Source organism: Limosilactobacillus balticus (assembly GCF_014145615.1).
Lineage (GTDB): Bacteria > Bacillota > Bacilli > Lactobacillales > Lactobacillaceae > Limosilactobacillus > Limosilactobacillus balticus.
The window spans coordinates 1-57671 of record NZ_JACIVH010000063.1 but is presented as its reverse complement, the minus strand read 5'-3'; the positions used below and the strand labels follow the sequence as shown (position 1 = coordinate 57671).

General features: G+C 39.6%; 51 protein-coding genes. 49 read left to right on the top strand and 2 right to left on the bottom strand.

From position 1 onward, the window contains the following. The first annotated feature begins 1520 nt into the window (after positions 1–1520). From serS to pyrE, 30 genes are all read left to right on the top strand, one after another. Positions 1521–2828: a serine--tRNA ligase gene (gene serS / locus H5S10_RS04560; RefSeq protein WP_182588887.1), complete on the top strand. Its 1308-nt coding sequence runs from the start codon at positions 1521–1523 to the stop codon at positions 2826–2828. A 266-nt stretch (positions 2829–3094) separates the two neighbouring features. Then, complete coding sequence (locus H5S10_RS04555) at positions 3095–4558, top strand: ABC transporter substrate-binding protein/permease (protein ID WP_182588886.1); 1464 nt, start codon at positions 3095–3097, stop codon at positions 4556–4558. A gap of 1 nt (position 4559) precedes the next feature. Continuing rightward, positions 4560–5303 (top strand): amino acid ABC transporter ATP-binding protein, encoded by a 744-nt coding sequence (locus H5S10_RS04550; RefSeq protein ID WP_182588885.1) that lies wholly within the window; start codon positions 4560–4562, stop codon positions 5301–5303. Positions 5304–5606: 303 nt separating this feature from the next. Beyond that, entirely contained in the window at positions 5607–6956 is a 1350-nt protein-coding gene (locus tag H5S10_RS04545; RefSeq protein ID WP_182587293.1) for an amino acid permease, read from the top strand. 957 nt (positions 6957–7913) lie between these two features. Then, positions 7914–9119, top strand: coding sequence for a NupC/NupG family nucleoside CNT transporter (locus H5S10_RS04540; protein ID WP_035153464.1), 1206 nt, complete (start codon positions 7914–7916; stop codon positions 9117–9119). A gap of 81 nt (positions 9120–9200) precedes the next feature. Further along, positions 9201–10109, top strand: a complete 909-nt coding sequence (gene rihC / locus H5S10_RS04535) for a ribonucleoside hydrolase RihC (RefSeq protein ID WP_182587294.1) — start codon at positions 9201–9203, stop codon at positions 10107–10109. Positions 10110–10211: 102 nt separating this feature from the next. Further along, the gene (locus H5S10_RS04530; protein WP_182588884.1) at positions 10212–11096 is read left to right on the top strand and encodes a 3-hydroxyacyl-CoA dehydrogenase; all 885 of its coding nucleotides are present in this window, start codon (positions 10212–10214) and stop codon (positions 11094–11096) included. A 176-nt stretch (positions 11097–11272) separates the two neighbouring features. Next, complete coding sequence (gene rsmG / locus H5S10_RS04525) at positions 11273–11998, top strand: 16S rRNA (guanine(527)-N(7))-methyltransferase RsmG (RefSeq protein WP_182588883.1); 726 nt, start codon at positions 11273–11275, stop codon at positions 11996–11998. 17 nt (positions 11999–12015) lie between these two features. Continuing rightward, positions 12016–12984: a ParB/RepB/Spo0J family partition protein gene (locus H5S10_RS04520; protein WP_182587297.1), complete on the top strand. Its 969-nt coding sequence runs from the start codon at positions 12016–12018 to the stop codon at positions 12982–12984. Between the two features lie 12 nt (positions 12985–12996). Continuing rightward, on the top strand, positions 12997–13767 hold the full coding sequence (locus tag H5S10_RS04515; RefSeq protein ID WP_144226499.1) for a ParA family protein: 771 nt from the start codon (positions 12997–12999) through the stop codon (positions 13765–13767). Then, the gene (locus H5S10_RS04510) at positions 13754–14638 is read left to right on the top strand and encodes a ParB/RepB/Spo0J family partition protein (RefSeq protein WP_019253202.1); all 885 of its coding nucleotides are present in this window, start codon (positions 13754–13756) and stop codon (positions 14636–14638) included. Before H5S10_RS04515 ends, H5S10_RS04510 begins: the two co-directional genes overlap by 14 nt. Before the next feature lie 13 nt (positions 14639–14651). Further along, positions 14652–14849: a DUF951 domain-containing protein gene (locus H5S10_RS04505; protein ID WP_019253201.1), complete on the top strand. Its 198-nt coding sequence runs from the start codon at positions 14652–14654 to the stop codon at positions 14847–14849. Positions 14850–14932: 83 nt separating this feature from the next. Continuing rightward, the gene (ychF, locus tag H5S10_RS04500) at positions 14933–16030 is read left to right on the top strand and encodes a redox-regulated ATPase YchF (RefSeq protein WP_003669674.1); all 1098 of its coding nucleotides are present in this window, start codon (positions 14933–14935) and stop codon (positions 16028–16030) included. Between the two features lie 32 nt (positions 16031–16062). Continuing rightward, positions 16063–16833 carry a DUF1129 domain-containing protein gene (locus H5S10_RS04495; RefSeq protein ID WP_182587299.1) on the top strand — a complete coding sequence of 257 codons (771 nt, stop codon included), beginning with the start codon at positions 16063–16065 and terminating at the stop codon, positions 16831–16833. A 211-nt stretch (positions 16834–17044) separates the two neighbouring features. Continuing rightward, on the top strand, positions 17045–17719 hold the full coding sequence (deoC, locus tag H5S10_RS04490) for a deoxyribose-phosphate aldolase (protein WP_182588882.1): 675 nt from the start codon (positions 17045–17047) through the stop codon (positions 17717–17719). Between the two features lie 47 nt (positions 17720–17766). Beyond that, positions 17767–18960: a phosphopentomutase gene (locus tag H5S10_RS04485; protein WP_182588881.1), complete on the top strand. Its 1194-nt coding sequence runs from the start codon at positions 17767–17769 to the stop codon at positions 18958–18960. A gap of 28 nt (positions 18961–18988) precedes the next feature. Then, on the top strand, positions 18989–20287 hold the full coding sequence (locus tag H5S10_RS04480; protein ID WP_182587301.1) for a pyrimidine-nucleoside phosphorylase: 1299 nt from the start codon (positions 18989–18991) through the stop codon (positions 20285–20287). Between the two features lie 21 nt (positions 20288–20308). Further along, the gene (deoD, locus tag H5S10_RS04475) at positions 20309–21019 is read left to right on the top strand and encodes a purine-nucleoside phosphorylase (protein ID WP_003665392.1); all 711 of its coding nucleotides are present in this window, start codon (positions 20309–20311) and stop codon (positions 21017–21019) included. A gap of 109 nt (positions 21020–21128) precedes the next feature. Next, complete coding sequence (locus tag H5S10_RS04470) at positions 21129–22061, top strand: sugar-binding transcriptional regulator (protein WP_182587303.1); 933 nt, start codon at positions 21129–21131, stop codon at positions 22059–22061. An 83-nt stretch (positions 22062–22144) separates the two neighbouring features. Beyond that, positions 22145–23287 carry an IMP dehydrogenase gene (guaB, locus tag H5S10_RS04465; protein ID WP_003669685.1) on the top strand — a complete coding sequence of 381 codons (1143 nt, stop codon included), beginning with the start codon at positions 22145–22147 and terminating at the stop codon, positions 23285–23287. A gap of 179 nt (positions 23288–23466) precedes the next feature. Continuing rightward, the gene (locus tag H5S10_RS04460) at positions 23467–24156 is read left to right on the top strand and encodes a response regulator transcription factor (RefSeq protein ID WP_003665397.1); all 690 of its coding nucleotides are present in this window, start codon (positions 23467–23469) and stop codon (positions 24154–24156) included. A 31-nt stretch (positions 24157–24187) separates the two neighbouring features. Next, on the top strand, positions 24188–25333 hold the full coding sequence (locus tag H5S10_RS04455) for a sensor histidine kinase (RefSeq protein ID WP_182588880.1): 1146 nt from the start codon (positions 24188–24190) through the stop codon (positions 25331–25333). A gap of 135 nt (positions 25334–25468) precedes the next feature. Continuing rightward, a complete protein-coding gene (locus H5S10_RS04450; protein WP_182588879.1) occupies positions 25469–26377 on the top strand; it encodes an AzlC family ABC transporter permease in 909 nt (302 codons plus the stop codon). 2 nt (positions 26378–26379) lie between these two features. Continuing rightward, positions 26380–26724 (top strand): AzlD domain-containing protein, encoded by a 345-nt coding sequence (locus tag H5S10_RS04445; RefSeq protein ID WP_003665402.1) that lies wholly within the window; start codon positions 26380–26382, stop codon positions 26722–26724. Between the two features lie 86 nt (positions 26725–26810). Further along, on the top strand, positions 26811–27692 hold the full coding sequence (locus H5S10_RS04440) for a LysR family transcriptional regulator (RefSeq protein ID WP_182588878.1): 882 nt from the start codon (positions 26811–26813) through the stop codon (positions 27690–27692). A gap of 344 nt (positions 27693–28036) precedes the next feature. Beyond that, positions 28037–28966, top strand: coding sequence for an aspartate carbamoyltransferase catalytic subunit (locus tag H5S10_RS04435; RefSeq protein ID WP_182587311.1), 930 nt, complete (start codon positions 28037–28039; stop codon positions 28964–28966). Between the two features lie 13 nt (positions 28967–28979). Next, positions 28980–30272, top strand: coding sequence for a dihydroorotase (locus tag H5S10_RS04430; RefSeq protein ID WP_182587312.1), 1293 nt, complete (start codon positions 28980–28982; stop codon positions 30270–30272). Beyond that, entirely contained in the window at positions 30272–31198 is a 927-nt protein-coding gene (locus H5S10_RS04425) for a dihydroorotate dehydrogenase (protein ID WP_182588877.1), read from the top strand. Before H5S10_RS04430 ends, H5S10_RS04425 begins: the two co-directional genes overlap by 1 nt. Further along, the gene (gene pyrF / locus H5S10_RS04420) at positions 31180–31926 is read left to right on the top strand and encodes an orotidine-5'-phosphate decarboxylase (protein ID WP_122480845.1); all 747 of its coding nucleotides are present in this window, start codon (positions 31180–31182) and stop codon (positions 31924–31926) included. Before H5S10_RS04425 ends, pyrF begins: the two co-directional genes overlap by 19 nt. After that, positions 31923–32564, top strand: a complete 642-nt coding sequence (gene pyrE / locus H5S10_RS04415; protein WP_182588876.1) for an orotate phosphoribosyltransferase — start codon at positions 31923–31925, stop codon at positions 32562–32564. Before pyrF ends, pyrE begins: the two co-directional genes overlap by 4 nt. A 71-nt stretch (positions 32565–32635) precedes the next feature. Here the strand turns inward: pyrE and H5S10_RS04410 are convergent, their stop codons facing one another. Both H5S10_RS04410 and H5S10_RS04405 read right to left on the bottom strand, forming a co-directional pair. After that, positions 32636–33295, bottom strand: a complete 660-nt coding sequence (locus tag H5S10_RS04410) for an HAD hydrolase-like protein (protein ID WP_182587320.1) — start codon at positions 33293–33295, stop codon at positions 32636–32638. A 162-nt stretch (positions 33296–33457) separates the two neighbouring features. Beyond that, on the bottom strand, positions 33458–34633 hold the full coding sequence (locus H5S10_RS04405; protein ID WP_182588875.1) for an SAM-dependent methyltransferase: 1176 nt from the start codon (positions 34631–34633) through the stop codon (positions 33458–33460). Positions 34634–34804: 171 nt separating this feature from the next. Here H5S10_RS04405 and H5S10_RS04400 point away from each other — a divergent pair, with 171 nt between their 5' ends. The 19 genes from H5S10_RS04400 (at position 34805) to tyrS (ending at position 57015) form a co-directional block, all read left to right on the top strand. Then, the gene (locus H5S10_RS04400) at positions 34805–35848 is read left to right on the top strand and encodes an AI-2E family transporter (protein ID WP_182588874.1); all 1044 of its coding nucleotides are present in this window, start codon (positions 34805–34807) and stop codon (positions 35846–35848) included. Between the two features lie 168 nt (positions 35849–36016). Continuing rightward, positions 36017–37678, top strand: coding sequence for a formate--tetrahydrofolate ligase (locus H5S10_RS04395; RefSeq protein WP_182587325.1), 1662 nt, complete (start codon positions 36017–36019; stop codon positions 37676–37678). A gap of 193 nt (positions 37679–37871) precedes the next feature. After that, positions 37872–39551, top strand: coding sequence for an acetolactate synthase AlsS (gene alsS, locus H5S10_RS04390; RefSeq protein ID WP_182587327.1), 1680 nt, complete (start codon positions 37872–37874; stop codon positions 39549–39551). A gap of 16 nt (positions 39552–39567) precedes the next feature. Beyond that, on the top strand, positions 39568–40284 hold the full coding sequence (budA, locus tag H5S10_RS04385) for an acetolactate decarboxylase (protein WP_182588873.1): 717 nt from the start codon (positions 39568–39570) through the stop codon (positions 40282–40284). Positions 40285–40465: 181 nt separating this feature from the next. Next, the gene (gene purE / locus H5S10_RS04380; protein ID WP_182588872.1) at positions 40466–40951 is read left to right on the top strand and encodes a 5-(carboxyamino)imidazole ribonucleotide mutase; all 486 of its coding nucleotides are present in this window, start codon (positions 40466–40468) and stop codon (positions 40949–40951) included. Continuing rightward, the gene (gene purK, locus H5S10_RS04375; RefSeq protein WP_182588871.1) at positions 40944–42068 is read left to right on the top strand and encodes a 5-(carboxyamino)imidazole ribonucleotide synthase; all 1125 of its coding nucleotides are present in this window, start codon (positions 40944–40946) and stop codon (positions 42066–42068) included. Before purE ends, purK begins: the two co-directional genes overlap by 8 nt. 71 nt (positions 42069–42139) lie before the next feature. Next, positions 42140–43435 carry an adenylosuccinate lyase gene (gene purB, locus H5S10_RS04370; protein WP_065533559.1) on the top strand — a complete coding sequence of 432 codons (1296 nt, stop codon included), beginning with the start codon at positions 42140–42142 and terminating at the stop codon, positions 43433–43435. Between the two features lie 225 nt (positions 43436–43660). Continuing rightward, entirely contained in the window at positions 43661–44380 is a 720-nt protein-coding gene (gene purC / locus H5S10_RS04365) for a phosphoribosylaminoimidazolesuccinocarboxamide synthase (protein ID WP_182588870.1), read from the top strand. Continuing rightward, positions 44381–44629 (top strand): phosphoribosylformylglycinamidine synthase subunit PurS, encoded by a 249-nt coding sequence (gene purS / locus H5S10_RS04360; RefSeq protein WP_134906637.1) that lies wholly within the window; start codon positions 44381–44383, stop codon positions 44627–44629. Next, on the top strand, positions 44630–45310 hold the full coding sequence (gene purQ / locus H5S10_RS04355; RefSeq protein ID WP_182588869.1) for a phosphoribosylformylglycinamidine synthase subunit PurQ: 681 nt from the start codon (positions 44630–44632) through the stop codon (positions 45308–45310). It begins immediately after the preceding gene. A 3-nt stretch (positions 45311–45313) separates the two neighbouring features. Next, positions 45314–47542 carry a phosphoribosylformylglycinamidine synthase subunit PurL gene (gene purL, locus H5S10_RS04350; protein ID WP_182588868.1) on the top strand — a complete coding sequence of 743 codons (2229 nt, stop codon included), beginning with the start codon at positions 45314–45316 and terminating at the stop codon, positions 47540–47542. After that, entirely contained in the window at positions 47518–48972 is a 1455-nt protein-coding gene (gene purF, locus H5S10_RS04345; RefSeq protein WP_182588867.1) for an amidophosphoribosyltransferase, read from the top strand. The genes purL and purF overlap by 25 nt, the downstream gene beginning before the upstream one ends. A gap of 4 nt (positions 48973–48976) precedes the next feature. Further along, positions 48977–50014, top strand: coding sequence for a phosphoribosylformylglycinamidine cyclo-ligase (gene purM / locus H5S10_RS04340; RefSeq protein ID WP_182588866.1), 1038 nt, complete (start codon positions 48977–48979; stop codon positions 50012–50014). 9 nt (positions 50015–50023) lie between these two features. Next, positions 50024–50596, top strand: coding sequence for a phosphoribosylglycinamide formyltransferase (purN, locus tag H5S10_RS10280; RefSeq protein WP_231796023.1), 573 nt, complete (start codon positions 50024–50026; stop codon positions 50594–50596). Positions 50597–50599: 3 nt separating this feature from the next. Continuing rightward, entirely contained in the window at positions 50600–52138 is a 1539-nt protein-coding gene (gene purH, locus H5S10_RS04335; protein WP_231796024.1) for a bifunctional phosphoribosylaminoimidazolecarboxamide formyltransferase/IMP cyclohydrolase, read from the top strand. Between the two features lie 15 nt (positions 52139–52153). Then, a complete protein-coding gene (gene purD, locus H5S10_RS04330) occupies positions 52154–53413 on the top strand; it encodes a phosphoribosylamine--glycine ligase (RefSeq protein ID WP_182588865.1) in 1260 nt (419 codons plus the stop codon). Between the two features lie 95 nt (positions 53414–53508). Then, positions 53509–54195 carry a 2,3-diphosphoglycerate-dependent phosphoglycerate mutase gene (locus H5S10_RS04325; protein ID WP_003665449.1) on the top strand — a complete coding sequence of 229 codons (687 nt, stop codon included), beginning with the start codon at positions 53509–53511 and terminating at the stop codon, positions 54193–54195. Between the two features lie 165 nt (positions 54196–54360). Then, positions 54361–55410, top strand: coding sequence for a hypothetical protein (locus tag H5S10_RS04320; protein WP_182588864.1), 1050 nt, complete (start codon positions 54361–54363; stop codon positions 55408–55410). 354 nt (positions 55411–55764) lie between these two features. Beyond that, positions 55765–57015, top strand: coding sequence for a tyrosine--tRNA ligase (tyrS, locus tag H5S10_RS04315; RefSeq protein WP_182587346.1), 1251 nt, complete (start codon positions 55765–55767; stop codon positions 57013–57015). The last annotated feature ends 656 nt before the right edge of the window (positions 57016–57671 follow it).

The window sequence follows — 57671 nt, the reverse complement described above, 5'->3', positions numbered from 1 at the left end:
ATGAATTATTGATAACTGAATGATAATCAAATGATAAAAGCAAATTGATTGTTGCTAGCACATATGATTAAATCGTCATTTATTATAGTAGATTATTGAAAAAAACAAATTATAAAATTGCCATCAAACGTTGGCGAGACAACAAAAGTTAATGGCTGGTCTATAATGAATGGTATTTTCCACTGATAAATGAGTTGAAAAAAACTTCTAAGAGAGTAGAATGAAAATTGAAAGCTATTAGTAAATATTCGCTTAGAAGATCATACAACTAATAATTAGCTTCGTTATCAATCGCTTAATAATTGAGTTGATTAGAAAGTTGCTTGATCTTTGATGAGACAGCCAGTTTTACCACCTGTTTAATGCAGGATTGGTTGCAACTTGCCAACAGGTGACGACGTTCATCTGGACGACGACCACAGATGAAACGCAACCTGGTAGTGATCAGGACAGATCGCTACTTATCTCGATGAGTTTTCACCTTTTACTTATATTTCAAGTAATTTATTGCATAACTTAATATGGCTCTATGAGATAGTGACAAGTATGTGCCAGTTGGTTTAGGACAAGTTCCTTATAAACTGGCGGATATAGGCTATTATAGTTGATTCATTACAGGCGACCCCCCGATACCTTGATGTATTTAACCGTAATAGTGGTTGTCGCTTAACTGGACAGTGGTAACAGTTAAGTTATTGATATTAGCAACGATTTTTGTGCATTGTTTGTTGCAACCACTACTCCCTAATAGGTATAAGGCCTATAGTCTTATATAGTAGGTATCATAGAAAGTCTGAATACTTGTTTAGATCGATATGGCAAACGGTAGACTGATAATGCTTATAAGAAGAAACCCCCGAATACTTTACTTTAGGCATGAGTAGCAATATCTCCCCCAGATAACTTAAAAGCCTTATTGTCTTCGCCAACAGCAATAAGCAGATAATAGTTTAGTTTTATCGCATTAAGTATATATGCTACTGAGAAGTTTTTTTACTGTTCATGACAATTGTGCTAAACAATGATTCAACAGTACACATAATACTAGTGATACCTCAAAAAGTCGGCACAGAATTACAACAGTATGGTAAATGTGCTAGCCTACTGTAATGTAAGTCGCTTGGTGGTAGGTTTTAAATGTTGAATGGTGGACTTATCACCAAAGTTAGTTGTGCGTAAACTAACCAAAAAAGGATTTTCAGAAGTGAAAATCCTTTTTTGTTTTAAATAAAAATTCAATTGATAAATTAGAAAAAGTGTAATAAGATAATTGCAGAATAGAAAACACGAATGCATTTCAAGTAGGCTGTTCAGAGAAGCAGCGGGTGGTGAAAGCTGTCAGCCGAAACTCCGGTGCAAAAATATGTGGGCAGGTAATTCTGCACGGATAGTAGCCGTTATCTACTTCGAAGGGTGACTAAAGATAGTCAAACTTGGGTGGTACCGCGGAACTAGAGCCATTTCGTCCCAAAATATAAGGGATGGAATGGCTCTTTTTTATATAATTAGGAGGAAATACGATGTTAGATATTAAAAAGATTCGTCAAGAACCTGATTTTTATAAGGAAAAGTTAGCTACGCGTGGTGTAAAACCAGAAGAAATCGATGAAGTTATTGCGCTAGATAAAAAGCGGCGGGAATTGCTCCAACAAACTGAAACAATGAAGGCGCAACGTAATGAAGCATCTAAGAAGATCGGGAAAGCTAAACGGAATGGTGAATCTGCCGATGCAGCCATTAAGGAAACTCGTGAACTTGGTGATAAGATCAAGGAATTAGATGCTGAAGTTGAAGCAAATGATGCTGAACTCCATGATAAGATGGCTCATCTTCCGAATGTTCCGCATGATGGTGTTCCAGTTAGTTTAACGGAAGACGGTGCCGTTGAATTACGGAAAGTCGGTAAGGTTCGGGACTTTGATTTTGAACCTAAGCATCACTGGGATATCGGTGAAAACCTTGGTATTTTAGACTTTGATCGCGCTGGTAAGGTTTCTGGTGCACGTTTTGTCTACTACTTAGGTCTTGGTGCTCAGCTTGAACGGGCAGTTTACAACTTCATGCTTGATGAACACATGAAGGAAGGATATACCGAAGTCTTACCACCATATATTGTTAATGCTGATTCAATGTACGGTACTGGTCAATTCCCTAAGTTCAAAGAAGGAGTTTACCAGGTTAACGGTGAGGATATGACTTTGATCCCAACAGCTGAAGTTCCATTGACTAATTACTACCGTGGCGAAGTTATCCCAACTGAAGAATTACCAGTTTACGTGACTGCTTTAACACCATCATTTCGTTCTGAAGCGGGAGCAGCGGGTCGTGATACCCGTGGATTGATCCGGATGCACCAATTCAACAAGGTAGAAATGGTTAAGTACACTAAGCCAGAAAACTCATGGGATGAACTTGAAAAGATGACTGCTAATGCTGAAAACATCTTGAAGAAGTTAAACTTGCCATACCATGTTATTACCTTAACTACTGGTGATATGAGCTTTACCGCATCTGAAACACATGATCTTGAATTGTGGATGCCAGCACAAAATAAGTATCGTGAAGTTTCGAGTTGTTCAAACTGCTTGGACTTCCAAGCTCGCCGGATGCATACCCAATACCGGGATGAAAATGGTAAGTTACAGTATGTTCACACACTTAACGGTTCTGGCTTAGCCGTTGGTCGGACAGTTGCAGCTATCCTAGAAAATTACCAAAATGCTGATGGATCTGTAACGATTCCAGAAGTATTGGTACCATACATGCATGGTGTTACTAAGATTACTAAGGAAAATGCAGTTCCTTTCCGTAATAAGGTTAACAAATAAGAATAGAGGATTATTTCTTAATGAAGAAGTTCAAATTGTTGAATCTGAGCTTCTTTTTTTGATTAAAAAAATCTAAGAAAAATTGGGGATAACTAAAAGGAACTTAATAAAATTAACTTTTTACTGGCTGTTATCTTTATAAATTCTTGTTTAAAACGCTGACATCTTAGATAAACACAAACTTTAATGAAGAATATTTATTTTATTTTCTAGCGATGATAAAGTAGTATCAACGTTAAAATTTGATTAAAAAGGAGTCGGTGCAGATGCATAGCAGCAAGATAAAAAATATGATCATCACCATTGTTGCAGTTCTTGGAATTGTAGTGGGGTGGCAAATGGTCGAACCTCAGCGGGTATCTGCCGCCGAACCTACATACACGTTTGCAACTAACAACACCTTTGAACCATTTGAAATTCAAGATAGTAAAGGGGGTTACTCAGGAAAGAATCCTGGGATCGAAATTGAAATGCTTAAGAAAATTGCTAAGCATGAGCATTTTAAGTATGAATTGAAGCCGATGAGCTTTAATGGTGACCTTCAAGCTCTTGAATCTGGACAGGTCGATGCTGTAATTGCAGGAATGAGTGTTACAGATGAGCGAAAGGAAAAATATGACTTCTCAACGGCCTACTATACTAGTGGGGTTGTGATGGCTGTTGCAAAAGATAGCGATATTAAGTCGATGAGCCAATTAAAAGGCAAAACAGTTTCTGCTAAGTCAGGAACAAGCGCGGCATTATTTTTGAAGAATAACCAAAAGAAGTACGGTTACAAAATTCGCTACTTTGATTCTTCAAATACGATGTGGAACGATGTGAAGACTGGGAACACAGCAGCTACTTTTGATGATGGCCCTGTTCTTGAATACGGAATTAAGGAAGGTGTCCCGCTTAAGGTTGTGACAAAGAAGCCAATTGATGCGCAACCAGTTGCCGTTGGATACCAAAAGGGCAAGAACTTAGAATTACAGAAAAAGATGAATGATGGGATTAAGTGGCTAAAAGATACTGGCCAAATGGATCAAATCATTGATAAATATACTAAGAGTGACAAAACGACGAAGGACAGTGCGACTGATAGGACAATTTTAGGACTAATTCGTGCCAATTATCCAGCTTTGCTTCGTGGGTTATGGATGACAATTGAATTAACCGTTGTTGGCATTATTTTTGCAATGATCTTTGGAGTAATTCTAGGGGTATTGGGTATTGTGCAAAATAAATTTGCGAATGCTGTTTCTAGTACCTTAATTTATATATTCCGTGGTATCCCAATGATTGTTTTAGCATTCTTCATTTACATGGGAATTCCCAATGTTATTGGCCATAAAGTACCACTTTTCTTAGCCGGAATTTTAACTTTGACCTTTGATGAGGGGGCTTATATTGGTGCCATTGTTAAAGGTGGATTTGAATCTGTTAATATTGGGCAGTGGGAAGCAGCGCGAAGTTTAGGGTTGCCATACAGTAAAGCTCTGATTAAGGTTATTGCTCCCCAAGGGTTTAAGTTAATGATTCCTTCGTTAGTTAACCAGTTTATTATTACCTTGAAAGACACCTCAATCCTTTCCGCAATTGGTGTAATGGAACTTACACAAACTGGGACTGTTATTATTTCTCAGAATATGGAAGGTTTTAAGATGTGGTTAATCATTGGGACGATGTATATCATCATCATTACCCTGTTGACTTGGTTATCAAACTACGTACAAAAGAGGATGGGTTAATATGGATAAAAACTATAAAGTACAAGTAAAGAATCTGCACAAAAGTTATGGAAGTAATGAGGTGCTGAAAGGTATTAGCTTGGACGTAAAACCCAATGAGGTGGTTTGCATGATTGGGCCATCTGGATCAGGTAAAAGTACCTTTCTTCGTTGCATTAATAAACTTGAAGAGCCAAATAGTGGCCATATTTATATTGATGGCTACGATATTGCTGATCCGCAAGTAAATATTAACAAGGTTCGGGAAAATATCGGGATGGTTTTTCAGCACTTTAATCTCTTTCCAAATATGAATGTTTTGGAGAATATCACTTTGGCGCCTGTGCAACTTGGAAAGACGACCAAAGAAGAGGCGAAAAAGGACGCTATGCACTATCTTGATTTAGTTGGGCTAGCTGATAAAGCAGGAGCGGATCCGACAAAGCTATCTGGCGGTCAAAAACAGCGGGTAGCGATCGCCCGTGCCCTTGCAATGAAGCCGGATGTAATGCTCTTTGATGAACCAACGAGCGCTTTGGATCCTGAAATGGTAGGGGATGTTTTGGAAGTAATGAAACGGTTAGCGCAAGAGGGGATGACCATGATCGTGGTAACTCATGAAATGGGGTTCGCTAAGCAAGTTGCTGATCGAGTAGTTTTCTTCCATAATGGTGATATTCGTGAACAAGGTACCCCAGAAGAGATTTTTGATAATCCACAACATCCAGATACGAGGAATTTCTTGGATAAAGTATTAAATATTTAATTATCAACTGACTTTTAGTAATTTAAATTTGACAAAGTTAGGATAATCATTATAATAATGAGTAACTTCTAATAATTGGTTGACAGAGAATCCAGTATTTGCTGAAAGCTGGATCCAATTAAATGGCATGAGCGTTTAAAATGGAGTGGTTTCCTTATCAACCGAGAGGTAGTTTACGAAAGTGAGCTATAAAGATGGGTGGAACCGCGTTAAAAAACGTCCCTGGTATTGATTACCAGAGACGTTTTTATTTGTTTAAGAAAACGTTTTTGTTATTAACTAAATTTTTTAAGGAGGCATATTATGGACGAAAAACAACAACAGAAGTTAGAACGATCGCTTAAAAGTCGTCACGTGACGATGATTGCTATTGGTGGGGCTATTGGGACCGGTCTTTTTCTTGGATCAGGAACAGCTATTCACCAAGCAGGTCCATCAATCATTCTTTCATACCTGATCGTCGGTATCTTTTGCTTCTTTATGATGCGGGCGTTAGGGGAACTTATTTTAGCTGATACTTCAAAACATTCATTTATTGATTCGGTTAAGGAATACCTTGGTGACCGAATGGAATTTGTCGCCGGCTGGATGTACTGGGCATGTTGGCTAACATTAGCAATGGCTGATCTTACTGCAACTGGTATTTACTTGAAATATTGGTTTCCTAATTTACCACAATGGGTTGGGCCGTTAATTATTGTTATTTTATTAATGTTAGTAAACATGGTAAACGTTGGGCTATTTGGTGAACTAGAAAGTTGGTTCTCAATGATTAAGGTAATCGCAATTTTAGCCTTGATAGCAGTAGGAATTGTCTTGCTTGTAATGCATGGCCATGTTGAAAGCCGACCAGTAACACTTTCAAACTTAGTTAATCAAGGGGGCTTTTTCCCTACCGGTCCAATGGGCTTCTTGATGTCTTTCCAAATGGTAGTCTTTGCCTTTGTTGGAATTGAAATGGTAGGATTAACAGCCGGAGAAACTAAGAATCCAGATAAAGATATTCCTAAGGCAATTAATACCTTACCAGTTCGGATTGGTTTGTTCTATATCGGATCAATGATTGCCATGATGTCAATTTACCCATGGTTCCAGATTAAGACTACTTCTAGTCCATTTGTTCAAGTGTTCGCGGCAATTGGAGTTCCGGGAGCAGCTGCGATTCTAAACTTTGTGGTTTTAACCGCTGCAATGTCTGCAACAAACAGTGCGATCTTTAGTACTAGTCGTTCCCTCTACTCATTAGCTCGAAGTGGAAACGCACCAAAACGTTTTGGTGAATTAAGTGCGAAGGCAGTGCCTAATCATGCGTTAACTTTTTCTTCATTGATTCTGTTTATTACGGTTATCTTGAATTACATTATGCCGGCAGGAATATTCGATGTGATTGCGGGGATTTCAACAATTACCTTTATCTTTACGTGGATCATTATTTTGGTTGCCCACATTAAGTTCCGGCAGCAGAATCCAAAGGGAGTTGCGAACTTTAAGATGCCAGGATATCCAATTACTAGTTGGTTAACAATTATTTTCTTCTTGGCAGTTCTAGTAATTCTACTCTTCATTGATTCAACACGAATTCCATTAATCCTTTCAATCGTCATTTTTGCGTTGCTGGCTTATGGTTATGGATTTTTGAAGAAGAAAAATTAAAAACTTGGCAGAGGCTCAAAAAATTTGAGTCTCTTTTCTTTTGCATTTGACAATTATTAGTTTAAGAGAATGGTAAAAAGTAATAGAAAAGATAGTTTTGTTTAATAATTAAAGGAGACATAAATCCCGACGTGACGCGGTTTTGTTGTCTTTTGATAGGGGAGGGATTATACTGAAAGTGTGGAAAGATAGAAGGCCGAATTTAACAAACATCTTCTCATAATAAAACTACTTTGAAGTACGTTAATTAGACTTTTTGCATGAAAATACCAACACCCCACTCCACATGAAACGCTTTAGTTTCCGTAAAAAAGTATGTTAGCTAAAAGTAAATAGTGGCCATATCTACAACGAACCTATAATGATAAGCTTAAGTTCCTCGTATTAAGCAGATAGATAAGTTACCAAAAATTAAAATAATAATACTCGGCCTTTCTTCCCACTTCTTCATGGTTGAGAAGCCCGGAATGTTATTTCGATAAACGTCCCGGGCTTCTGCCAGTTTAAACTCTAAAGATTTTATATTATTTCCTGGGAAATAGCTAACTTAGTGAAACTGTAAATTAATTCTCCTAATAGCTGAACATTTGCTCAACTGATATTAATTGAGTATAATAGAAAAACCTTGGCAGGGGCGACGGAAAGATGCATAGCAAAGACTATCTGCTACGTGTATCTTTCCGTTTCTTTTTACTAACATATGATAACGTTTTCATAAGTTCTGGAAAAACTTTGTGAAATTTCAAAAAGTTGAAAAGTTAATAAAATGAGTGAATTGTAAAATTATAATTTAAAAAATAATAAAAATTCACAAATTGTCTACAAAACAGCGCTTTACAGGAAGCAAATTTAAAGATATTCTTAAGTAGTTAACTCGCCACAATTGCAATTATATTATCTTAATTTGGAACGGTTGTTAACGAATATTCTATTTAAGGAGGGTACACAGCCATGTCTATGTATCTTATTATCAACATTATTGGGTTGATTGTCTTTCTTGGAATTGGATGGCTTTTCTCCAAGAACCGAAAGGAAATCAACTGGAAGACTGTAGGAATCATGGTAGTCTTGAACTTACTTTTAGCATGGTTCCTAGTAAGTTCAGCAGCTGGTCGTGCTGGGGTTAAAGCGGCCGCTGATGGTTTTGCTTGGATTGTTAATGTATCTGCAAAAGGAACTGTGTTTGCATTAGGTGATTGGTACACACCAAAGAACCTTAACTTCATTTGTTCTGCATTGATGCCAATTCTTATGATTGTTCCATTGTTCGATATCTTAAACTACATTGGTGTATTACCATGGATTATTAAGTGGATCGGACGTGGACTTTCATTCATTACTGGTGAACCTAAGTTTGAATCATTCTTTGCTGTAGAAATGATGTTCTTAGGTAACACTGAAGTCTTAGCTGTTTCTGGTATGCAATTACGTGCCATGAACAAGGAACGTAACTTGACTATTGCCATGATGTCAATGTCTTGTGTTACTGCTTCAATTCTTGGTGCATATATTGAAATGATGCCAGGACAATATATTCTGACTGCTGTTCCAATTAATATTATTAACTCATTGATTGCTGTAAGTATGTTAAACCCTGTTAAGGTTCCAGCTGAAGACGACACCATCGAAAAGGTTGGTGCTGAAGTTGACTCTGATAAGCGTGAACCATTCTTCAGTTTCTTGGGCGACTCAATTTTAGGTGCTGGTAAGTTAATCCTTATCATCATTGCTAACGTTGTTGCCTTCGTTGCTTTGGCAGCCTTGATCGATGCTATCTTAGCATTGTTCTGGAAGGACCTTTCACTTGAAAGTATCTTAGGTGTTATTATGTTCCCATTCTCATGGTTACTTGGTTTACCTGTTCACCAAGCATGGATGCTTTCTCAAGATATGGGTATGAAGTTGATTACTAACGAATTCGTTGTTATGGGTAAGGTTACTGGTGAAATCAACAGTTACGCACCTCACTTGCGAGCTGTCTTGACTGTCTTCGTAACTTCATTTGCTAACTTCGGTACTTTAGGTATGATTATTGGTGCCTTCAAGGGATTAGTTGACAAAGAAAACAACGATTACATTGCTTCAAACATTGGTTATTTAATGCTTTCTGGTATTTTAGTTTCATTATTATCAGCCGCATTTGTTGGCCTCTTTGTTTGGTAGAAATGGAAAAGCAGCTGAGAAGGCTGCTTTTTTCAACATTAAATCAGAAAACGCTTGCACAATAAAAAGGAGACAAAAATTATGACTACAAAGATTATTATGGATACTGACCCAGGTATTGATGACGCAGCAGCTTTAACGATGGCTATTAATGATCCATCATTAGACCTAAAATTAGTTACAACAGTTGCCGGTAATGTTACTGCTGATAAAACAACTGCTAACGCCTTGAAGATTATTCACTTCTTCGGTAAGGATATTCCGGTTGCAGCAGGTGCCAAGCAACCATTGATTAAGCCTTTTGAAGATGCTGCCCGAATTCATGGTGAATCAGGAATGCCGGGTTATGATTTCGGTGATGACTATGGCAAGCCTCTTGATAAGACTGCAGTTGAAGCACTTCATGATGCCATCATGGCCGAAGATGAAGTTATCCTGGTTCCAACTGGTTCATACACTAATATTGCATTACTCTTTAGCGAATACCCAGAAGTAAAGAGTCACATTAAGCAAATTGTTGCGATGGGTGGTTCGTTCTCCGGTGGTAACATGACCAGTGCTGCCGAATTTAATGTCTTTACCGACCCAGATGCTGCTAAAATTATGTACAACGCAGGTGTTCCAATTGTAACTGTTGGATTGGATGTTACTCTAAAGGCTCTCTTAACCGCTGATACAATTGAAAAACTTGGTAGCCTTAATAAGACTGGTGAAATGTTACATGGATTAATCACGCACTACAATGACGGTAGTGATCAAGGGCGTCCAATGCACGATGTTAATACTATCTTCTACCTTCTTCACCCAGAAGCATTTACTACAAAGGATATGTGGGTTGATATTCAAACAGATGGTCCAGCAATTGGTGCTACTGTTGGTGATATTCGCGCTGCTTACCATGATGGCAAGACCAACGCAAAAGTTTGCTTAGACATTGATGCTGAATACTTCAATAAGTGGTTCTTAGAAGAAGTAAGCAAAATGAAATAAGATACTAGGAGCTGGAAGCTTGCTTGCGGCTCTTTTTATTACTTTCTAGTGTAAGCGCTTTACGATATAATGGCAGTAGTTAAAGTAAGGAGGAAATACGAAATGAAAAATATTATGATTGCTGGCGCTGGTGTATTAGGTAGTCAGATTGCATACCAAACGGCTTTATCGGGCTTTAATGTCAGTGTATATAATCACCATATTGATACCGCTGAACGACGGATTAAGGCGCTAAAAAGTGATTATGAACGTGACTTACATTTGACAGATAAGGAATTTCAACAAGGCCTTGATAACATTAAAGTAATTACTGATGATATTGCAACAGCGGTTAAAGATGCTGATTTAATGATTGAAGCATTACCAGAATCGTTAGAGTTAAAAGAGCGGTTTTACGAGAAGATTTCAGAATTAACTCCGGAAAAAACAATCTTTGCTAGCAATTCCTCTACATTCATCCCTAGCCAACTAGCTCCTTATACTGATCGACCAGAAAAATTTCTTAATATGCACTTTGCCAACCAAATTTGGAAATTTAATGTAGTTGAAATTATGGGCACCTCCCAAACGAGTCAAGAGGTGATTGAAGAAGCTACAAAGTTTGCTCGGGAAATAAAGATGGTTCCTATTATCCTTAATAAGGAACAACATGGTTATATTCTGAATTCGCTTTTGATTCCGTTACTTGCATCTGGCCTTAGCTTATGGGCTAAAGGAGTTGCTGATCCAGCGATGATTGATAAGGATTGGATGATTTCGACAGGTGCACCAATGGGACCATTTGGTATTTTAGATATGGTTGGTTTACGGACAGCAGCGCAAATTGAACGGAATGCTTATGCTCAGACTAAGGATGAAAGTCATAAGGAAATTGCCGATAAAATGGAACAGATGATTCAAGAAGGGCACGAAGGAAAAGAATCAGGACAAGGATTTTATAATTATCCTTATCCAGTCTTCATGGATCCAGACTTTCTGAAGCATTAGATCAAATATTGAAAACATTAGGAAAGGGATCAAGATAGAAGTCGCTCGTGACTGCTATCTTGATCCCTTATTTTACGCTCCAATTTTCACGTAATCCGGTTGCAACAATGGCAAAATTACGGTACAGTAGTAGAGGACGTGAAACAAAAAATGTTTCACGAAAGGAGACTTAATAAATGAATCCTGAACAATTTCAACAAGCATTAGCTGATCATGGTATTACCTTATCAGCAGAACAAATGCAACAATTTGCTGACTATTATCGATTATTAGTTGAAACTAATGAACATGTAAATTTGACACGGATTACTGAAAAGGATGAAGTGTATTTAAAACATTTTTATGATTCAATTACGGGAGCGTTTGCTGAACTACGCTTAGAGAGTGAAAAACTGACATTATGTGACATCGGTGCTGGTGCCGGTTTCCCTTCGTTACCGTTGAAGATCGCTTTTCCGCAATTAAAGGTAACGATTGTCGATTCGTTAAATAAGCGTATCGCTTTTCTTGAAGACTTAGTTGCCAAGCTCGGTTTAACCGATGTTACACTAATTCATGATCGGGCAGAGACTTTTAGTGCTAAGAACAGTCCATATCGGGAGAAATTCGATATTGTTACCGCCCGCGCAGTTGCCCGCCTATCAGTTTTGAGCGAATTATGTTTGCCAGCTGCTAAAGTTGGTGGGGAATTTATTGCTTATAAGGCAAGTGCTGCTCCCGAAGAACTTCAACAAGGTGGAACAGCAATCAAACAGCTTGGTGGAAAAGTTCAAAAAACGGTGACATTGACTTTACCGGGAACTGATGAAGAACGCAATATTATTGTGATTGATAAGATAAAGGCGACTCCTAATAAATATCCACGTCGTCCAGGCTTACCAAGTAAAAAACCAATTCAATAAGATAAGGAGTTGAAAGTATGGCTTTTTCATTATTTGGTATTGGAAAAAATAATTCTGATAATACAAAAAATAAGGTCGTAGAAGTAAAAATTGATCAAATCATTCCTAACCGCTATCAACCACGAAAGGTTTTTGATCAAGACGGTATCCGTGAATTAGCACAGACAATTGATGAACACGGGTTGTTACAACCAATTATTTTGCGTGAATACGAGCCAGCAAAATATGAAATTATTGCTGGGGAACGTCGATACCGGGCGATGAAGCTTTTGAAGTGGGAAAAGGCACCAGCAATAATTGAAAAGATGAGTGATCAAGAAACTGCATCGCTTGCCCTCATCGAAAATTTGCAACGGTCGCAATTGAGTTCAGTCGAAGAAGCGCAGGCCTACCGGCAATTAATGGACTTAAACCATCTTACGCAATCGCAATTAGCAAAGGGAATGGGAAAGAGTCAGTCCTTTGTTGCCAATAAATTACGGTTGCTTCGCCTGATTACTCCTGTCCAAACGGCTATTTTAGATCACCGGATTACGGAACGTCATGGTCGAGCATTGTTAGATTTAGATGAAAAGCAACAACGTGATATGTTAATGCGGATTGTTAATGAACGGTTAACAGTTCGGCAGACGGAAGATGAAGTTGCTCGTTTGCTAGGACGTCCATTACCTTCAGAAATTGCAGAATTAAAAGCAGCTGCTAAGCGCAAAGAACTGGCATCTATTGAAGATCATACTGAAGAAACAGCAGACGTTGAAGAAGTACCAGTAGAAAAACCGGCAGAAAAGAAGCGGGCTCCTAAACGAAAGACAGCTAAGAAGTCCCAAAGTAAAAAAACTCAGCAGGTTAATGATGCGCGTTTAGCTTTAAATACGATTAAAAAATCAATTAAGCTGGCGACAAATGAAGGCTTTGAAATTAAAATGCATGAGGAAGAAAAAGGCGATACTTATCAATTAACAATTGAGATTCCGAAGAAACAGTAGGGAGGCCAAAAAATGGGTTCTGTAATTGCCCTTGCAAACCAAAAGGGCGGTGTTGGTAAGACAACAACAAGCGTTAATTTGGGTGCATGCTTAGCTGAGAATGGTCAGCACGTCTTATTAATTGACCTTGATCCTCAAGGAAATGCAACTAGTGGGTTGGGCGTTGAAAAACAGAATATTAAGCAAAGTATTTATGATGTTTTAATTAACGAAGTGCCAATAGAGGATGTCATTCAAAAGACAAGCCACGAAGGAGTTGATATTGCTCCAACGACAATTGCCTTATCTGGTGCCGAAGTAGAATTAACTAATTTAATGGCTCGAGAAACACGGCTTAAAGATTCTTTTGGAGAAATTCGCCAAAAATATGATTTTATTTTAATCGATTGTCCACCATCACTGGGGCTACTGACAATTAATGCATTTACTGCTTGTGACTCAATTTTGATTCCTGTTCAAAGTGAATACTATGCATTGGAAGGATTAAGTCAACTTTTAAATACCATCAAGCTTGTTCGTAAACACTTCAATCCGCAGCTTAAGATTGAAGGGGTCCTTTTGACAATGTTTGATCGGCGCACAAACCTTGGACAACAGGTAAATTCGGAGGTCAAAAAGTTTTTTGGTGACCAAGTTTATGATACGATTATTCCTCGCAATGTCCGTTTATCGGAAGCACCAAGTCACGGCTTAGCAATTATTGATTATGATAAAAATTCAACGGGGGCGCACGTCTACCAACAATTAGCAAAGGAAGTGTTGGCTAACCATGGCAAAGAATAAAAAAGGTGGGCTTGGTCGAGGTATTGAAGCCCTCTTTGCGGAAAATGAAGTAACTGAACTTGCGGATGAAACGGTTCAAGATATCAAGTTATCGTTAATTCATCCTAATCCCTATCAACCACGGCGAACGTTTGATAAAGAGGCGTTAGCAGAGTTAGCTTCATCGATTGAAAAATCAGGGGTATTTCAGCCAATTATTCTGCGGCAAACGGATCCCAAAATTAACCGTTATGAATTGATTGCAGGAGAACGACGGTTTAGAGCTTCTAAGATTGCTAAACAGAAAACTATTCCAGCAATAGTTCGTAAGATGAGTGATGACCAGATGATGGAAATCGCGGTTCTCGAAAATCTGCAACGTGAAGACCTCACACCACTTGAAGAAGCGCAGGCCTACCAAATGTTAATGGACAAGTTATCATTAACTCAAGCACAGGTGGCAAATAGATTAGGGAAGAGCCGGCCTTATATCGCTAATTACTTGCGATTACTAGGCTTGCCAAAAGTGATCAAGGAATTTCTTAATACCGGTAAACTGTCGATGGGACAAGCACGAACAATTCTCGGCTTAAAAGATAAGACAAAACTTGTTCCACTTGCCCAACGAGCTGTTGAACAAAACCTTACAGTGCGACAATTAGAAGAGATTGTAACGCAAACTAACGGAACAGCAAAAAAGAAAGAAGAACGACGGACACAACGTAAACCAGTTTATATTCGAGAAGCTGAGTCACAGTTGCAGAGTAAATTTGGTACAAAAGTCGCTGTTGCCCAAAGTCGGAAAAAGGGCGCAGGAAAGATTGAAATACCTTATACGTCAAATGAAGATTTTACCCGAATTCTTGAATTATTAAATATAACCCTAGATTAAGGAGGAATAACTCATGGCAGCATATGATAAAGGTGACATTGTAATGATGAAAAAGGCACACCCATGTGGAACTAACCGTTGGAAGATTACGCGAGTGGGTGCAGATATTAAAATTGAATGCCAAGGCTGTGGTCATATTGTCATGATGACCCGTCAGAAATTTGATAAGGGATTAAAAAAGGTTATCGAAAAAGCTGATCAAGCTGATTAATATTTTTAATGATTGATGATCACAAATAACTAATTGTAGATTAAAATAAAAAATGATTAATTGAAAAGGAAAGTGAACAATTTATGTCATTAACTGCAGGAATCGTTGGCTTGCCAAACGTTGGTAAGTCAACACTTTTTAACGCAATTACTAAAGCTGGTGCCGAAATGGCTAACTACCCATTTGCAACAATCGACCCCAATGTGGGGATGGTTGAAGTTCCAGATAGTCGACTTGATCGGATCCAGGAATTAATTCCGGCGAAGAAGATCGTCCCAACTACCTTTGAATTTACCGACATTGCCGGAATTGTTAAGGGTGCTAGTAAGGGTGAAGGGCTTGGAAACAAGTTCTTGGAAAATATTCGGCAAACTGATGCAATTGTCCATGTAGTGCGGGCATTTGATGATAATGATATTACTAGTGTGTCTGGAAAAGTGGACCCAATTGAAGATATCGATACTATCAATTTGGAATTAGTAATGGCTGACTTAGATGCTGTTAATAAGCGTTTGGCAAAAGTTCAGCGGGCTGCTAAGGGTCGTGATAAGGATGCTTTAGCAGAATTAGAAGTGCTCAATAAGATTAAGCCAGTTCTTGAAGATGGGAAGAGTGTTCGCTCAATTGACTTTAGTGATGATGAACAAAAGATTGTCAAAGGGCTGTTCTTATTAACAAGTAAACCAGTCTTATACGTTGCTAACATTGCTGAAGAAGATATGGCAGATCCAGATAGCAACAAATACATGGATGCAATTAAAGAGCATGTAAAAGATGACGGAGAAGTTATTGGTGTTGCAGCAGCTGCTGAAGAGCAAATTGCCGAAATGGATGAAGCAGATAAGGCTGATTTCCTTGAAATGGAAGGTGTTACTGAACCGGGATTGAACCGGTTGATTCGGGCAGCATACAAGCTCTTGGGCCTTGAAACCTTCTTTACTGCTGGTGGTCCGGAAACACGAGCTTGGACTTACAAGAAGGGTACAAAGGCTCCACAAGCAGCGGGAATTATTCACTCTGATTTTGAACGTGGTTTTATTCGGGCAGAAGTAATGAGCTTTGAAGATCTTGATGAACTAGGCTCTGAATCAGCGGTAAAGGAAGCTGGAAAGCTCCGTCTTGAAGGAAAAGATTACGTAATGCAAGATGGGGATATTGTTGAATTCCGGTTCAACGTTTAAACCTCTGCAGATAAGAGAGGAGTAGTTTTATAGTGAATGAAGAACAACCACGGAATGCACAAGCCGGCCAACGTCAAAAACAATTAGAAAAAGAGCGTCGGCAAGCAAATGGAAATGCTTTTAGCAACTATGATCTAACACGAAAAAATGAAGATTTTATGTATCAATTAAATAAGCAGTTGGATCGTCTCGGTGTTCCTTCAGATAAGAAAGACCCAATGCTAAAGGAAACCATCGATAAATTGCTAGCAGGGCAAAAGAAGGGCCAAACTGCGCGGGCATTATTTGGTACTCCAACCGAATATGCTAAAGAATTGAAGAATCCTAAGCCAACTCCTGCTGAAGCAAGTAAGCAATCAATTAAGTTGTTAGCAATTGATAATATGCTGATTTTCTTAAGTATCTTTACTTTTATGTTTGGTTTAATGTTCTGGTTATCACCAGCTGCAATGCAAACAAAGAATGCGGGAAGTAGTGGTATTACCGCAATTTTAATCGTGGCGATCACTGGAGGCTTGATTTTTGGTTATGTGGCTACCCAAGTTCAACCGCAAATTGATAAGAACGGTAAGCGGGTAAGTAAGAAGCCGTTATGGCAACGGATTCTTTTAATTGTTGCCGGCTTGGCAGCATGGTTGATTATTTACATGCTTGTAAGTATGTTGCCAAATGTAATCAACCCACGGCTTAATCCATGGGTTTACATCGGAATTGGGGTTATTACCTTTATTGGTGATATGTACTTCCGGTCTAAATTCCATGTTACAGGTTCACTTTATGGTAACCGTGCGCCGCGGCGTTAAAACGGCAAATAGTCTTAGCAATGGAACTATTTTCCAGGCTATTTTTAAAATAAATAAGGGTGAGAAAGGTGAAAGTTTTTCTCGCTCTTTTATTTTGCTCTTTTTTTGAAATAAATTTCTTAAAATCTATGGACAAATGTTCAATGGATTGTTAAGATATAAACGTAATCTTATGAAAACGCATTCAAGGTTGAGAGGAGATCATATTATTATGAAGTTAACGCAAGCACAATTAGCAAAATACATGGATCACACAATGCTTAAACCAGAAGCTACTCCAGAGATGATTGATAAGACGGTTGAAGAAGCTCGGAAATACAACACAGCTTCAGTTTGTATCAATCCTTACTGGGTTAAGCGAGTTCATGAAGGATTAGAAGGTACTGACATTAACACTTGTACAGTTATCGGCTTCCCTCTTGGGGCAACTTCAACAGAAAGCAAAGTTTTTGAAACTAAGCAGGCAATTGAAGATGGTGCCGATGAAATTGACATGGTTATCAATATCGGTGAATTAAAAGCTGGAAATGATGATGCGGTTGTTGCTGATATCAAAGCGGTTGCCGATGCTACTCACGAAAAGGGTAAACTTCTTAAAGTTATTATTGAAAACGCTCTTCTTACTGATGAAGAAAAAGCACGTGCAAGTGAGCTTACTGTAAAAGGCGATGCTGACTTTGTTAAGACTTCAACTGGTTTTTCAACTTCAGGAGCGAAGGTAGAAGACGTTAAGATTATGCGTGAAGCAGTTGGACCTGACTTTAAGATTAAGGCTGCTGGTGGAATTCACAGCCTTCAAGAAGCTTACGATATGATTGAAGCTGGTGCTAACCGTCTAGGTGTTTCCGCTTCTGTTCAAATCTTGGAAGAAGCCGCAAAACAATAAAAATTTAATTACTAATCTTAATTTACAGAAATAGGAGGAGTCAGAAAATGTCATATAAACGTGTTTTTGTTATTGTAATGGACTCAGTTGGTACAGGTGCCGCTCATGACGCCGCAAAGTTTGATGATGTTGGATCAGATACGCTTGGCCACGTTGGTGAGTATTACAAAGGTGCCTTAAAGTTACCAAACCTTGGTAAATTAGGAATTAGTAATTTACGTGATACTCCAATTGAAGGGGTGCCAGTTGCTGATCCAGCTATTGGTGATTACGGTAAGATGGAAGAAATTTCTGCCGGAAAGGATAGCATGGATGGTCACTGGGAAATGATGGGCTTACCAGTAATGAAGCCATTGTCAACGTTCCCTAATGGTTTTCCACAAGAAATTGTTGATAAGCTTGAAAAATTCTCAGGACGAAAGGTTATTGTTAACAAGCCATACTCAGGAACAGAAGTAATTCATGATTATGGTGAACGGCAAATGAAGACCGGAGAATTAATTCTCTACACGTCTGGTGATTCTGTAATGCAGATTGCTGCTCATGAAGATGTGATTCCTGTTGAGGAACTCTACAAGATTTGTGAATATGCCCGGACACTTGTTAATGGTCCAGAATATACGGTTGGTCGGATTATTGCCCGTCCATATGTTGGTCCCGATAAAGATCACTTTACCCGGACTGCTAATCGACATGACTTTAGTTTGAAGCCAATTGGTGAGACTGATATGGATCGCCTCCGTACAGCTGGGTACGATGTAATTGGTGTTGGTAAGATTAATGATATCTTCTCTGGCGAAGGGATCGATAAAGGATACCATAACGAAAGTAATATGGATGGAATGGATCACGTTGATGAAGTGATGAAGCAAGACTTTACCGGTTTCTGCTTTACAAATTTGGTCGATTTTGATGCAATGTATGGTCACCGGCGTAATCCAAAGGGTTTTGGTCAAGCATTAATGGACTTTGACAAGCGCCTAGGTAAAGTTCTTGATGAAATGAAGCCTGATGATCTTTTGATGGTAACCGCTGATCACGGTAATGACCCTGGTTTTAAGGGAACTGATCATACTCGTGAAAATGTTCCATTGTTGGTTTACTCTCCTTCAATGAATAAGCCAAATCAATCACTTGGGTTGCGGAAGACATTCTCAGACCTCGGTGCAACTATCTTAGAGAACTTTAACGTTGAACCAGTAAAAGGTACCAGCTTCTACAAAGAAATTAGTAACGATTAAGATCAATTAAGGAAAGGGGCGAAACACGATGCGAATGGTTGATATCATTGACACCAAGAGAAATGGCGGAGTTCTAAGCGATGAGCAATTACAATTCTTTGTTGATGGCGTCGTTAATGGAACGATTCCTGACTATCAAATTAGTGCTCTCCTCATGGCAATCTATTTCCAGGATATGACCAAAGAAGAACAGACGAGTCTAACAATGAAGATGATGGAGTCTGGCGAACGATTAGACTTGAGCCGAATTCCTGGAATTAAGGTTGATAAACATTCAACGGGTGGTGTTGGTGATAAAGTGAGTTTACCACTTGCAGCAATGGTCGCCGCTACAGGAATTCCGGTTCCGATGATTTCAGGTCGTGGCCTTGGTCATACAGGAGGCACGCTTGACAAGTTGGAAGCGATTCCGGGATTTCGGGTAGAACTTTCTGAAGATGAATTCATTAATCAAGTTGCTAAAGAAAACTTAGCAATTGTGGGTGCGACTGGTGAGGTTGCGCCAGCAGATAAGAAGATTTATGGCTTACGTGATGTTACTGACACTGTTGACTCAATTCCTTTAATTGCTAGTTCAATTATGAGTAAGAAGATTGCTTCTGGAACAGATGCGCTTGTAATTGATGTTAAAACTGGTACCGGGGCCTTTATGAAGACACTTGATCAATCAAGGCTACTGGCTAAAGCGTTAGTTGAGATTGGTAAACAAGCAGGTCTGAAGTGCATGGCAGTAATCTCAGATATGAACCAGCCACTTGGAAATAAAATTGGTAATTCCCTTGAAATTGAAGAATCAATTGATGTCTTAAAAGGAAAGGGACCAAAAGATCTTACTGAATTAGTTTTGACGCTTGGTAGTTATATGGTTGTAATGGGTGAAAAAGCACAAAATACTACTGAAGCACGAAAGATGTTAGAGCAAACTATTCAGGATGGATCAGCCCTTGAACGGTTTGCAGCAATGATAAAAGCACAAGGTGGAGATCCAGTTGTTGTTGATAACTATCACTTAATGCCGCAAGCTAAATATAAGATTCCATTCAAAGCTGATCGGGATGGAGTATTGACAAAGCTTTCAGCGGATGAAGTTGGAACTGCCAGCATGTTATTAGGTGGAGGCCGTCAAAAGGCAGATGATGCCCTTGACTATGGTGTAGGAATCGAATTACACCATAAGCTGGGTGATTACGTTAAAGATGGCGAACCAATTTTAACAATCTATAGTAACCGCCACGAAATTCCAGATATAGAACAGTTGTTAAGAGAAAGTATTAAAATCAGCGATGATGGTAAAGTACCGACGCTAATTCATGAAATTATTGAATAAAGAGACAGGAGGAATTTTTCAATGAGTACACATATTAATGCAAAAATGGGTGACTACGCAGACACTGTATTACTTCCAGGGGATCCGCTACGTGCAAAATATATTGCTGAAAACTTTCTTGAAAATGTTAAACAAGTAAATTCAGTCCGGAATGCCTTTGGTTATACTGGTGAATATAAGGGTCACCGTATTTCAGTACAAGGATCTGGGATGGGAATTCCTTCGATGTCAATTTATATTAATGAGTTAGTACGTGAATTTGGTGTTAAAACCATTATCCGGGTTGGTTCTTGTGGAGGAATTGCGCCAGATGTGCATGTTCGCGATGTTCTCCTTGCCCAAGGGTCTTCAACCGATTCAGCGGTAACGGTAAATACATTTGGACCAGGATTCCATTACGCACCATTAGCTGACTTCAAGTTGTTAGATACTGCCTATCATGTAGCTGGTAAATTAGGTATTGAAACAAAAGTTGGGGATATCTTTGCTGCCGATCGTTTCTACAATGATGAGCTTGATATGGAAAAGCTTCGGGACTATGGAATTTTAGGGACAGAAATGGAATCGGCTGGACTTTACTTGTTAGCGGCTAAGCTTCATTTCCGGGCACTTTCAGTTTTGACTGTTAGTGACTTAATCTTTGGCGACGAAAAAGCAACTGCTGAAGAACGTGAACGAACATTTAATGATATGATTAATATTTCGCTTGAAACGGCGATTGCTGGAAAGTAGCTTCTTGCATAGGTTAGAGAGTGCATTTTATAATAAAATGTGGTTTAGATATTAAAAGAGACTGAGGTAATGCCCAGTCTCTTTTAATATGTGAAAGGAGGGGAATTAGATGGATGATAAAAATAAGATTGAATTAGCACTAAAAGTAGCAACCTTATATTACCGTGATGGATGGAACCAAAGCGATATTGCAGCTGAACTGAATATTTCCCGGGCAACAGTGTCACGATTATTACAATTTGGTCGGGCTCGAGGATTAGTAACCATTAAAATTCATAATCCAATTGCTCCGCTTCATCAGTTGGAAGTGGACTTGCTCGCTAAATACCCATCATTGCATAAAATTGTTATTGTTCCAGGCACGGATGACCCACTTGAAGAAGTTGGTGCAGCTGGTGCTAAATATATCGAACAAGTTGTGGAAGATAAAGATATTATTGGATTAGGCTGGGGGAAAACAGTTTATCAAGTAGGATTGCATTTGAAACCTAAAGACGTTACTGATATCACTGTCGTTCAAATGAAAGGCAGTATGGCAAATACTAATACGCGAAACTATGCGTTTGAAACTGTTAATATTTTTGCGAATGCTTTTAATACTGTTCCGCAGTATTTGCCGTTACCGGTTATCTTTGATCATGCAAAGACGCGTGAACTAGTCGCTAACGATACTCATATCAAGCATATTATGAAATTAGGGGAGCAATCCAATATCGCGGTTTTCACAGTAGGAACAGTACGCGATTCAGCTTTACTATTCAAATTAGGTTACTTTACTAAGCAGGAGCAATTAACATTACAACATGAGGCGGTAGGGGATGTTTTCTCTCGTTTCATTGATAGTAAGGGTCAGATAGTAAATGAAGATATCAATCAACGAACAATTGGAATTGCACTTCCTGAGTTGCGAAAGAAAAAACACAGCATTTTAGTGGCGGCAAATGTTGCTAAAGTACCAGCAGTACATGGTGTTTTGAGTGCTGGATATGCAAATACATTGGTTATTGATCAAGAGAGTGCAAATAGCCTAGTTAATTTTTAAATTAATTTAAATATTTAGATTGACCTCAGTGCGAAATCCTAGTAGAGTATACCTAATTAAAAATCAAAGGAGTTGCACTACAGATGTCAAATTGGGACACGAAATTTGCCAAGAAGGGCTTAACCTTCGATGATGTATTACTTATTCCAGCCGAAAGTCATGTATTACCAAATGAAGTTGACTTGAGTACACAGTTAGCTGATAATTTAAAGCTTCATATTCCATTGATTAGTGCCGGGATGGATACTGTTACTGAAGGACCAATGGCGATTGCAATGGCCTTACAAGGTGGCTTAGGGGTTGTTCACAAAAACATGTCAATCCAAGCCCAAGCAGGAGAAGTGGCTAATGTAAAGAGCGTAGTCGTACCTGCAGGCGCAACTAAGGCTGCTGTTGATGATAATAATCGATTATTGGTTGCTGCAGCAGTTGGGGTTACTAGTGATACTTTTGAACGTGCTGAAGCCCTTTTGAAGGCGGGCGCAGATGCTATCGTTATTGATACAGCTCATGGACATTCAGCAGGTGTTCTTCGTAAGATTGCAGAAATTCGCGAACACTTCCCAGACGCAACCTTAATTGCTGGTAATGTTGCTACTGGTGAAGCTACCCGCGCTTTGTTTGATGCTGGTGTTGACGTCGTAAAAGTTGGTATCGGCCCTGGCTCAATTTGTACTACTCGAGTGGTCGCTGGAGTTGGTGTTCCACAAATTACTGCTATTTATGACGCTGCTAGTGTTGCTCGTGAATATAACAAGCCAATTATTGCCGATGGCGGTATTAAGTACTCTGGTGACGTTGTAAAAGCTCTTGCTGCTGGTGGTAATGCAGTAATGCTTGGTAGTATGCTTTCTGGTACGACCGAAGCACCTGGAGAAGTTTTTGAAGACAATGGTAAGAAGTACAAGGCTTATCGTGGAATGGGTTCTGTGGGTGCCATGGCTCAAGCACATGGTTCCTCTGACCGTTACTTCCAAGGCGGAGTAAACGAAGCTAATAAGCTTGTTCCAGAAGGTATTGAAGCTCGCGTAGAGTACAAGGGCGATGTTTCTGATATTGTTTTCCAAATCGATGGTGGCCTTCGTTCAGGAATGGGTTACGTTGGTGCTGGTGACATTCCAACATTAATCGAAAAAGCACAATTTGTGCAAATTACCAACGCAGGACTTATTGAGTCACATCCTCATGATGTCCAAATTACTCGTAGTGCACCTAACTATAAATAATTAATTCAATAAGAAACTGCTATGACCTTATTCGTGAAGAATAGTCACGGCAGTTTTTATTTCCCGAGAAATAATGGAGGGTAAACTTTTTGTTAAGGCTATCCTAGAATGATCGCTTTTTTCTCATAGTTAGTTATAATGTTAAATAGGATATTATGCTGTGAAAAGGAGTACCTCTTATGAAAATTCTAGTTGTTGATGATGATAAAGAAATTGTTCAATTACTTGAAATTTACATCCGAAATGAAGGATATGAGCCAATTTCTGCTTATGACGGAAAAGAAGCATTAACAAAACTAAATACTAATCCTGATATCGGCTTGATTATTCTTGACTTAATGATGCCCGAAATCGATGGAATGGATGTAATTAAGCGGGTGCGGAAAGACTCTGACATTCCTATTTTAGTGCTTTCAGCTAAAACGGCAGATATGGATAAGATTCAAGGTCTAATCACTGGAGCTGATGATTATGTTACTAAGCCATTTAATCCACTCGAAGTGATGGCACGAGTTAAGTCATTACTTCGTCGGAGCCAAGGGGAAGTGACGAATGATCAACCAGATATTCTTAATGTCGGTCCATTATTGATCAATAAAGATTCTCACGAGGTTAAGACGATTAAGGGGGATGTAATTCAGTTAACCGCCCTTGAGTTTGGTATCTTATACTTACTTGCCAGTCACCCTAACCGTGTTTTCTCAGCAGATGACATTTTTGAGCGGGTATGGCAGCAAGAAAGTGTCGTATCAGCAAAAACAGTCATGGTTCACGTGAGTCATTTACGGGATAAAATTGAAGAAGCAACTAACGGTGAAAAGGTTATTCAAACTGTTTGGGGTGTTGGTTACAAGGTGGAAGACCACTAAAACCTAGCCTTAATGATGTGGAGGAAAGATTGTGAAGTTAACGGGGCGTGAAAAGAGTTCGCTTATTTTAGAAGGGGTAGTAACGGTTATCCTATTGTTATTGCTGAATATGGCGATTATCGTAATTATTCAAGATGCCATTCAGTCGAATCCGGGAGTAACCAATGGGATCTTTATGATTAAACAATCATTGAAGATTGGTCCACTTCAAGCACAAATATGGAGCTATCAGCGAATCTTAATTGCCTTTTTAGTAATTATCGATGTATGGGTGGTATGGTGGCGATTGCGTCGACGGTATCATCTTTATCAAATGGATCATATTATTGCAGAATTACACTATATTGCGCAGGGGCACTTAGATCATCGGATTCCATTTCGACTAAAGGGGAGTCAGCAGCACGTTATTACTAGTGTAAATGCGTTGGTTGATAGTGCGGTGCGGTCGATGGATGATGAACGGAAGATTGAAAAGTCAAAAGATGAGCTGATTACTAATGTTAGCCATGATTTACGGACGCCATTGACTAGTATTATTGGCTACTTAGGACTGATTGAAGATAAGCAGTATCGTAGTGAGGAAGATATTCTAAAATACACCCATACTGCTTACGAGAAGGCTAAGCAAATGAAGAACTTGGTAGACGATTTGTTTGAATATACAAAGGTTCAGCAACATGGGGCACCAGTAAACATCATGAAAATCGATCTTAACCAGTTAATTGAACAGTTAACGGCAAGTTTTGAATTAGAAGCTCAGCACCGCGGCATTGAAATTACTTCATCAGTTATTCCGAATCCATTAATGATCGAGGCAGACCCTGAGAAACTTGGTCGAGTTTTTAATAATTTGGTTTCAAATGCTTTTAAATATGGCAATGGTGCAAGTTACATCCGGATTGATGCCCGGCAAGAAAATGATATGGTAATCGTAAAAGTTGCTAATGACGGGACACCAATTCCTGAAAAATCACTTGACCACATATTTGAACGATTTTACCGAGCAGAAGCCTCCCGTTCACGAGCTACTGGAGGGACGGGATTAGGTTTAGCGATCGTTAAAAGCATTGTTGATCTTCATCATGGGAGTGTCAAGGTTACCTCAAATGAAGACGAAACAGCATTTATTGTCACTTTACCTTTAAAGCAAGAAATTAAAGAAAACACCCAAAAATGAGAAAAAAGTCTAAAATCATTTGATTTTAGACTTTTTTCTTTTCCAATTATATTCAACTAATTTTATATGTGGTAGACTAAAAGAGCATTGTGTCACTTGATATTATAAAAGATACAAATTATTGGAGGAAATTCTGTGGCTAAAGCACAAATAAATCCAGAAAGGACACGCTGGCTTGAGGTGCTTGGTGTCTCAATGCCACTGTGTCTTAGTTATATTCCGATTGGATTGGCCTGTGGAATCTTACTACACGCAGCAGGTTTAAACTTTATAATGATTTTATTGGTGTCGGTATTAGTGTTCTCTGGTGGGGCCCAATTTATTCTGGCATCATTATTAGCAAGTAACGCTCCATTAGGGACTATCTTTATCTCACTTTTCTTCTTGGAGTTACGATATGCATTGTTAGGATCAAGTTTATCTAAATACATTAAGGATAAATCAGCTCGTTTCATCTTTATCTTTTCTGCATCAATGAACGATGAAAACTATGCTGTTAACTATATGAAGTTTGCAACAGATAAAAAATGGGACCCCGATGACGCGTTGTTAGTGGAGTATTATTCACTTGCAGCATGGTCGATTTCAAACATGGTTGGTGGTTTGATTGGTGGAGCAATTTCAATTGACCTTGAAGTGGTTGATTTTGCATTAACTGCCTTATTCTTATACATGATCGTAATGCAGGTTCAAAACCACTTGACCCTAGTTATCGGACTTTTGGCAGCTGTTCTTGGGGTATACTTTCAGGCGTTGACTAAAGGTACACTCGGGATTATTATTGCGACCTTAATTGCTTCCTTTGTTGGGTTCTTGATTGAAAATACTGTTCGCCACCATAGTAAGCATCCAAACTCGAACTGGTTCTTGACAAAAATGTTTAGGCCGAAGATCACAAAGACTACGATCGAGGACAAACAAGTTCAACAAAAAGAAGTTAAGGAAGTTGAAAAACTGGAAACTAAGATTGAAAATGTTGTTGAACATCATGATGAGAAACATGAAGAGAAAAAACATGATGATCAACATCCTGATGAGGGCTAAACATGGAACAACTATTAAGTAATAAAATCGTTTACCATATTATAGTGATTATCTTGGCAGCTTTAGCGGCATTTATTCCCCGTTATCTACCAGTACTATTCTTTTCAACGCGAAAAATCCCAGAATGGTTTAATGAATGGATGAAATATGTCCCAGTTAGTTTATTTGCGACCCTGGTTGTAAAAGGGATCTTCTTAACTGGCTCTTACCATTTTACTTTATTCGGTTATCCAGAACGAATCATTGCAGCAGTGATCGTGATTGTGATTGCGTACTTTACACGGTCAATGTCAATCTCAGTAATTGCTGGATTAGTTGCTGTTTGGCTTCTGAGTTTAGCGTTCTAAGAGTAGTTTTGTTATAATTAAATTAAGCTTTAAACAGTGGATTGGTTTCTAACTTGCGAAGAAGTCAATCCCTTTTATTTTAGGAAGTGAGTACGTTGGATTTTAAGCAAACAATTGCATTTGTTAATCTTGCTAATACTTTAGATTATCAATATGCAGCAAAAAAATCAGGTATGACAGTTGATGAATTGGTCCGTACAATTAAATCACTCGAAGAAGAGCTTAACATCAAGCTTATTAGCCCTGAAGGCGGCGTAGTTGAATTAACTGAAATCGGAGCAAAAAGTTTACCGTTGATTACTGAAATTGCTCAAAAACACGCTAAATTATTATCGGTAGTTGCGGATTATCGAAAAAAAGAAGCGGAAGAAGCAGTTAAAGTTGCTGTCGTTCCAGGCTTTACTAATTATCAAGCAGCTCCAGTTGTGAAACAATTGGCACAGGAGCATAAGATGAATATTATTGAAGATGTCGATCCAATGGCACAGTTACAACAAGGGGAAAGCGAGTTGGCGTTTATTAGTTATGCCGGCAAACTTCCCGATGATTTTGAGGTGCTTTCAGTGGGAACTGATGACTTAGTAGCTTATATTCCAGCGCGGAATCCACTTTCTAAACAAAAGGAATTAACGCTTTCTGATCTAAAAGCAGAAAAGTTTTTAACCCTAAACCATCAAAATCCCTTTGCAGTCTTTGTTCAACAGGTTTGTGCTGCGGCTGGGTTTGAACTATATTCCGTTTTTGAAGGAGAAAAAGGAAAAACATTAGTAAATATGGTTGCCTTAGGGATGGGGGTAACCTTGTTGATGGAACAATCCATAGGTGAAAACTTAGATAGCAAAGTAGTTAAGGTACCAATTGTTCCCCAAGTTACCCAAAACCTTGCTTTTGTTCGTCGTAAAAATGTAGAGCACACGTCAAGGCAGGAAAAGCTATGGCAAGCTCTAAAAGAATCTTTTGAAAAATAGAAAAAAGATTTGACAATTTAGAAAACTGCGCTTATTATCATAAATAACAAAAATACCTTTAACTTAGTCCTGTGAGGCTAGGAAGGATTTAATTGAGCGTTTAAGTACACCTTCTTAGCTATTGCTGAGGAGGTTTTTCTTTTAAGCAATGGCACCAAGAATGCGCCAGTAAAATCAATAGGTATTTTGAAACGACCGACCATTTAATTGTTTCCAGAGAGAGCAGAACGGTAAGTTGTTTTTAGCCTACTTATATCCTAAAAGCAAACAGTGATGACTCTCGAAATCTAAATGGGAAGTTATCACTGTTTTGTTGTAATTAGACTGGAAAAGGAGCGCTATTGATGATTAGTACAGAAAGAATTCAACCAAATTTAGTAACAGTTGCCGATATGGACACAGCAGATGCAATTGATTTGATTCATGAAGCTCAAGCATATAAAGCTGGAAAGCAAGCGGTTCTCACTGCACCTGCATATGCGGTTAACCTCTTCTTTGAAAATTCAACCCGAACAAAGACCAGTTTTCAAATGGCACAGATGAAGTTGGGGATGAAGGTATTAGAATTCGAAGCGGGCACAAGTTCAGTGAAGAAAGGGGAAAGCCTCTATGACACTGTTAAGACGATGGAATCAATCGGTGTAAATGTTGCGGTAATTCGTCATCCTGAAAATGAATACTACAAACAATTGGTTAACCATTCAGACCTTGAAATTGGAATTGTAAATGGTGGTGATGGTAGTGGTCAACACCCATCGCAATGTTTGCTTGATATGATGACAATTAATGAAGAATTTGGCGACTTCAAGGGCTTGAAAGTACTAATTATTGGTGATCTTAGTCACTCACGAGTAGCGCACTCAAATGCAATGATGCTTAATCGTCTAGGAGCAGAGGTTTACTTTGCTGGTCCAGAAAAATGGTATGATCCTACACTGGAACAATATGGAACTTTTGGTGACTTTGACGAATTGCTTCCCAAAATGGATGTAGTTAATTTACTACGAGTTCAAAATGAACGGTTAACGACTGCTGACGGTCAGGCTTTTGATGCTAATCAATATCACCAAGCTTATGGTTTAACTTTAGAGCGAGCCGCAAAGATGAAGCAGGGTGCAATCATTATGCATCCGGCACCTGTTAACCGAGGTGTTGAAATCGATAGTTCCCTTGTTGAAGCGCCTAATTCCCGCATTTTCCAACAAATGACAAACGGCGTATATACCCGGATGGCAATTCTTAGTCGAGTTCTTCGTTACCAAGGATTGATGTAAAAAGGTGATTACGATGAGTAAGGCAGTTTTACTAACGAATGGCCGGCGAATTTATAATGATGAATTGGTTAAGAGTGAAGTTTTGATTGTGGATGGCAAGATTAAGGCAATTGGCGAGCATATCCAGGTACCAAGTGATGCAGAAAAAATCGACCTGGATAATGGCTTGATTACCCCAGGACTAATTGATATCCATGTCCATCTTCGCGAACCAGGCTATACCAATAAAGAAACGATTGCTACAGGAAGCAAAGCCGCTGCCCATGGTGGCTTTACGACAATTGCTGCAATGGCCAACCTTAATCCGACATGTGACACAGAAGAAAAATTTAAAGAACAGGTTGATCGGAACGAGAAAGCTGGACTGGTAAAAATCCTCCAATATTCACCAGTTACAGTTGGGCGGGCTGGGAAACAAGCGGTTAATATTGCTGAGCAGTATGCTGCAGGTGCCCGTCTTTTTAGCGATGATGGTGCGGGAATTCAAGATGCTGGAGTTGTATACCAAGCAATGCAACAACTAGCTAAAGTTAACGCTCCGTTATGTGATCATGCGCAAGATAATCAACTTGCACAAAATGGGGTAATTAATGCTGGGGCCACTATTGCTAAAAAACTAACACTACCAGGAATGCCAGCGATTAGTGAAACAGCGCAAATTGCTCGAAACTTGGTGATTGCTCAGGCAACTGGGGTTCATTATCATGTTTGCCATGTTTCAACTAAAGAAAGTATTGACCTGATTCGTCATGCCAAACAACAAGGAATTAACGTTACATGTGAAGTGACTCCCCATCATTTACTTTTAGCTGATCCTGATATTAAAGAGGATGATGCTGAATTTAAGATGAATCCACCTCTTCGGCAGCGTCTTGACCAACAAGCTTGTTTAATTGGGCTGTTAGATGGCACGATTGATTGTATTGCTACCGATCATGCACCACATACCGATGCGGAGAAGCAACAAGGATTTCTTAAATCGCCAAATGGCATTGTTGGCTCAGAAACAGCTTTTGCCTTACTCTATACTCACTTTGTTAAAACTGGTATTTTTACCCTTGCCCAATTGATTAACTGGATGGCTGTTAAACCGCAAGCGATTTTTAACCTTGATAACGCTGGACTATTAAAGGTAGGTGACCCAGCAGATATTGCTGTATTTGATATCGATCATCAAGATGTAATTCACCCAGACCAGTTTTTCTCTAAGGGTCACAACACTCCATTTGTTGGTGAACAAGTATACGGAATGACTAAGCGAACTTATGTCGATGGAAAGCTCGTATATCTGGAGGGAGAAGGATAATGCAAGAAACACAACGATTAGCAGTTGAATTGCCGGGATTATCACTAAAAAATCCGATTATTGCAGCAAGTGGGACTTGTGGATATGGGCAAGAAGCAGCTAAAAAGTATAATCTTAATCATTTAGGCTCGCTTGTATTAAAGTCCACTACCCTTCATCCCCGCCAAGGTAATCCACGTCCGCGAGTTTGTGAAACCAGTGCTGGTTGGCTTAATGCTAATGGCCTTCAGAATGTGGGCATTACCGCAGCAACTAAAGAAAAAATTCCGTGGTTACGAAAAAAATATCCGCAACTCCCAATTATCGCCAGTGCTGCTGGTTTTTCTGAAGAAGAATATATTAAAGTCGTTAGTGAGTTTGCTAATACAGCTGGGGTGAAAGCAATTGAATTAAACGTATCATGTCCGAATGTAAAACATGGCGGAATGGCAATGGGAACTGATCCTGAAGTACTTCAACGATTAGTAAAACAAGTAGTTAAAGCTGCCCTAGGAATTCCCATCTATGTAAAACTGACGCCGAATGTAACTAATATTGTTCCCCTCGCGCAAGCAGCTGAGCAGGGAGGAGCTAATGGCCTGACGATGATTAATACGTTAACAGGATTAAGCATTGACTTAAAAACTCGGCGCCCAGCTTTAGCTAATGTAACTGGCGGTTTATCAGGTCCCGCAATTAAACCTTTAGCATTAAGAATGATTCACCAAGTACGCCAGGTTTCTTCTTTACCGATCATTGGCGTGGGAGGAATTGAATCAGCTGAAGATGTTCTTGAATTTATGATGGCAGGTGCGAATGCTGTTCAAATCGGGGCAGCTAGTTTTCATGATCCATTAGCTTGTCCGAAAATTGCAACTGATTTACCAATCGTAATGGATAGATACGGGATTAAGAAACTGACGGATTTATGGGAGGTAAGATTTTGAAACGCTTCGTACCGATGGTGGCTATCGATGTTGCAACTAAGCAGGAAGCAATTGACCTATTTGATAAATTAATGGTAAAACCGCAGCCGATCGTAAAAATTGGAATGGAATTATATTATGGCCTGGGACAAGTAATTGTTAAAGAGGCAAAAAAGCGGGGATTTAAGGTATTCCTTGATTTGAAATTATACGATATTCCGAATACTGTTCATCGCGCAATGGCAGCTATTGGTCGATTGGGAATTGATTTTACGACAATTCACGCAGCTGGGGGCAGTGAAATGCTGATTGCCGGATTAGCTGGTTTAGAAGAAGGAGCTAAGGAAGCAGGCGTTAAACCAGCAAAGTTATTAGCAATTACCCAACTTACTTCGATTGATGAAAAAATTCTTCATGAACAACAGCATGTTGATTTGTCGTTGATTGAGTCAGTCCAAAGTTACGCGCGCTTAGCAGAAAAAGTAGGATTGGCCGGCGTGGTTTGCTCAGCCCATGAAATCAAGGCGATTCGTGAAGTGACTGGGGATGATTTCCTATGTGTAACGCCAGGAATCCGCCCGACTCATGCAATAAAAGATGATCAAAAACGAGTGGTTACACCAGCACAAGCAAGAATAGATGGGAGCAATGCGATTGTGGTTGGACGGCCAATCACCCAGAGCTTTGACCCGGTTGCTGCTTATCAAGAAGTCCAAAAAGCATTCTTAAATGAGGAGGAAGAGAAATGACATATTCACAACGCGTTGCAAAAGCATTATTAGATATTCATGCTGTTACTCTTAGTCCAGACCAGCCATTTACCTGGGCAAGTGGTCTAAAATCCCCAATCTATACAGATAATCGATTAACGATTTCTTATCCAGAAGTTCGGCAAGCAATTTTTAATGGGATGGTTGAACAAATTAAACTCCATTTTAGTGCGGTCGATGTTATTGTCGGGACAGCAACTGCTGGGATTCCTCATGCGGCATGGGTTGCTCAAAATATGGAATTACCGATGATTTACGTTCGGACTAAACCGAAAGATCATGGTCAAGGCAAGCAAATTGAAGGGGTTCTTAAGGAAGGACAAAAAGTCGTTGTAATTGATGATCTTATTTCAACTGGTGGCAGTGTACTAAATGCTGTGCGGGCAGTTAACAATGCAGGCGGAAAAGTAATTGGCGTTGTTTCTGTCTTTACTTATGATTTGCCTGCCGCCGAGCAAAACTTTATGGCAAATGGGCTGAAGTACTATTCGGTAACGGACTATATGACTTTGATTAAGGTTGCAAAGGAAAATAACCAAATTAGTGCAGACCACCTCAAATCTCTTCAAGAATGGCGAAAAGACCCGTTAAGCTGGAGTAAAGAGCAAGCATCATAATAAATTGATTATCAAAAAAGCCTAAGATTGATTCAGAAAAATGTTAATCTGAATTAATCTTAGGCTTTATCTTATTGCTTATCTTCCCAAATCTTTTGGAGCATTGGGTAGCGTAAGTCACCAACTTGTACTACTTGATAATCTGCATTTGCTAATGTTTTGGCATCACCAACACCAATTGCAATCGCATTTATGTGGTGAACATTTTCAATATCATGAGCTGTCGTTCCAACTCCAATGCAATTAGCGCCGACAAGATTTAATTGATTAACAGCAGTTAGATATGGGTTTTCTTTATCATTAGTATTAACGATACTATCGACATAATTATCAAGGCCAATTTGTTTGAGGACATTTTGCACATCCCCATTAGGATCTAAAACGGCAATTTTAACATAATGATCATAGAGATTTAGTAAAAGACGCTTAATTCCTGGAAGTTGATCTTTTTCACTCAGGCTATCTGCTTCTTCGTTAAGGAATTTTTGCCATTCTGCAATCATTGAAGCCCTTTCGCTGGGGGCAGGATTAGCATTAAAATGTGCTAAGACAAGGGAAAGCCCTTGCGAAGGAGTAAGGTTATCGAATTGGGAAGCTAATTTTCCAGGTAATCCCATCCCAAATTCATACATTGCAAAACGTTGCCATGCAGTAAAGGCTAACTTATTTGTATTAATAAAGATATTATTAAGCGAAAAAATCGCACCATCCATGATTAAACATCCCTTCATAGGTAATTATGTCTATATTTTAACGTAATCAAAAATGAAAGGGAATACATTGATTGAGAATTGATTTTGTAAAGCCATCAGCAGTGTCATGATGATAACGAACGATATAATAATGGCCTCCATCGCCCGATCAAACCGAACGTTGGAGGCCTATTTGTTATTCTATTTGGTCATGTAATCCCGCGTCATTGGTAAGTTCTTACCAGATGGACCCTTGGTAATTAAGTATTGGATAACATCAATGTTTCCCGATTCAAATGATGCAGCACATGCTTGAAGATATAGATCCCACATTCGTGTAAAACGTTCACCCATCATATCAAGAATTTGGTCACGATGTTCATTAAAGTTCATATCCCAAATTTCGAGGGTGCGTTGATAGTGACGACGAAGCATTTCGATATCAGCGATTTGCATATGATTTTCTTCAATGTGACCGATCATTTCTTCAAGACCAGGTACATAGCCGCCAGGGAAGATATACTTGTTAATCCACCCATTATATGCACCGCCTTGTTGACGAGTAATACCATGAATCAAGGCAACCCCATCATCGGCAAGGTAACCTTGGATATCCTTAAAGTAAAGGCCCAGATTTTCTTTTCCAACGTGTTCAAACATACCAACGGATGTAATGTAATCCCACTTTTGGTCACCAAGTTCACGATAATCAACAAGTTTAACTTCGGCAACGTCTTGCAAACCTTCTTTTTCAATCCGTTCCTTAACAAGACGGTATTGTTCTTCGCTTAAAGTAACCCCGGTAACTTTTAAGCCATATTCTTTAGCAGCGGTTAACATTAATGTTCCCCAACCACATCCGATGTCAAGCAATGTTTTGCCAGGCTTTGGATCAAGCTTCTTTAAGATGTGATGAACCTTATCAATTTGTGCTTTTGTAAGATCATCATGGTTACCATCAGTAAAGTAAGCACATGAGTAAGTTAGAGTGTCGTCAAGCCATAATTTATAAAAGTCGTTTCCAACATCATAATGACTTTGAACATCATTTTCGCTCTCTTTTTCTGAGTGGCCTTGTTTAGGCAAAAATTTGCGGAACTTAGAATTTCGCATAAAACTATCAGCACTTTCATATGCTGACTCGATCAATTCTTGAATGCTACCCTGGATCTCAATCTTCTTATCCATGTAGGCTTCCCCAAGTGCAATTGAGGCGTTCTTGGTAATATCACGCATTGGAATTTTTTCCTTAAAAGTGATAGTTACCTCGGGAGTTCCGTCACCATAGATAACACTTGATCCATCCCAAAATACGATCTTTACTGGAATGTTAAATGAGTGCTTTAGTAGTGACTTATAGAACGTCTTTTCTAACATGAAACGCATCCTTCTTTCTGCAATAATAGTATTTATTATAACACCCTTAAAATAAAAGTGTTTCAAGACAATTTATAAAAAACATTTCATAAGAAAGCGATAAACTAATTGCTGAAAAAATGAAAGATTGCTACTATGCTAATTAGTAGGAAAAATAGGGGAGATGATTGAATGACGAATGTCTGGAAGCATTTTATTGAGAATGTGAAACTACGGCGCTTCACCGTTTTATTATTAATCATTGTCGTACTCTGGTTAATGAGATCAATGATGAATTTAATTTTATTTACGTTTATTCTTACTTATCTTGTTGTTAGTTGGGTAAGACTCGTTCAGCGGTGGTTGCCACGAATGTCGACAAGTTTAATTGTAATTGTGACCTATGTGTTATTGATTGTTCTTTTATATTTAGGAGTGACACGTTATTTACCAGTTTTGTCTCGGCAAGTTGTTAAAATGGTTAATTCAGTAGTTCATTTCTATAGTACTCACCAAGCGACGATGATATATCGTTATGTCAGTCATTACGTAAGTACAGCTACCATTATGAGCCAGGTTCGACATGGAATAACGATCGCGGTTAGTACGTTGACAAGTATTGGTGCCATTACCGTTTCATTTGTAATGTCTTTAATCTTGAGCTTTTTCTATACACTTGAATTAAAACAGATGAACGAATTTTCTCATAGCTTTTTAGATAGTGATTTTGGCTGGTTTTTCCAGGATATTGATTATTTTGGCAAGAAATTTGTCAATACTTTTGGGGTAGTATTAGAGGCTCAGTTCTTCATCGCAATTTGCAATACCGTTATCACAACAATCGGATTGCTGTTTATGCATATGCCGCAGATTTTCGCGCTGTCCTTAATTGTATTTATCTTTAGTTTGGTTCCAGTTGCCGGCGTAATTATTTCAACAATTCCATTGGCGATGGTCGGTTACTCAGTTGGCGGAGTTCGCGATGTGGTCTATATTATCATTATGATCATCATCATTCATACTCTGGAGGCCTACGTTTTAAACCCTAAGTTTATGTCTAGCCGGACAGATCTCCCAATTTTTTATACCTTTATTGTATTATTGATTGGTGAACATCTTTTTGGTACATGGGGATTGATTGTTGGAGTACCAATCTTTACCTTCTTGCTTGATGTATTAGGTGTAAAACCAATTCGTGGAGCGAAAAGAATAAAAAAAGAAGTAAGTGAAAAATAAAATTCCATAGCGGAAATTTATTTTTCACTTTTTATTATCCGAACAATTTGGATGTGTGAGTTAAAGAAAGTTAATAAGAATCGAACTTATTTTGCGGAATGGCTGAAAAAGTCTTGAGTTAGTGTATAATGAAATTAAGATAGGCCTAAAGAAAGGAAGCTGATATTCATGACAGATATTGAGATTGCAGACCAAGCGACACTGGAACCAATTACAGAAATTGCTGAGAAACTCGGACTTTCAGAAGACGAAATCGAACAATATGGTAAGTACAAAGCTAAAATTGATTTAAATATAAAGCCTTTACCTGATAAAAAACATAAACTAATTTTAGTTACGTCCATCAACCCCACTCCTGCTGGTGAAGGAAAGTCGACTGTCCTCATTGGCTTAGGGGATGCATTAAACCAGTTAAATTATCAGACAACGATTGCAATGCGTGAACCATCAATGGGTCCCGTTTTTGGAATAAAAGGTGGTGCAACTGGTGGTGGATATAGTCAGGTTGTTCCAATGGAAGATATTAACCTGAACTTTACCGGTGACTTACATGCGCTTACTAGTGCTAATAATACGTTGGCTGCTCTAATTGATAACTATATTATGCGTGATAATGCAATGAACCTTGATCCGCGGCGAATTATCTGGAAACGAGTAGAAGACGTTAACGATCGCGCGCTTCGGAATGTAGTTACTGGTCTTGGGGGTCCAATGGCTGGTGTTCCACGTGAAACGGGCTTCGACATTACAGCTGCTTCCGAGTTGATGGCAATTTTATGCCTTTCAACTAGTCTCCATGACTTGAAAGAACGGATTAGCCGAATTGTAGTTGGATATACATACGATAAGGAGCCAGTTACAGTTGGTCAGCTTAATTTTCAAGATGCAATTACAATTATCTTGAAAGACGCATTGAAGCCTAACCTTGTTCAAACTTTAGACCATACCCCAACTATTGTTCATGGGGGGCCATTTGCCAACATTGCCCATGGGTGTAATAGTGTTTTAGCGACGCAAACTGCCCTTGACCTTTCTGACTATACTGTAACGGAAGCTGGCTTTGGGGCTGACCTTGGTGGGGAAAAATTCCTTGATATTAAACAACGTGTTCTTGGCAAGCATCCAGATGCAATTGTCATCGTAGCGACTGTCCGAGCGCTAGAATACAATGGCGGTGCCAAGCTTGCAGACTTAAATGAAGAAAATCTTGATGCGCTGAAAAAAGGTATGGCAAACCTTAATCGTCACATTAAGAATATGCAATTATATGGGTTACCAATCGTAGTTGCAATCAATCATTTTGTCAGTGATACCGATAAAGAACTTCAAATGATTAAGGATGATTGTGCTAAGCAAAATGTTGAAGCAATTTTGACTGATGCTTGGGCCAAGGGCGGTAAAGGTACCCATGATTTGGCTAATAAAGTAGTCGAACTTGCTGATAGTCCAAGTGAATTTACTCATATCTATGACGTTCAAGTTGATGACCTTCAAACTAAGTTAGAGAAGATTGCTAAGCAGATTTATGGCGCTAAAGAAGTATCATTTAGCCGTAAAGCACAAAATCAATTGAAGCGATTTGCTAAGTATGGATGGAATGATTTGCCAGTATGTATTGCTAAGACCCAGTATTCATTTACAGATGACCAAAAACAACTAGGTGCCCCAACTGACTTTACTTTCCATATTCGGGAATTGGTACCAAAGATCGGTGCCGGCTTTATCGTGGCCTTAGCTGGTAATATGATGACAATGCCAGGCCTCCCTAAAGAACCAGCTGCTGTAAACATGACGATTGACGATAATGGTAAAATTACTGGATTATTCTAAATAACCAACACAAAACATCGATTGTGCAATAACGTACATCGATGTTTTTTTCACAAACTTTTCAAGGTTAGCGGGTTGAAGTTATTGATATACTGCTATGTGAACTTAATCGTTTTCTTGTGAAATCATAAAATAAGGACTAGAGTAAAGGTATATCGTTTTATAAGTTTAATTAGGTAGAGGTGAATGGCTAATGGAAAAGAAACTACATGGTGCCGATATTGTTATTGATAGTTTAAGAAAACACGGGGTTAATCTCGTCTTTGGTATTCCCGGAGCGAAGATTGACCGTTTGTTTGAAGGACTAGATGGTCAAAACAGTGAAGATGCACCTAAATTAATTGTTACCCGGCATGAGCAAAATGCGGCGTTTATGGCCCAAGCTTATGGTCGCTTAACCGGAAAAACAGGGGTCGCAATCGCCACTTCTGGTCCAGGGGTTGGTAATTTAGCAACTGGGATCATGACAGCTAACGCAGAAGGAGATCCAATGTTAGCGATTGGGGGGCAAGTACAACGGAAAGACCTTCACCGCGCAACCCACCAAAGCACGCCTTCAACTGAAATTATGGCACCGATTACGCAATATAGCGCTGAAATTCAAGATCCTAATAACATTTCAGAGATCATGGCCAATGCATTTGAAGCAAGTCAAGCTGCACGTAAGGGAGCAGCTTTCGTTAGCCTTCCACAAGATGTTGATGATGCTGAGGTAGCTGAAAAGCCATTGCCAATTTATGAAACACCTAAGATGGGTCCTGCTGATCCAAACGACTTACAAAAACTAGTCGAATTAATTAAAAATAGTAAAATGCCGGTTATTTTAGTTGGTCAACGAGGGGCAGATGAAGAGATTACGGTAGCTCTCCGCAAATTGTTAAGTGATTATTCATTGCCTGTTGTTGAAACATATCAAGCGGCTGGAGTGGTATCACGTGACTTAGAACAACAATCATACTTTGGTCGAATTGGACTTTTCCGTAATCAAGTTGGGGATCAGCTCCTTCAACAAAGCGACCTTGTTATTGCTGTTGGTTATGATCCTATTGAATATGAACCACGGAACTGGAACAAGGAGGGGAATCTGCGAATTGTAAACCTTGATACCTTGCCAGCTCAAATTGATAACCACTATACACCAATCATGCAACTAGTTGGTAATATTGCTACAAGCTTAACTGAGCTTGATAAGTTACTAAAGGGGTATGAATATCCTGTTGCAGCCACTGAGCAACTCGCTAAATATAAGCAAGAACTTGACCAAGATAAAAAGATTCAAGTACCAGCAAGTGATGATGCCAGTCATCCGTTAGCGGTTGTGCATGCAATTCAAGAAAATGTTACTGATGACATGCATGTTGCGCTAGATGTGGGTTCCCACTATATCTGGATGGCACGACATTTCCGCTGCTACCAACCACGACACTTGTTAATCAGTAACGGGATGCAAACACTAGGCGTTGGCTTGCCATGGGCGATGGTTGCAGCGATGCTTTATCCCGAACATAAATCAGTGGCAGTTTGCGGAGATGGAGGTTTCCTCTTCTCTGGGGCGGAATTAGCGACAGCCGTCCAATACCATCTTAATGTTGTAACGATTGTATGGAATGATGGTGGCTATTATGATATGGTTAAGTTCCAAGAAGAGATGAAGTACCCCCAAGCAGCTGGTGTTAAGTTTGGCAATGTTGATATCGTTAAGTACGCTGAGAGTTTTGGTGCAACTGGACTACGGGTAAATGAGCCGGCTGATCTTACTAAGGTAATCAGCCAAGCCTTTAATATTGATGGCCCGGTTGTGGTAGATATTCCAGTTGATTACAGTAACAATAAAGAATTAGCTGCCAACTTGATTGATTCACAACTTGGCTAAGAGGGGAACAAAGATTATGACAACATTATATGAACACGGAACGTTAGCTGCGTTGATGGCAGGAAATTTTGATGGCACAATTACTGTTAGTGATTTGTTAAAACATGGTTCGATGGGAATTGGAACTTTTACTGGATTAGACGGTGAGGTTGTTATCCTGAATAATGAAGTGTACCAGGCCGTTTCAAGTGGTCAAGTTAACCACATTATAGATATGGATGCTACAATGCCATTTGCTTCAGTCCATTTTCCTGCTGAACAACAGGATATAACATTAAGGAATGTAAACTTTGCTAAACTGAATAATGATTTTGTTAAAGAACATAAGCTTGCTAATGTTTTTGCATTCTTACAATTGAGTGGTGAGTTTAAGCACGTCAAAATTCGGATTGCTCCGAAGCAAGAAAAGCCATACCCGACTTTACTCGATGTTGCGCAACACCAACCTGAGTTTACGGCTGAAAATATTTCTGGGACCATTATCGGTTATTATGCACCAGACATTTTTGGCACGATTACGGCAGCGGGCTGGCACCTTCATTTTATTAGCGATGATCGGCAATTTGCTGGACATCTTCTGGCCTTTGATGCCCCTAAATTAACAGGAAGCTTTGAAATTTTTGATAACCTCGAACAACATTTGCCAATTCATAATAAAGAATTTCGGGCGAGTGAAGTTGATATGGCAACTTTACGTGATGGAATTGCCATATCGGAGGGTAATGCTGAATAGAAGGCTTAACTATCTATTTTTTCGAAGGTGGGACTGAAAACTCGCATGTGAGTTCAGTCTCATTCTTTTTTTACTTGTTTTATACGAACTATTTTGCTATTTTTACATTTAAAGTTCGAATGTATATTGAATTACGGAAAATGATTTGCTATCCTTAAAGCAGATTTGAGGAGGCATTGTTATGAGTGATATTAGTGTTGTGATGGGCAGTAAATCAGACTGGCCAACTGTTAAAGAAACTTGTGATATTTTAGATGAATTTGGTGTTTCATATGAAAAAAATGTGATTTCTGCTCATCGAATGCCAAATGAAATGTTCGCGTTTGCGCAAAATGCGGTTGATAATGGCACTAAAGTAATTATTGCGTGTGCCGGGGGAGCAGCCCATCTTCCCGGAATGATTGCAGCCAATACCCCCCTGCCAGTAATTGGAATCCCAGGACAGACAAAGGCTCTTGGTGGTATGGACTCGCTTTTATCAATTGTTCAAATGCCAGCGGGAATTCCGGTGGCAACTACCGCGATTGGAAAAGCAGGCGCTAAAAATGCTGCGTTATTAGCATTGCAAATTCTGGGGATTACAGATAAGCATATCCAACAACAAATCATCAAATACCGGCAAGCGATGCACGATCAAGCAAAAGAAAGTGGGCAATATCTTGAATAAATTTATTCCACAAGGCTCAACTATTGGCATTATTGGTGGTGGCCAATTGGGACAGATGATGGCATTGGATGCCAAACAGACGGGAATGAAGGTTATTATTTTAGATCCGACACCTCATTGTCCAGCGGGGCAGGTGGCTGATGAACAAATTGTTGCTCCTTATGACGATACTAAAGCGATTGAAAAGTTGGCTGATAAAGCGGATGTATTAACCTACGAATTTGAAAATGTTGATTTAAACGCCTTAGAAGATGTGCAGGATCGCGTTTATTTTCCCCAGGGAACTAATTTGCTTTACTCGACCAAAAATCGTTTACGGGAAAAGAATTTCTTACGTCAGGCAGGGGTAAAGACAGCACCTTTCATGGCAGTGCATACTTCGGCTGAATTAAAAGATGCGGTAAAGAAAATTGGTTACCCGTCAGTTTTGAAAACCAGTGAAGGGGGATATGACGGACACGGGCAAGAAGTGTTACGTAATAAGGACGATCTCGATAAGTGTGCACCTATTTTAGCCACTGGCGACTGTATCTTAGAGGGATGGGTTCCTTTTAGCCGCGAATGTTCAGTGATGGTCGGACGTAATGAAGATGGGGAAATAACGGTTTTTCCTGTTTCAGAAAATATTCACCATGATGAAATTCTACATTTAAGCGTTGTCCCCGCAAGAATTTCTCCCGAATTACAAAAAAAGGCGCAAAAAATAGCGGTGAAGATTGCCCAAGCTATTAATTTACGAGGAATTTTAGGGGTTGAAATGTTTGTAACAGATGATAGGGAGGTCTATATTAACGAACTTGCTCCTCGTCCGCACAATTCAGGTCATTATTCAATTGAAGGTTGTAACTTCTCACAGTTCGCCATCCATAACCGAGCAATTTGTAACTGGCCACTCCCACAAGTAGAGTTATTAAAGCCGGTGGTAATGGTAAATGTTTTAGGTCAGCATGTTAATAGAGTCCGACAACAGATTCAGAAAAAGGCAAATTGGCATTTTCATGATTATGGGAAAGCAGAAGTCCGTCATAACCGGAAAATGGGCCACGTTACAATCTTGACTGATGATATTGAAGCTACTTTAGCAGAAATTGACAATACAGGAATTTGGGGTGCATAAAGTTCGGCTTTACGTAACCGCTTTTCCTGTGCGATAATACATTTAGAAAAAATAGAGAGGATTTTTAACTGATGATTGATCGTTATACCAGTCCAGAGATGAAAAAGATTTGGAGCTTAGAAACACAATACCAATGTTGGTTAGATGTTGAGATTGCTGCTGATGAAGCGTGGAGTAAGCTTGGCCATATTCCAGCAGAAGATGTGGAAAAGATTAAAAAGAATGCCAAGTTTTCTGTGGAAGGGATTGCAGAGATTGAAGCAGTGACCCATCATGATGTGATTGCTTTTACCCGTGATGTTTCTAAATCATTGGGGCCTGAACGAAAGTGGGTTCACTACGGAATGACGAGTACAGATGTAGTTGATACTGCACAAGGTTTGCGTTTAAAAAAGGCGAACGATATCCTTCGGCAAGATATTGATAACTTTATGGATGTCCTTAAAGAGTTAGCCGAAAAATATAAGTACACAGTTTGCATGGGACGGACACATGGTATCCATGCTGAACCAACAACTTTTGGCTTGAAAGCTGCTCGGTGGTATTCAGAAATGAAGCGTAATAAGGAACGTTTTGAGCATGCTGCTAAGGGTGTCGAAGCGGGTAAAATTTCTGGTGCAGTAGGAACTTTTGCTGAAATTGACCCATTTGTTGAGGAATATGTCTGCAAAAAACTTGGCTTACGTCCTCAAGAAATCTCCACACAAGTTCTTCCTCGAGATTTGCATGCTGAATATATTGCTACCATTGCGCTTATTGGAACAAGTATGGAAGAAATGGCAACCGAAATTCGCTCGCTGCAACGAACGGAAATCCATGAAGTTGAAGAACACTTTGCCAAGGGACAAAAAGGATCTTCTGCTATGCCACATAAACGTAATCCAATTGGCTCAGAAAACATTACAGGTTGTGCGCGGATGCTTCGTGGCTTTATGGTCCCAGCTTATGAAGATGTTTCACTTTGGCATGAACGGGATATTTCTCATTCCAGTGCAGAACGAATGATTTTACCAGATGCCACTTCATTACTTGATTACATGTTGCGGCGGTTTGGACGAATCTTAAAGAATCTTGATGTATTCCCTGAGACAATGAAGAAGAATATGGATAAGACATTAGGCTTGATTTACAGTGGTCGGGTTCTTTTGAAGTTGGTTAACAGTGGGATGACTCGGGAAGCAGCTTATGATTTGATTCAACCATATACCGCTAAGTGCTGGGCAGAACAGATTCCATTCCGCCCACTATTGGAGGATGACCCAACAATTCAAAAGCAATTAACTAAAGAAGATCTTGACGATGCCTTTGATTACCACTGGCACCTCCGCCATGTTGATGATATTTATAAGCGATTAGGCTTAGACTAATTTAAGCTAGTTTAAGGAGGCTAGACGAACAAAAAAGTTTGTCTAGCCTTTTTTATTATGCTTTGTTTATCAAAATACGAACTATCAAGTGGAATAATCGAACAAATATCGTAATTTGTGTTGACAAAAGGGAGAAGGGGAGAGTATATTGTTGTCATGAAATATCGAATTAAATTTCGTGCATTGTGATAATTGTTCGTGTTTTGTTGAAAGGAAGTTCCATAAATGGAGAAGTTATTGTATACCGGCAAGGCAAAGCAGATGTGGCAAACGGAGGATCCAGCAGTTTTACGGGTAGTTTATCTGGATCAAGCTACCGCCCTCAACGGAAAAAAGAAGGATCACTTTACTGGTAAGGGTGGGGCTGCTAATGCTATTTCTTCACTCGTTTTTGCTTACTTAATGAAGCAGGGAATTGAGACCCACTTTATTAAGAAACTATCAACTAACGAAGACCTGGTAAAAAAATGTGAGATGTTTCCGCTTGAATTTGTAACGCGAAATGTAATTGCTGGGCATTTTGCGAGTCGGTATGGACTTTCAGAAGGGGAAGAGCTTCCTTCACCAGTTGAGGAAACGTTCTATAAAAGTGATGAACTTAATGACCCATTTATCAATGAGTCCGCAACGATTGCTCTTAAGATTGCCAGCAAAGAGGAGCTTGCACAAATGTGGGGGATCTGTCGGAAGGTCAATAACTTACTTAAACCATTATTTGCCCAAGCTAATTTACGGCTGGTTGACTTCAAACTCGAATTTGGCCGTTTAAGTGATGGCAAGATCATTCTTGCAGATGAATTTTCGCCAGATAACTGTCGGTTATGGGATCTGACAACTAAGCAACATATGGATAAAGACGTATATCGGCGCAAACTTGCTGATTTAACCCAAACATATGATGAGGTATTGGAACGGTTAGAAGCAGTGATTAAGGAGGGAGCATAAATGGTTAATGTTCGGATTTTCGTAACATATAAGCAATCAGTCTTTGATCCGCAGGGAGAAACCATTAAGGACGCAATCCATTCTCTAGGTCATGATGAAGTAAAAACTGTTAAAGTCGGAAAATTCTTTGACGTTACCTTGGATACAAATGAGGATGAGGTAGCGACGGCAGTAAAAGAAATTGCTGATCAGCTCCTTGTTAACTTCAACATGGAAACTTATACATACCAAGTTATGGAGGAAGCCTAGATGAAAATTGCGGTGGTTGTTTTTCCGGGATCCAATTGCGATGTGGATTTATATGAAGCCCTTCATTCAGTTTGCCATGCAGATGTGGAATATGTTTCTCACCAGCAAAAAAGTTTAGCCGGTTTTGATGCTGTGATGTTACCAGGCGGATTTTCCTATGGTGATTATCTACGAGCTGGTGCAATTGCTCGGTTCACCAATATCATGCCTGCAATAATCAAAATGGCCAATGAGGGAAAACCGGTCTTTGGAACGTGTAACGGATTTCAAATTTTGACAGAAGCAGGTCTTTTGCCAGGCGGACTCAAACGCAATGATAACCAACGTTTTGTTTGCAAGGCCGTTCCTTTAGAAGTAGTGAACTCGCAAACTCTTTTTACTAGTCATTACCAGGATCACGAACGAATCGTATTACCAATTGCGCATGCCGATGGTAGTTATTATGCGGATGAAAAAACACTAGATGAACTTGAAACAAATAATCAAGTTGTTTTTCGTTACGCGACTGAAAATCCCAATGGTAGTTTACACAACATTGCTGGAATCACCAATAAACAAGGAAATGTCTTAGGCATGATGCCCCATCCTGAACGAGCAGTAGAAACTATTCTTGGTTGTACGGATGGCTTACGGTTATTTGAGTCCTTGTTAGCAAACGGCAGAATTAAAGTGGAGGCATAGTTAATGAAGCAAGCAATGACCCCAGAAGAGATTAAAGAAAAGAAACCATACTTAGAGTGGAGCTTGACTGAAGCAGAATACGATTACATTCGTACCCAGCTTTTAGGGAGATTACCAAACTATACTGAAACCGGTTTGTTTTCCGCAATGTGGAGTGAGCACTGTTCATATAAGAAGTCAAAGTCAGTACTGCGTCTCTTCCCCAACAAAAATGAACGAGTATTACAGGGCCCGGGAGAAGGAGCAGGGGTTGTAGATATTGATGATGGACAAGCAGTGGTATTCAAAGCTGAGAGCCACAATCATCCGACAACTGTTGAACCTTATCAAGGAGCGGCAACCGGTGTCGGTGGAATCCTGCGAGACATTTTCAGCATGGGGGCACGACCAATCGCTTCCCTTGATTCACTCCATTTCGGGGAATTAAATAATTCAACAACGCGGATGAAAGTAACTAATACTGTTCGGGGGATTGGGGATTACGGTAATTGTATGGGAATTCCTACAATTGCAGGTGAAACAACATTCGATCCATGCTACCAGGGTAATATTCTATGTAATGCAATGAGCGTTGGCTTAATGGATCAAAAAGATATCCAGCAAGGTCGCGCTGCCGGAATTGGAAATGCAGTGATGTATGTCGGTGCTAAAACTGGCCGTGATGGAATTCATGGGGCCACCTTTGCTTCAGCAGACTTTAATGATGAAAATATGACGCAACGTTCGGCAGTTCAAGTTGGTAATCCTTTTATGGAAAAACTCTTGTTAGAAGCCTGTCTTGACCTTATTAGAAATCATCCTAACTGGTTAGTAGGAATCCAGGATATGGGGGCAGCGGGAATTGTTTCTTCAAGTGCAGAAATGGCTTCCGAAGGTAAAAGTGGAATGGAGCTAAATTTGGATCTTGTTCCGCAACGTGAGCCTGGGATGTCAGCTTATGAAATTATGCTTAGTGAATCCCAAGAACGGATGCTCCTTTGCGTAAAAAAAGGCCATGAAGAAGATGTCAAAAAGATTTTTGACTTTTACGATCTTGAAGTAGTCACAATTGGCCGGATTACTGCGGGTCATGATTATGTTCTCTTTCATGATGGTGAAGAAGTATGTCATATCCCAGTGTCGAGTTTGACGGATGACGTACTAGAAGAAGAAAGTCTAGAAAAAAAGCCTACGCGGATTGAATTAGCCGAACAGCAGCCAAAGTGGCTTCCAACTATTGATAACGCTGCTGAAGTTTTAACTGCCTTGCTTGCTCAGTCAACGATTGCGGATAAAAGTAGTCTTTATCAGCAATATGATTCTCAAGTCCGGACAAACACAGTGACTGGTCCAGGGAGTGATGCTGGGGTTCTACGGATTCGTGGAACACATAAAGGGTTAGCGATGACAACTGATGGGAACGGTCGGTTTGTTTACCTTAGTCCAGAAGTTGGTGGACAAATTGCCTTAGTTGAAGCGGCTGCCAACATAATTGCCAGTGGCGCCGAACCGTTAGCAATTACTGACTGCTTAAATTATGGTGACCCAACTGATCCAGAAATTTTCTGGGAACTTCATCAATCTGTCCAAGGAATGGCTGATGCTTGCCGTGAATTTAATACCCCGGTTATTTCTGGGAATGTTTCTTTATATAACGAAAACAATGGGCAAGCAATTCATCCGACGCCGATGGTTGGAATGGTTGGTCTAATTAAAAATATTGATCGCGTAATTCCTTCGTTTGTCCAACACCCGGGAGATAAGGTTTATCTAGTGGGCCAAACTCGTGATGATTATGCGGGGTCTGAGTTGCAAAAAATGATGACCGGCGATATTAGCGGAATTGTTAAGACATTTGAACTTCACCATGTTCATCAATATATGCGGCAGTTACTGACGACGATGGAGAACGGTCTTGTTTCCAGTGCACATGATTTGAGTGAAGGTGGCCTCGGAGTAGCCTTAGCAGAAACGGTCTTCAAAACTGATTTAGGATTAAAAATTGACTTTGCTGATCAGCCCGCAGCTCGCCTGTTTAGTGAGACTCCTGGAAGGTTTATCGTGACGGTTGCTCCTAAAAAGGCAACTGAATTCGAACAGGCATTAGAGAAAGATGCGCACCTAATCGGAGAAGTTACGAATAGTCACTGGTTAATGGTTAAACTGGCAACTGGTGAACTCAATGAAAGTGTTGCAAAATTACAAAAAACATGGGAGGAGGCAATTCCGTGCCAACTGAAATCAAAGGATTAAATGAAGAATGTGGGGTCTTTGGAATCTTTGATGCGGCTAACGCTAGTCAATTAACCTATTACGGCCTGCATACTCTTCAACACCGCGGCCAAGAAGGGGCAGGGATTGTTTCAACGGACGGAACGGAGCTTTATCAGCATCGTGACCGGGGATTGTTGGCGAAAGTATTTGCTGATCCGGCTGAGCTTAAACGATTAAAAGGAAACGCTGCGATTGGCCATGTGCGCTATGGGACAAGTGGACATAACTCGATTGCTAATGTTCAACCCTTTCTTTTTCACTTTCATGATGGTGCCGTTGCCCTTGCCCACAATGGAAATTTAACTAATGCGGTTACCCTTCGTCGTGAATTAGAAAATGAAGGGGCAGTTTTTCAGTCAGATTCTGATACGGAAATTTTAATTCACCTTATCCGGAAATATATTAATGAAGGTTTTATTCCTGCTTTGAAGAAAAGTCTCAACCTTGTCCATGGTGGATTTGCTTACCTATTACTACAAAAAGATCGATTAATTGCGGCGTTGGATCCTAATGGGATTCGTCCTTTATGTATTGGAAGGTTAGAAAATGGCGCTTATGTTGTTGCTAGTGAGACTTGTGCTTTAGACATTATTAATGCTCAATTTGTGCGTGATGTTTTGCCAGGAGAATTAATAGTTATTGATAAAGATGGGTTACATATTGACCATTACACTACCCAAACCCAGTTGGCAATTTGCTCAATGGAGTATATCTATTTCGCCCGTCCCGATTCTATTATTCATGGGGTAACGGTACATAATGCGCGTAAACGAATGGGAAAGTTATTAGCAAAGGAACATCCGGTTGATGCTGATATGGTAATTGGAGTCCCTAATTCATCATTATCTGCTGCTAGTGGGTATGCTGAAGAAAGTTGCCTTCCATATGAAATGGGACTAATAAAGAGCCAATACGTTGCGCGGACGTTTATTCAACCAACTCAAGAGTTGCGGGAGTTAGGCGTTCAGATGAAATTATCAGCTGTCCGCGGAGTTGTAAAAGGAAAAAGAGTGGTAGTAGTCGACGATTCGATTGTACGCGGAACAACTTCTAAGCAGATTGTCCAAATGCTAAAAAGAGCTGGGGCCAAAGAAGTTCATATGCTGATCTCCTCACCACCATTTAAGTTTCCATGTTTCTATGGAATTGACGTATCAACGCGTTCAGAACTGATGGCTGCTCATTACTCCATTGAAGAAATGCGGCAGTTAATTGGTGCAGATTCTCTTAATTTTTTGAGTATTAATAGTCTAATCAAAGCAATTAACGTACCAGATGCAGGAGATGCTCCTAATGGTGGACTTACCGTGGCTTATTTTGATGGGAAGTACCCAACGCCGCTTTATGATTATGAAGAAGGATACCGAAAGTCGTTAAGCGAACAAGAGCAATTGGCAAGAAAGGGGTAAGAGGATGAGTCGTTATCAAGATGCAGGGGTGGATGTAAATGCCGGGTACGAACTTGTTCACCGTATTAAAGATGCAGTCAAATCAACTGATCGCCCAGGTGTGATTGGGGGAATTGGCAGCTTTGGGGGGATATTTGATTTAGAAAAATTACAGGTACGGCATCCGGTTCTTGTCGCTGGTACTGATGGTGTGGGTACGAAACTCTTAATTGCTCAACAAATGAATAAGCACGATACAATCGGGATCGATGTTGTTGCAATGTGTGTTAATGATGTCCTGGCACAGGGAGCGGAACCAATAACATTTCTCGACTATATTGCGACCGGCCATAATGATCCGGCTAAGATGGCAGCGATTATTAGTGGAGTAGCGACTGGTTGCCGAGAAGCTGGGGCGGCTTTAATTGGTGGAGAAACAGCAGAAATGCCAGATATGTATGCAGCCACTGAGTATGATCTGGCGGGAACAGTAATAGGAGTAGCAGAAAAAGAAGAACTTCTTACCGCTGCTGGACCACAAAAAGGTGATGTTTTACTTGGCCTCCCATCAAGCGGCTTGCATTCCAATGGCTTTTCCCTTGTCCGGCAGATCTTATTTAAGGACAATCACGTCAAATTAACTGATCGCCCAGAAGCATTGAGAGGAAAGACGGTAGGAGAAACGATCATGACTCCTACTAGGATTTATGTTCAAGCGGTCTTACCCCCAGTACATCGCAAATTAATTCATGGGATTAGTCACATTACTGGTGGAGGATTGATTGAAAATGTTCCCCGGATGTTTGGGAATAACTTGCAAGCGGTAATTGATCCTAGGCGGTGGCCACAACTTCCAGTATTTGACTATTTGCGTGTGCTGGGAGACCTTACTAAGGAGGATTGTTTCGAAGCATTTAACATGGGAATAGGAATGGTCTTAGCAGTGGCACCAGATCAAGTAGCGCAAGTTCAAGAGATACTATCAAATAAAAACATGACAAGTTATCAAATTGGTTATCTTCGTCATTGTTTACCAGATACAAAAAAGATTGTTATCAAGTGAGGGTTGTAAATGAGAGTCGCAATTTTAGCATCAGGAAACGGAACGAATTTTGAAGTCTTAGCACAGCACTTCAAAAATAATGATCTTCCTGGTGAATTAGCATTATTATTCTGTAATCATTCAGATGCTCCAGTGATGAAAAGAGCTGCCCGACTGGGAATCCCGGCAGAAAGCTTTACGGTCAAATCTTGTGGGGGAAAACAGGAATACGAGGAAAAATTATTGGGAGTGTTGAAAAAGTATCAAATTGACTTTATTGCCCTTGCTGGTTATTTACGAGTAATCGGGCCCACTATTTTGGATCATTATGCTCACCGAATTATTAACCTTCATCCAGCATGGTTGCCAGAATATCCGGGACTACATTCGATTGAACGGGCATTTGCTGATCAGCAAGCACAGACAGGTGTAACCGTGCATTATATTGATGCGGGACTCGATTCTGGCCCGATTATCGCCCAAGAACACGTCCCGATTTTACCAACCGATACTATTGAAACCTTAGAAGCACGGGTTCATGAAACTGAACACCGGTTATATCCTGAAGCACTAAAGCAGGCATTAGAAAAGGAGCAACATTAAATTATGAAAAGAGCATTAGTAAGTGTTTCTGATAAGCAAAACCTAGTCCCATTCGTCAAAGGATTAGTTGAAAATAACTTTGAAATTATTTCGACTGGGGGGACGAAGCGGGTTTTGGACGAAGCGGGAATTGAAACAATTGGTATTGAAGATGTTACTCATTTTCCAGAAATTCTTGATGGTCGCGTGAAGACCCTGAATCCTTATGTTCATGGGGGACTATTGGCTCGCCGGGACTTACCAGAACACATGGCGACCCTCGAAAAGCTTAATATTACGCCAATCGATTTAGTCTGCGTTAATCTTTATCCATTTAAAGAAACAATCGAAAAGCCAGGAGTAGAATTAACCGATGCAATCGAAAATATTGATATTGGCGGTCCAAGCATGGTCCGTTCAGCTGCTAAAAATTATCATGATGTAACAATCGTGGTGGATCAAGCCGATTACGATGAAGTCTTAGCCCAGATCAAAGAAGATGGTGAAACATCATTGGCAATCCGGGCACGCTTAGCAGCAAAAGCCTTTCGTCATACGGCAGCCTATGATTCCCTCATCTCTCAATACCTTACAAAACAGACAGGGCTTGAAGATCCAGAAAAATTAACTTTAAGCTGGGATTTAAAAGAAACAATGCGTTATGGCGAAAATAGTCACCAAAAGGCTTGGTTATATGAAGACGCGCTTCCTAAAGATTTTTCAGTTTTACAGGCTGAACAATTACATGGTAAGAAGCTTTCCTACAATAATATTAAAGATGCTGACGAAGCATTACGGTGTATTCGCGAATTTGATGAGCCAACAGTGGTAGCGATGAAACATATGAACCCATGTGGCATTGGGCGCGGGGATAGTTTGGTTCAAGCTTGGGATCGTGCCTATGAAGCTGACCCTGTTTCCATTTTTGGGGGAGTAATTGCTCTTAATCGCCAAGTTGATTTAGCGACTGCCGAGAAAATGCACAAAATCTTTTTAGAAATTGTCATTGCCCCCGGCTTTGACGATGATGCATTTGAGTTACTGGCAAAGAAGAAAAATATTCGTTTGCTGCGTCTGGACTTCAGTAAGAAGGATGAACCAACTAAACATGAAGTTGTTTCAGTAATGGGTGGAATGTTATTGCAGGAACAAGACACGCTTAAGGAAGATTACCACGACTGGCAATGTGTTACTGAAAAGCAGCCAACAGAGGAACAGCTTAAGACATTAATGTTTGCCTGGAAAGCAGTTAAGCATGCCAAATCAAATGCAATTGTCTTAGCAAATGATGAGCGAACGTTAGGGGTAGGAGAAGGTCAACCTAACCGAATTGATTCATTAAAAATTGCCGTAAAACATGCTGGCGAGGCAATTGATGACCGGACAGTGATGGCATCGGATGCTTTCTTCCCATTTGGCGATTGTGTTGAATATGCGGGTCAAAATGGCATTAAGGCGATTGTTCAGCCAGGGGGATCAATTCGCGATCAAGAATCAATTGAGATGGCAAATAAATACGGAATTGCAATGGTCACAACAGGCATTCGTCATTTCCGCCATTAAAGCTAGGAGGGTATCATGGAAAAGCAGGTCAACGTATTAGTTGTAGGTGAAGGCGGTCGTGAATTTGCCGTGGCGAAGAAATTACAAGAAAGTCCCCGTGTTAAGCAAGTTTATTGTGCGCCAGGTAATGTGGGGATGTCGACTGTAGGAGTGGTTCCCATTGCAATTGCGGAAACTGACTTTGCTAAGCTGATTCAATTTGCTAAAGAACATAATGTCGCGTGGACATTCGTGGGCCCTGAGGATTGCTTGGTTGATGGGATTGTTGATGAATTTAAAGCCGCTGGATTAAAGATTTTCGGTCCTGATGCGCGGGCTGCCCAATTAGAAGGATCAAAAGACTATGCCCTTAATTTTATGAATAATTATCATGTTCCCACTGCCCGCCATGCGACATATCGGGATCAAACGGCAGCAATTAATAACGTTGGGCAATTTGGCTTTCCAGTAGTAATTAAAGAAAATGGTTTAGCGGGAGGAAAAGGGGTTGTCATTGCAAAAGATCATGTAGAAGCAATTAGGATAATCAAAGAAATGTTTGTCAATGGGCAGGCACGGCTTGTGATTGAAGAATGTTTATCGGGTCCCGAATATTCGATGTTTGTTTTGATTAGTAATGAGCACTACCGAATTTTACCCATGGCTCAAGACCATAAACGAGCATTTGATGACGATAACGGACCTAATACTGGCGGGATGGGTGCTTATAGTCCCTTGCCACAACTTTCATCAGCTGTTCGACAACGGATGGTTGATGAAGTGCTTAAGCCAACAATTGATGGTTTGGTGACTGGTGAGTATCACTACCATGGAATTTTATATATTGGCCTTATTTTGACTGATGATGGTCCAAAAGTAATTGAGTATAATGTTCGTTTAGGTGATCCAGAGACACAGGTGATTTTACCCCGCATGAGAACGGACTTATTTGAACTTGTAGATGCAGCAATTAATGATCGACCATTACCAGAAGTTGAAGAAAATGAAGATGCTTGTTTTGGTGTTGTTTTGGCATCGAAAGGATATCCGACTAAGCCAATCCATGGACAAAAGCTGGGAACATTTCCCCTTGATTCTAATGTCACTATTGATTATGCAAATGTTGCTGGGACGATTAATGATTTGAAAGGTGCAGGGGGGCGCTTGTTAATGGTAATCGGGAAAGATGATTCTCTTCAAAAAGCCCGTGATCACGTTTATGACTATTTAAGCCAGCTTGATGAACCTGAATGTTTTTATCGTCATGACATTGGTGCAAAAGCTGGACTACAATAATTTCTTCATCACTATTGGCATTTGCAGGGGAATGGATTAAAATAATATGGTAATGCTGTTTATAGCGATTTTAAGAAGAAAGAGGTCAATTGAACATGGCTAAATTAGTATTAATTCGTCACGGTCAAAGTGAATGGAACTTATCTAACCAATTTACTGGTTGGGTTGACGTTGATTTAAGTGAAAAAGGTGTTGAACAAGCAAAGAATGCTGGTAAAGCACTTAAGGAACACGGCATTGAATTTGACTACGCATACACTTCTGTTTTGAAGCGTGCTATCAAGACTTTGCACTATGCTCTTGAAGAATGTGACCAATTATGGATTCCTGAATACAAGACTTGGCGTTTAAACGAACGTCACTATGGTGCACTTCAAGGCCACAACAAGCAAAAGGCCGCTGAAAAGTACGGTGACGAACAAGTTCACATTTGGCGTCGTTCATACGATGTGTTACCTCCATTGCTAAGTGCTGACGATGAAGGTTCTGCTGCAAAGGATCGTCGTTACGCTAACTTAGACCCACGTGCTATTCCTGGTGGTGAAAACTTGAAGGTTACTTTGGAACGTGTTATTCCATTATGGCAAGATGAAATTGCTCCAAAGCTTTTGGACAACAAGAATGTTATCATCGCTGCCCACGGTAACTCTCTTCGTGCATTGAGCAAGTACATCGAAAACATTTCTGATGAAGACATCATGAACCTTGAAATGGCTACTGGTCAACCAGTTGTTTACGACTTCGATGACAAGCTTAACGTATTAAGCAAGGAAAAGTACTAAAATAAATTTACGATATTAAATTTGGAGAGGCGGGAAAGTCAAATTTCTAACGCCTTTTTTTGTAGCTTTTTTGAAAAAATATTGAAGATATCGGCGAATAGATTGAGCTTATAGTGAGTTGTGGTATGATTAACACCAGAATCTAATAAGGTGGAGAGAAATTAAATGAAAATGGAAAAACAACGCACACTCCCAATGAAGGAATTCTTCACTTCATTGAAGGAACTGGTAAAGCCTAACTATTTAAAGGCAATGTGGCCAGTTGCAGGAGTATCAATTATTTTTATTGCTTTAGCAGCAATCTTAACGCTCCTTAATTCAAACATTGCTGCCTCATTGAGTATGACGATGATGATGGTAATGTACGGAATGGCTTCCCCAGTTGCAATTTTATTCTCATTATTAGAAATTATAGGGATTGTTGCCATTATTGCTGTGTTAGCTTTCTTCTATACTTTCTTTACAGTTGCTACTCAATATACATATCAGGATAAGCTGGCTCATCCAGAACAACCAGTAAGTGCTGGCTCGATCTGGATGCACTATAAGCACTTACGAAAGAACCAAGTATGGCGAATTATTCTTTATATTGGCCTATTCACTTTCTTATGGAGCTTGCCACTCAATATTGTTAATGCATTGCTTTTACCACACCTATCAGGAGTAGCTGCTGTTTATACAGGGTGGGTAATTCGAATTCTTAACGATATTGTAGTATTGTGGAAGAGTATTGAATATTCCCAGTCATACTTCCTTTATCGTGAAAAACAACCACAATTCCTTGGCCAATCAATGCGCTATGCTTTAACGGCTAGTCGGCGGTTCATGACTGGACGAAAGTGGAACTATTTTGCAATTCTGTTTGTCTTGGAATTCCTTCCAATATTTATCTGGACTTTAATCTTTGGTGGATTGGCATTTTATGGGGTTTACACGGCAACCTATGTTCTTACCTATATTGGAATTGTCTTAGTGATTGTTGGTATCGCCTGCTACCTTCCAGTGGTATATGCAATTCTTGCTTTGTACTACAACAAGGCTCGAGCTGGAATAGAAATGGATGTTCTCTTTAAAGATACTTTTAAGCCAGTAGCCGAATTAACCGGTGAAGCTTATGTTCATGAAGTATATGTAGAAAAACAACCCAAAAAACAACCATCACCAACTGTTAAGCGCGATGATGAGAAGAAGCACGAAGCAAAAAAAGATGAATAGTAAAACGAAAAGCTGAAGGGTAACGAAATCTCTTCAGCTTTTTTTGTATTTTAAATACTTCTTGACAGTAATTGTTAATTCCATGTACAATGACGGCAATAACCAAAGATGAAGAAGTAATTTTAGTAGTAAGCGGTTGGACATTTAGGAAGCAAGTGGTAACTGTAAACTTTGCCAATGCCGTTGTACGAATTACACTTACGGAGTCTTTCAGTATTTGAACGGATCGTCTCGTTATCGACTAGAGTGGTAGCTATTTAGCTGCAAATCAAGGTGGTAACGCGGTAAATCGTCCCTGACTTCATTATTTGAAGTTGGGGATTTTTTGTATCCGAGAAATTTATGGAGGTAAACATGGATATTCTTAATGAACTAGAATGGCGTGGGGCTATTAACCAAGTTACAGATGAAGAAGGCCTACGCAAATTAACATCAGAAGATAAAATTGCTCTTTACTGTGGAACGGATCCAACCGGGGATAGTCTTCATATTGGACACTTAATTCCATTTATGATTTTGAAACGATTCCAATTAGCTGGCCACCACCCAGTAATTATTATTGGGGGAGGAACGGGTGCAATTGGTGATCCATCCGGTCGAAAGTCAGAACGGCAGCTTCAAACAATGGATCAAGTTCACCATAACGAAGAAGCGTTAACTGCTCAAATGAAGAAATTGTTTGGTACTGAAAACTTCACGATTGTAAACAACTATGAATGGTTATCAAAGATTAGCTTATTAGATTTCCTTCGTGACTACGGTAAACTGTTTAATATCAACACAATGTTAAATAAGGAAGTAGTGGCTAGTCGGTTAGATGCTGGTATTTCATTTACTGAATTCACTTACCAAATTCTTCAATCAGTTGATTTTCTTCATCTTTACCGCCACAATGATGTTCAATTACAAATTGGTGGCTCCGATCAGTGGGGAAACATCACTGCCGGAATTGATTTGATTCATAAGGTTGAAGGACCAGATACTAAGGTTTACGGACTTACCATTCCATTAATGCTCAAAGCTGATGGAACTAAATTTGGTAAGACCGCGGGTGGTGCAATTTGGCTTGACCCAGAAAAGACTTCTCCATACGAATTTTATCAATTCTGGATTAACCAAGATGACCGTGATGTTATTAAATATTTGAAGTACTTTACATTCTTATCAAAAGAAGAAATTGATGATTTGGCAGAAAAAGTTGAGAAAGAACCATGGAAGCGGGAAGCTCAACGTCGCTTAGCCCAAGAAGTAACTAAATTTGTTCATGGTCAAGAAGCAGTTGAAGAAGCAGAACGGATTAGTAAAGCGTTGTTCTCTGGAGATGTTGCTGACCTTTCTGTTGCAGAAATTGAACAAGGCTTTAAGAATATGCCTTCAGTAGATGTAGAAAATAAGAAAGAAAATATTGTTATTTGGTTAACTGATAATGGTATTGAACCTTCACGCCGCCAAGCTCGGCAAGATGTATCAAGTGGGGCTATCAGGATTAATGGTGAAAAAGTTGATGATGTTGATGCGGAGATTGATCCCCTAGCGCATTTTGATGGTAAGTTTGTAATTGTCCGAAAGGGTAAGAAGCACTATTACTTAGCTCGCGTAAAATAAACTAGACCAATTGTTAGTAAATACGTTCTTAAAAGATAATTTAAGGACGTATTTTTTATTTTCAGATCCAAAAAAACAGATTTTATTTATTCGAAAAATAAAAAAGTTCAGTTTTAAAAAATAAATTAAAAAAGTTGAAAAAAGGTGTTGACGAAAGAATGAAATCCATGTATAGTAGTTATCGTTGTCAAAACAGTTAAGTGCTGTTGAGATGGTTTAACAAAAAAGTTAAAAATGACTGTTGACATCTGATTGACGACATGATATATTAATAAAGTTGCTGATTGAGTTATCGATCAAAAGAAATTCGAAATTAATTAAAATTTCTTCTTGACAAGCTAATCCGATACATGTTATAATAAATATGTTGATTGGCTGCTCGGTTAGCCAACAGGTAGACCTTTGAAAACTGAACAAAGTTTCGACGAATCAAATGTGTAGGGTCTTCAATCACGATGTGATTTGAAGCAAAAACATTTGCGAAGTCAATTCGCTTGATAACAAAGATAATTGAGAGCTATTCAAGTTCTTATATATATTATATGAGAGTTTGATCCTGGCTCAGGATGAACGCCGGCGGTGTGCCTAATACATGCAAGTCGTACGCACTGGCCCAACTGATTGATGGTGCTTGCACCTGATTGACGATGGATCAC

Excerpts from the sequence above, each read along its gene's own strand:
- serS (WP_182588887.1), top strand. The coding sequence starts at position 1,521 with ATGTTAGATATTAAAAAGATTCGTCAAGAACCTGATTTTTATAAGGAA.
- H5S10_RS04555 (WP_182588886.1), top strand. The coding sequence starts at position 3,095 with ATGCATAGCAGCAAGATAAAAAATATGATCATCACCATTGTTGCAGTT.
- H5S10_RS04550 (WP_182588885.1), top strand. The coding sequence starts at position 4,560 with ATGGATAAAAACTATAAAGTACAAGTAAAGAATCTGCACAAAAGTTAT.
- H5S10_RS04545 (WP_182587293.1), top strand. The coding sequence starts at position 5,607 with ATGGACGAAAAACAACAACAGAAGTTAGAACGATCGCTTAAAAGTCGT.
- H5S10_RS04540 (WP_035153464.1), top strand. The coding sequence starts at position 7,914 with ATGTATCTTATTATCAACATTATTGGGTTGATTGTCTTTCTTGGAATT.
- rihC (WP_182587294.1), top strand. The coding sequence starts at position 9,201 with ATGACTACAAAGATTATTATGGATACTGACCCAGGTATTGATGACGCA.
- H5S10_RS04530 (WP_182588884.1), top strand. The coding sequence starts at position 10,212 with ATGAAAAATATTATGATTGCTGGCGCTGGTGTATTAGGTAGTCAGATT.
- rsmG (WP_182588883.1), top strand. The coding sequence starts at position 11,273 with ATGAATCCTGAACAATTTCAACAAGCATTAGCTGATCATGGTATTACC.
- H5S10_RS04520 (WP_182587297.1), top strand. The coding sequence starts at position 12,016 with ATGGCTTTTTCATTATTTGGTATTGGAAAAAATAATTCTGATAATACA.
- H5S10_RS04515 (WP_144226499.1), top strand. The coding sequence starts at position 12,997 with ATGGGTTCTGTAATTGCCCTTGCAAACCAAAAGGGCGGTGTTGGTAAG.
- H5S10_RS04510 (WP_019253202.1), top strand. The coding sequence starts at position 13,754 with ATGGCAAAGAATAAAAAAGGTGGGCTTGGTCGAGGTATTGAAGCCCTC.
- H5S10_RS04505 (WP_019253201.1), top strand. The coding sequence starts at position 14,652 with ATGGCAGCATATGATAAAGGTGACATTGTAATGATGAAAAAGGCACAC.
- ychF (WP_003669674.1), top strand. The coding sequence starts at position 14,933 with ATGTCATTAACTGCAGGAATCGTTGGCTTGCCAAACGTTGGTAAGTCA.
- deoC (WP_182588882.1), top strand. The coding sequence starts at position 17,045 with ATGAAGTTAACGCAAGCACAATTAGCAAAATACATGGATCACACAATG.
- H5S10_RS04485 (WP_182588881.1), top strand. The coding sequence starts at position 17,767 with ATGTCATATAAACGTGTTTTTGTTATTGTAATGGACTCAGTTGGTACA.
- H5S10_RS04480 (WP_182587301.1), top strand. The coding sequence starts at position 18,989 with ATGCGAATGGTTGATATCATTGACACCAAGAGAAATGGCGGAGTTCTA.
- deoD (WP_003665392.1), top strand. The coding sequence starts at position 20,309 with ATGAGTACACATATTAATGCAAAAATGGGTGACTACGCAGACACTGTA.
- H5S10_RS04470 (WP_182587303.1), top strand. The coding sequence starts at position 21,129 with ATGGATGATAAAAATAAGATTGAATTAGCACTAAAAGTAGCAACCTTA.
- guaB (WP_003669685.1), top strand. The coding sequence starts at position 22,145 with ATGTCAAATTGGGACACGAAATTTGCCAAGAAGGGCTTAACCTTCGAT.
- H5S10_RS04460 (WP_003665397.1), top strand. The coding sequence starts at position 23,467 with ATGAAAATTCTAGTTGTTGATGATGATAAAGAAATTGTTCAATTACTT.
- H5S10_RS04445 (WP_003665402.1), top strand. The coding sequence starts at position 26,380 with ATGGAACAACTATTAAGTAATAAAATCGTTTACCATATTATAGTGATT.
- H5S10_RS04435 (WP_182587311.1), top strand. The coding sequence starts at position 28,037 with ATGATTAGTACAGAAAGAATTCAACCAAATTTAGTAACAGTTGCCGAT.
- H5S10_RS04430 (WP_182587312.1), top strand. The coding sequence starts at position 28,980 with ATGAGTAAGGCAGTTTTACTAACGAATGGCCGGCGAATTTATAATGAT.
- H5S10_RS04425 (WP_182588877.1), top strand. The coding sequence starts at position 30,272 with ATGCAAGAAACACAACGATTAGCAGTTGAATTGCCGGGATTATCACTA.
- pyrF (WP_122480845.1), top strand. The coding sequence starts at position 31,180 with ATGGGAGGTAAGATTTTGAAACGCTTCGTACCGATGGTGGCTATCGAT.
- pyrE (WP_182588876.1), top strand. The coding sequence starts at position 31,923 with ATGACATATTCACAACGCGTTGCAAAAGCATTATTAGATATTCATGCT.
- H5S10_RS04410 (WP_182587320.1), bottom strand. The coding sequence starts at position 33,295 with ATGAAGGGATGTTTAATCATGGATGGTGCGATTTTTTCGCTTAATAAT.
- H5S10_RS04405 (WP_182588875.1), bottom strand. The coding sequence starts at position 34,633 with ATGTTAGAAAAGACGTTCTATAAGTCACTACTAAAGCACTCATTTAAC.
- H5S10_RS04400 (WP_182588874.1), top strand. The coding sequence starts at position 34,805 with ATGACGAATGTCTGGAAGCATTTTATTGAGAATGTGAAACTACGGCGC.
- H5S10_RS04395 (WP_182587325.1), top strand. The coding sequence starts at position 36,017 with ATGACAGATATTGAGATTGCAGACCAAGCGACACTGGAACCAATTACA.
- alsS (WP_182587327.1), top strand. The coding sequence starts at position 37,872 with ATGGAAAAGAAACTACATGGTGCCGATATTGTTATTGATAGTTTAAGA.
- budA (WP_182588873.1), top strand. The coding sequence starts at position 39,568 with ATGACAACATTATATGAACACGGAACGTTAGCTGCGTTGATGGCAGGA.
- purE (WP_182588872.1), top strand. The coding sequence starts at position 40,466 with ATGAGTGATATTAGTGTTGTGATGGGCAGTAAATCAGACTGGCCAACT.
- purB (WP_065533559.1), top strand. The coding sequence starts at position 42,140 with ATGATTGATCGTTATACCAGTCCAGAGATGAAAAAGATTTGGAGCTTA.
- purC (WP_182588870.1), top strand. The coding sequence starts at position 43,661 with ATGGAGAAGTTATTGTATACCGGCAAGGCAAAGCAGATGTGGCAAACG.
- purS (WP_134906637.1), top strand. The coding sequence starts at position 44,381 with ATGGTTAATGTTCGGATTTTCGTAACATATAAGCAATCAGTCTTTGAT.
- purQ (WP_182588869.1), top strand. The coding sequence starts at position 44,630 with ATGAAAATTGCGGTGGTTGTTTTTCCGGGATCCAATTGCGATGTGGAT.
- purL (WP_182588868.1), top strand. The coding sequence starts at position 45,314 with ATGAAGCAAGCAATGACCCCAGAAGAGATTAAAGAAAAGAAACCATAC.
- purM (WP_182588866.1), top strand. The coding sequence starts at position 48,977 with ATGAGTCGTTATCAAGATGCAGGGGTGGATGTAAATGCCGGGTACGAA.
- purN (WP_231796023.1), top strand. The coding sequence starts at position 50,024 with ATGAGAGTCGCAATTTTAGCATCAGGAAACGGAACGAATTTTGAAGTC.
- purH (WP_231796024.1), top strand. The coding sequence starts at position 50,600 with ATGAAAAGAGCATTAGTAAGTGTTTCTGATAAGCAAAACCTAGTCCCA.
- purD (WP_182588865.1), top strand. The coding sequence starts at position 52,154 with ATGGAAAAGCAGGTCAACGTATTAGTTGTAGGTGAAGGCGGTCGTGAA.
- H5S10_RS04325 (WP_003665449.1), top strand. The coding sequence starts at position 53,509 with ATGGCTAAATTAGTATTAATTCGTCACGGTCAAAGTGAATGGAACTTA.
- H5S10_RS04320 (WP_182588864.1), top strand. The coding sequence starts at position 54,361 with ATGAAAATGGAAAAACAACGCACACTCCCAATGAAGGAATTCTTCACT.
- tyrS (WP_182587346.1), top strand. The coding sequence starts at position 55,765 with ATGGATATTCTTAATGAACTAGAATGGCGTGGGGCTATTAACCAAGTT.